The following is a 57,671-nucleotide window of genomic DNA, read 5'->3' as shown; positions in this document are numbered from 1 at the left end:
CCGGGCTGGGCGGGCTGCGGCCACTCGGGGCACAGGTCCTCGCGCAACCGGGTGACGTGTTCCAGGACGACGGCGGGCTTGCCGTCGACCATGCCGAACACCTCGAACCGCAGGGCCGCGGCGCTGCCCTTGGGGATGTGCCCCGACGCGATGTCGAAGTCCTCCGGCGCCGGCACCCGCACGTGGTCCTGGGTGACCCCGTCGAGCTCGATGCCCAGGCCGGCGGCCAGCTGTCGCACCACCGACCCCCAGGCCAGGCTCAGCACGCCGGGTTGCAGCAGCATGGGGATCTCGTCGAGGGGCTTGCCGAATCCCATCACGTCGAACATGACCGCGGCGCTGTCGTAGGTGGCGTAGTCCACGATCTCCATGCACCGGATCTGCTGGATGTTCTGGCAGGTGCCGGCCAACGCCAGCGGCAACAGGTCGTTGGCGAAACCCGGGTCGATGCCGTTGACGTACAGGCTCGAATTGCCCTCGCGCGCCGCGTCTTCCAGCGGCGCGATGAGGTCTTCGGGGATCACTTGCCAGGGGTATTGGAGAAAGACGGGTCCGCTGCCGACGACGTTGATTCCGGCGGACAGGACGCGGCGGTAGTCCTCTAGCGCCTCGGGCAGGCGGTTGTCGGCCAGCGCGTTGTAGACCGCGCACTGCGGGCCGGTGGCCAGCACGGCGTCCAGGTCGGTGCTGGCCAGCACGCCGGTCGAATCCGCAAGTCCGGCAAGCTCGGCCGCGTCCTTGCCGGCCTTGGCTTCCGAGGACACCCACACGCCTTTGAGCTCGAACGCCGGGTTGGTGATGAGCGCCTTGAGCGCGTGGACGCCGACGTTGCCGGTGCCCAACTGGACGACGGGGATGGGCATGGCCGGCTCCTTGGGGGTAGGGGTCACAGGTCGGGGACGGGGATGTCGAGATTGGGGAACGTCAGGCCGCCGTCCACCTCGAGTGTCTTACCGGTCAGGAAGCTGCCGGCCGGGGACGCCAAATAGACTGCGGCAGCGGCGATGTCGACGGGGTCGCCGAGCCGGCGCATCGGCGTCACCTTCTCCATCGGCGCCCGCAGCTCCTCGTTGGAGGCCACCACGTCCAGCGCGGAGGTCAGGATCGACCCGGGCGCGATGGCGTTGACGCGGATGCGCGGACACAGGTCCAGCGCGGACAGGCGGGTGTAGTGCGACAGCGCGGCTTTGGCGGTGCCGTAGGCGGCGAAGCCGCGCCCGGCCAGCCTGCCCATGGTGGAGGTGATGTTGATGATGCTGCCGCCGCCGGAGTGCTCCAGCATCAACGGGGCCGCCGCAACCGTCAGCGCGTGCGCGGTGGCGACGTTGAACGTGAACGCGTCCTTGAGGTCCTTGGTCGAGGTGGTCAGCAGGGTGTTGGGCATGGTCCCGCCGACGTTGTTGACGACGATGTCTAGTTTTCCGAAGGCCTCGACGGCTTGACCTGCCAGCTGGGCGGTCGACTCCGGATGCGCCAGATCGGCGGCGACGGCATGGGCGCGGCGGCCGGCGGCGCGGACCTGCTCGGCGACGGCGTCTAGTTGGGACTGCGTGCGCGACGCGATGACGACATCGGCGCCTGCCTCGGCAAACGCCACCGCTATGGCCGCGCCGAGGCCGCGGCCGCCACCGGTGATGACGGCGACTTTGTCGTCCAGCCGGAACCTGTCCAGGATCATTTCGGCCTCTCTATTTGGGTCGACGGCGACACGTTAGCAAACCTCGCCGGCTTCATTAATGGCATTTTTGAAACAGGTTCTAGTTTGTCATATGGGTGGCGCGATGCAAGGGCTGCGGCGGTCGCATATGAAGGCCGGGCGGCCGGCGGCGACGGTCGACCGCCATTCGCCCGACGTTAACCTTGTTACTGTTAGCTACGTGCCTGCGAGTGATGGCGATGTTTCATCCCTACTGCTAAGGAAGTGAATTGAAACTGAACCGATTTGGCGCTGTGCTGAGCATTCTGGCCAGTGGCGCGCTGGTGTTGTCCGGGTGTGGCAGCGACAACAACGCAAGCGGTGGTGGTACGGCGGGTGGCTCGGGGGCGCCGGCGGGCAAGGTGAGTTGCGGGGGCGCCAAGACGCTCAAGGCCAGTGGCTCGACGGCGCAGGCCAACGCGATGACCCGCTTCGTCAACGCGTTCGAGCAGGCCTGCCCGGGCCAGACCCTGAACTACACCGCCAATGGATCGGGCGCCGGAATCAGCGAATTCAACGGCAACCAAACCGATTTCGGTGGGTCGGACTCGCCGCTGGCCCCCAACGAGTACACCGCGGCCCAGCAGCGCTGCGGCTCGCCGGCCTGGAACCTGCCGGTGGTGTTCGGCCCGATCGCGATCACCTACAACGTCAACGGCCTGAGTTCGCTGAACCTGGACGGCCCGACCGTGGCGAAGATCTTCAACGGCGCCATCACCACCTGGAACGATCCGGCGATCCAGCACCTCAACGCCGGGACCACCCTGCCGTCCGAGCCGATCCACGTGGTGTTCCGCAACGACCAGTCCGGGACCACGGACAACTTCCAGCACTACCTCGACGCGGCGTCCAACGGCGCGTGGGGCAAGGGCGCCGGAAAGACCTTCAACGGCGGCGTCGGCGAGGGTGCCAAGGGCAACGACGGCACCTCGGCGGCCATCAAGGCCACCGAGGGTTCGATCACCTACAACGAGTGGTCGTTCGCCAAGGCCCAGAACCTCAACATGGCCAAGATCATCACCACCGCCGGCCCCGATGCGGTCGCGATCAGCGCCGACTCGGTCGGCAAGACGATCGCGGGCGCCACCGTCAGCGGGAAGGGCAACGACCTGGTACTCGACACCAACTCCTTCTACAAGCCGACGCAGGCCGGCTCGTACCCGATCGTGCTGGCGACCTACGAGATCGTGTGCTCGAAGTATCCCGATTCGCAGGTCGGGGCGGCCGTGAAGGCGTTTTTGCAGAGCACCATCGGCGCGGGCCAAAATGGCTTGGCGGACAACGGATACATCCCGATTCCGGATTCGTTCAAGTCGAAACTGTCGGCATCGGTCAATGCGATCGCCTGATCCCGGGATGTCATGACCCGAGGAGGCATTGCCAGTCCGTCGACCCGAAATCAGCCTGGGCTGAAGGCGACTGACCCGCGCAAGGCGCACCGCGGCGACCGGCTGTTCAAGTTGGTCGCCGCGGCCGCCGGCACCACGATCGTGATCGCGATCGTGCTGATCGCGGTGTTCCTGTTGCTGCGCGCCGTCCCGTCGTTGCGGGCCAACCACGCGAATTTCTTCACCAGCGCCGAATTCAACACCACCAAGGCGACACACCTGGCGTTCGGCATCCGCGACCTGTTCATGGTCACGGTGCTGAGTTCGATCACCGCGCTGGTGCTGGCGGTGCCCATCGCCGTCGGGATCGCGGTGTTCCTCACCCAGTACGCGCCCAAGCGGCTGGCGCGACCCTTCGGTGCGATGGTCGATCTGCTGGCCGCGGTGCCGTCGATCATCTTCGGGTTGTGGGGGATCTTCGTGCTGGCCCCCAAGCTCGAGCCGATCGCGACGTTCCTCAACCGCCACCTGGGCTGGCTGTTCCTGTTCAAGGAGGGCAACGTGTCGCTGGCCGGCGGCGGCACCATCTTCACCGCCGGCATCGTGTTGTCGGTGATGATCCTGCCGATCGTCACCTCGGTGTCGCGGGAGGTGTTCCGCCAGACCCCGCAAATCCAGATGGAGGCCGCGCAGGCGCTGGGCGCCACGAAGTGGGAGGTGGTGCGGATGACCGTGCTGCCGTTCGGCCGCAGCGGTGTCATCGCGGCGTCGATGCTGGGGTTGGGCCGCGCCCTGGGCGAAACCGTGGCGGTGCTGATCATCCTCCGGTCGGCCGCCCGCGCCGGCAATTGGTCGCTGTTCGACGGCGGCTACACGTTCGCGTCCAAGATCGCTTCGGCGGCGGCCGAATTCAGCGAACCGCTGCCCACCGGCGCCTACATCTCCGCCGGGTTTGCGCTGTTCGTCCTGACGTTCATCGTCAACGCGACCGCTCGCGCGATCGCCGGCGGGAAGGTCAACGCATGACCGCCTCGAGCATCGACGCGTTCGACCTGCCGGTCAAGCCCGAGCCGTTCAGCCCGCTGAGCCTGCGGCGGCGGCTCACCAACGGCGCCGCGACGACGTTTTTCGTCGCCTCGTTCGCCGTGGCCCTGGTGCCGCTGATCTGGGTGCTGGGCGTGGTCGTCGCGCGCGGGTGGTACGCCGTCACCCGGTCGGGCTGGTGGACCCACTCGCTGCGCGGCGTGCTGCCCGAGGAGTTCGCCGGCGGCGTGTACCACGCGCTGTACGGGACGCTGGTGCAGGCCGGGGTGGCCGCGGTGCTGTCCGTGCCGCTGGGCCTGATGACCGCGGTGTTCCTGGTGGAATACGGGTCCGGCCGGCTGGTGCGCGTGACGACGTTCATGGTCGACGTCCTCGCCGGGGTGCCCTCGATCGTGGCGGCGCTGTTCGTCTTCAGCCTGTGGATCGCCACCCTGGGCTTCCAGCAGAGCGCCTTCGCCGTGGCGTTGGCGTTGGTCCTGCTGATGCTTCCGGTGGTGGTGCGCTCGACCGAGGAGATGCTCAGGCTGGTGCCCGACGACCTGCGGGAGGCGAGCTACGCGCTGGGCGTCTCCAAATGGCGGACCATCGTGCGCATCGTCATCCCGATCGCGATGCCCGGCATCGTGTCCGGGGTCCTGTTGTCGGTGGCGCGCGTGATCGGCGAGACGGCGCCGGTGCTGGTGCTGGTCGGCTACAGCCGTTCCATCAACCTCGATATCTTCCACGGCAACATGGCCTCGCTGCCGCTGCTGATCTATACCGAACTGACCAACCCCGAGCACGCCGGCTTCCTGCGCATCTGGGGCGCGGCCCTGAGCCTGATCATCATCGTGGCGGTGATCAACCTGCTGGCCGCGGCGTTCCGCTTCCTGGCGACCCGGCGGCGCTGAGCGCCGTTCAGGACTTCGAGGCCGCCTTCGATCGGGTCTTTTTCGCCGGTGCCTTTTTTGCGGTGGACTTTTTGGCGGGCGTCTTTTTGGCCGGGGTCTTGGCGGCCGATGCCTTCTTGGCCGGGCCGCCGCCCGAGCGCGCCTTGACGCTGGCCTCCAGCTTGGCCAGCAGGTCGGAGACGTCTTCGGTCTCGTCGAGTTCCTTGGGCCGCTCCTCGGCGGTAAACGCCTCGCCGCCTTCGAGTTTGGCCTGGACCAGCTCGTGCAGTTGCTCCTGGTAGTCGTCGTGGTAGCGGTCGGGGTTGAAGTCCTCGGCCATCGACTCCACCACCTGGCCGGCCATCTTGAGCTCCGCGGGTTTGATGTCGACCTTCTTGTCCAGGACGGGAAAGTCGGGATCGCGGATCTCGTCGGGCCACAACAACGTGTGGATGACCATCACGTCGCGCTTGCCAAAGTCCTTGACGCGCAAGGCGGCCAGCCGCGTCTTGTTGCGCAGCGTGAAGTGCACGATCGCCATCCGGTCGGTCTCGGCGAGCGTCTTGGCCAGCAGCACATAGGATTTGGACGACTTGGAGTCGGGCTCCAGGAAGTAGCTGCGGTCGAACAGCATCGGGTCGACCTCGTCGGCCGGGACGAACTCGAGCACCTCGATCTCACGGCTGCGTTCTTCGGGCAGGGTGGCGATGTCGTCGTCGGTGATCACGACCATCTGGCCGTCGTCGGACTCGTAGGCCCGGGCGATGTCGCGGTATTCGACGACTTCGCCGTCCTTCTCGCACACGCGTTGGTATCGGATGCGGCCGTTGTCCTTGGCGTGCACCTGATGGAACTTGATGTCGTGGTCCTCGGTGGCGCTGTACACCTTGACCGGGACGTTGACCAGCCCGAACGCGATCGAGCCCTTCCAGATGGAACGCATGTAAGTCAGTATGCCCGGACTACAAGCAGCTAACGCGTTCAGGAAGCGTTTGCTGCGGAGGCCACGGCGGTCCGGTCCGGCAGGTCAGCACCCGGTCGGGCAACCGTCAACGCCGATAGCAGGGCCGCATTGTCCAGCGCGGCGGTCAACGCATCCGGCGCGATTCGCCGCAGTTCTTCGCGGCGATCCGCGCCCAACAGGTCCATCGTCCACAGCGCGTCGATCAGCCCGACCATGAACGCGTCACCGGCGCCGACGGTGTCCACCACCCGAACCGGCCTGGCGGCGACCCTGGCCTCGCCGGCCGCGCAGAGCGCCACCGCGCCCCGGGCGCCCATCGTCACGGCGACCATCGAAGGCCCCGACGCCAACCAGGACCGGGCGGTCCAGTCCGGTTCGTGGTCGGGGTCGATCCAGCGCAGGTCCTCCTCGCTGGCCTTGACGATGTCGCTCCGCTCGACGAGGCGTTCGATCCGCTCGCGGGCCACGCCTCGGTCGGCTATCAACGCCGGCCGCACATTGGGGTCGAAGGTGATCGTGGCCGAGACGCGATAGGTGTCGATCAATGCCGCGACCGCCAGGCAGCCGGGCTCGTAGACGGCGGCAATCGATCCGGTGTGCAGGACAAGGGGTGGGGTCACCACCGGGGTACCGGAAAGCCGCCACTCCAGGTCGAACAGGTAGTCGGCCGAGCCGCCCTCGCCCAGGGTGGCTCTCGCGGTGGACGTCCGGGCCGCCGGGGTGCTATCCGAAACGAGTTGCACCCCAGCAGCATTCAGATATGCACGGATGCTCTGGCCGGGTGGGTCGTCACCGATGTGAGTCAGTAGCTTCACGCCGCGGCCCAGCCGGCTCAGTCCGACCGCGACGTTGAGCGGGCTGCCGCCGACGTGCTCGTTACCGTCGATGATGTCGATCAACGACTCGCCGATCACCAGGCCGCTGTTCATCGCAGCAGTTCCTCGAGCGTCGAGCGAGCTCCCTTGCGGTGCAACGAATCCAGCGCCCAGCTATAGTCCTGGACGAAGCGGGGTTGGTGGGCCAGATCGCAGAACACCGCAGTGACCTCGATGAACGCGGTGGGATTCTCGCGCTGCGAGCGGGCGATCGGAATGAGCGAGTCGGCCAGCTGGTCCAACACCTCGTACGGCTCGCCCCACTCGTCGACACCCTCGGCGTAGCGGGCCCAGCTGGCCACCGTCGCGGCCGCGAGCCGAACCGGGCCGTCGTTGGCCAGGTTGTCGCAGATGACGGGATACAGCCATTTGGGGATGCGATCCGACGAGTAGGCGCACAGCCGCGCGACGGTGTCGCGCACGGCCGGGTTGGCAAACCGCTCGATCAAGGTGCGGCCGTATTCGTGCAGGTCGATTCCCGGTATCGGCGGCAGCGTCGGGATGGCCTCGGTGTCGAAGTAAGACAGCAACAACTTGGCGAACAACGGATCCTGCGCCGCCTCGTGGACGAACTCGTAGCCACACAGGTGGGCGAAGTAGGCCAGGCACTGATGCCCGGCGTTGAGCAGTCGCAGCTTCATCAGCTCGTATGGGCGCACATCGTCGACCAGCAGCACGCCCGCTTGTTCCAGCGGCGGCCGGCCGTCGGCGAAGTCGTCTTCGAGAACCCAGGCGGCGAACGGCTCCGCCACCACCGGCCACCGGTCATCGACGCCCAAGTCGCGCCGCACTTCCGCGGCCATCTCCAAAGTCGTTGCCGGAGTGATGCGATCGACCATCGAACAGGGGAACCGGACGTGCTCCGCCACCCACGCGGCCAGCTCGCGGTCGACGCGTTCGGCACCCGCGAGCACCGCCCGCCTCGCAACCTCACCGTTGTTCTCGATGTTGTCGCAGGAGGCGATCGTCGGTGCGGCGATTCCGCGGCGGCGACGCCGGTCCAAAGCCTTGGTGATCAACGCGAACGCGGGCCCGTCGGGATCGCGATACCCACCTTCGGTGATGGTCAGCGAGATGATCCGGGTGGACGGCGCAGCAAGGACTTCCAGCGCGGACTCCGGATCGTCGGGCGCGTAACGGTAGTCGACGATCGAGCCGATCACTTCTGCGCCCCGGCTGCCGTCGGGATTTTCCAGAACGAGCGTGTACAGCCCGTCCTGATCGTTCATGACGTCGCGCATGGTCCAGTCGGTCGGCAGCACGCCTACCCCGCAGATGCCCCACTCGCGGGCCAAACCCTGTTGCAGCAGCAGGTTGATGAACGCCGCCTGATGCGCCCGATGGAAGTGACCGGCTCCGATGTGCGCGATGCCGACGCTGACGCTGCCGCGGTCATATTTCGGGCCGTCGATCGGCAGCTTCGAGAGTTCGGCATTGTTCAGCTTGATTGCGTTGGCCGCCATTGGCCGCCTCCTCCCCGGGCCGCAGCCCGGATCGTCATCGGGCCGGGGAACGTCCAGCCCGCGCGGGCGACAACAGCAGAACCTCGGCGAGAGCACGCCACGAATCGGTTATCGCGACTGCGCCGGCGTCTATCAATTCTGCCCGGCGGCACTCCCGTTCGTCAGGGAGCACGAACATCAGGTTGCCGACGGTGGCGTAGCCGGCCGCGACCGCGGACGCCACGCCGGCCACGGAGTCTTCGATAGCCAGCCCTTGTTCCGGTTCGATGCCCAGCGCCCGGCCGGCGTGCAAATACACCGCCGGGTCGGGCTTGCTCGTCGGCACGGGAAGAGAATCCTCCGCGCTGAACGTCACCGCCTCCGACAGCAGCGCGTCAAGGCCCGTCGCCGCGAAGCAGGCCCGCAGGCGCCCCGTGGCGCTGGAACTGACGGCCGCCAGTGCGTAGCGCGCCGCGAGGTGTCGCAGCGGTTCCAGCACCTCTGGATCGGGAGCCAGGGTGACGGCCAGATGCGCGGTGACCCGTTCGCGCTCGTCGCCCACCCACCGTTCGAGTTCGTCCGCGCATAACGCCTTGCCGCTCGCCACATCGGCGGTGGAGGCGACCATCGCTGCGGGACGGCCCCGGGTCAACTCCTCATCGAGCGGCACTTCGCACTGCACCGCCAGGTCGAGAGCGGTATTGCGGAAGTTCTTCCCGACCGCGCGCTGGCGCAACTCCTCGGCGCTCAGCGGAGCGGTCACGCCGAACCTGGCCAGGAAACGGTTCGTCACCTCCGTCGAGGCATCGAAAGCCGGCCTCTCCGACCCGAACAGGTTGTCGTCGGCGTCGCACAGCAACGTGGTGATCGGTGCCGCGTCGAAGGCGCGCACCCATGTCAGCTCGGGTTTCATCGCAACACCAACTGCCGCTCGCCGTTGCGCATGGCGTCGCGCAACGTGGGCACCACACCTCGGTCGTCGATGTCCGAGATCATCTCGCCAAGGAGCTTCGCGAAACCGGGGACAGCGCGTACCTCCGCGAACATCTCATGGCTCAGCAGCGGATCGGGATTGGTGCCTGCCATGTTGGCCAACCTAGCCACCGGTATCGCCTGCGAGTCTTCGAGGCGCAGCGTTCTCCCCTTGAGGTCGTGGCCGCGCATGTAACGGGCCCACCCGGCAACGGCCAACATCAGCAGCGTGTGCGGCCTGCCCTGCGCGATCGCCTCCCGCAGGGAGGGCAGGACGAACTGCGCGATCTTGCCCGTGCCTCGTCGCGCCAGCCGCGATAATTGGTCGCTCAGGCGGGGATTGCTCAGCCGATCGAGCAGGGTGTCCCGGTACGCGGGTGTGTTCATGCCCGGGACCGGCGGCAGCAGGGGCTGGATCTCGTCGCCCAGCAGTTTTTCGATGTAGTCGAAGATGACGCGGTCCTGCATCGCTTCGGCGGTTTGCCGGTAACCGGCCAGCGTGGCCAGGCACGCGAGCGCGATATGGGTTCCGTTGAGCAAACGGGTCTTGACCAGCTTGTGGTCGCTGACATCGGCAACGAATTCCGCGCCGACCTCGTCGAGTGGCGGCCGCCCGTTGCTGAACGAATCCTCGATCACCCACTGGCGGTACGGCTCGGTCACGACCGGCCACTTGTCGGCGACGCCAAAGGTCTGCTCGACGAATGTGCGCTCCGATGTGGAGGTTTGGGGGGTGATGCGATCGACCATGGTCGACGGGAACGCGACGTGCGTCTCGATCCACCGGGCCAGTCCGGGATCCTTCAACGCGGCGAACGACACCAGCGCGGTTCGCGCCGGGCGGGTGTTGCCGGGAATGTTGTCGCAGCACAGCACGGTGAACGGCGCCACGCGCGCCCGGCGGCGCCGGTCGAGGGCTTCGGCCAAGTATCCCCACGCGGTGGCATACCCTGCGGCGGCGCCATGGGACGCGACGGCGTCGGCGCGCACGTCGGGGTGATCGGCGTCGAACTCGTCGGTGACCGGATTCAGGAAGTATCCGTTGTCGGTGATCGTCAGGCTGACGATGCGGGTGTGCGGGTCGACCAGGGCCGCGCGGACCGCCGCGCCGTCGTTGGGTGCGTAGTGAACGGAACCGATCGAGCCGACCACGCGGGCGGTCTGGCGGTCACGGCCGCGCTGCACGACGGTGTACAGCCCGTCCTGGGCCGACAGCAGTTCTTTGGCGTCGGGAGAGTGCAGGCTGACGCCGGTCACCCCCCAGCGATCCGAAATGCCCGAGCGGGCAAGGTCATCGAAGTACACGGCCTGGTGTGCGCGGTGGAAGTTCCCCGCCCCGATGTGAACGACGCCACGGTGGAGGCGGGATCTGTCGTAGGCCGGCACGTCCAGTCGTTGCGAATGCAGTCGCAATGTCGCGTCACTGAGGGGGACGCCGTCGGAGTGCCAGGGCGGATCGATGACATCAAGCATCGACCTCCACCTGTACCCGGAGGGTGGTGGTCGGTCAACGCGTCCGTGGGTGATGTCACAAAATGGATCGACGGGAATTCCGATAGGTGGTGGTCAGGCCGTTGGCACCGCTGAAACGCGTAGGTTGACAACATGGCAGCACGGGTGAAGCTCACCAACGCCGACAAGGTGCTCTACCCGGCCACCGGAACCACCAAGCGCGACGTCTTCGATTACTACACCCGCATCGCCGAGGTGATGCTGCCGCACATCGCCGGTCGCGCCGCCACCCGCAAGCGCTGGCCCAACGGCGTCGAGCAGGAGTCGTTCTTCGAAAAGCAGCTGGCGTCTTCGGCGCCCGAGTGGCTGCCGCGGGCCAGCGTCACCCACCGGTCGGGCACGACGACGTACCCGATCATCGACAGCACCGACGGGTTGGCCTGGATCGCGCAGCAGGCGGCGCTGGAGGTGCACGTGCCGCAGTGGCGGTTCGTCGCCGAGTGGACCCGAAGCCGGGCCGAGGAGCTGAAGCCCGGCCCGGCAACGCGATTGGTGTTCGACCTGGATCCCGGCGAGGGTGTGACGATGCCGCAACTGTGCGAGGTCGCCCACGCCGTGCGGGAGCTGATCACCGATATCGGGCTGACCCTGTATCCGCTCACCAGCGGCAGCAAGGGCTTGCACCTGTATGCGCCGCTGGACAGCCCGGTGAGCAGCAGCGGCGCCACCGTGCTGGCCAAACGTGTTGCGCAGCAACTGGAAAAGGCGATGCCCAAGCTGGTCACCTCGACCATGACCAAGAGCCTGCGGGCGGGCAAGGTGTTCCTGGACTGGAGCCAGAACAACGGCTCGAAGACCACCATCGCGCCCTATTCGCTGCGCGGGCGCGAACACCCGACGGTCGCCGCGCCCCGCACCTGGGAGGAACTGGAAGACCCGCAACTGCGTCAATTGCGCTACGACGAGGTGCTCGACCGGGTCGGTCATGACGGCGACCTGCTGGAGGAGCTGGACGCCGACGCGCCGGTTCGCGACCGGCTGGCCAAATACCGCAGCATGCGCGACGCGTCGAAAACCCCAGAGCCGGTTCCGGACTCGAAACCCGTTGCGGGCCGGGGAAACACATTCGTCATCCAGGAGCACCACGCGCGCCGGCTGCACTACGACTTCCGGCTGGAGCGCGACGGCGTGCTGGTGTCGTGGGCGGTGCCGAAGAACCTGCCGGAGACCACCTCGGTCAACCACCTGGCGGTGCACACCGAGGACCACCCGCTGGAATACGGCGGCTTCGAGGGCGTCATCCCCAAGGGCGAGTACGGGGCCGGCCGGGTGGTCGTCTGGGATGCCGGCACCTACGAGGCCGAGAAGTTCCTCGACGACGAGGTCATCGTCAACCTGCACGGCAACCGAATCTCCGGGCGCTACGCGCTGATTCAGACCAACGGCGACCAGTGGCTGGCCCACCGGATGAAGGACCAGAAGGTCTTCGAGTTCGACACGCTCGCCCCGATGCTCGCCTCGGAGGGTTCGGTGTCGGGCTTCAAGGCCGGTCAGTGGGCGTTCGAGGGCAAGTGGGACGGCTACCGGCTCCTGGTGGAGGCCGATCACGGCGAGGTGCGGATACGGTCCCGACGGGGCCGCGAAGTGACCAAGGAGTATCCCGAATTGCGTTCGCTGGCCGCCGATCTGGCCGACCACCACGTCGTGCTGGACGGCGAGGCCGTCGTCCTGGACAAGCACGGGGTGCCGAGCTTCCACGCGATGCAGAACCGGGGCCGGGGCAGCCGGGTCGAATACTGGGCGTTCGATCTGCTCTACCTCGACGGCCGCTCGCTGCTGCGGGCGCGCTACTCCGACCGGCGCAAGCTGCTGGAAACCCTGGCCGGCGCGGGCAGTCTGATCGTTCGCGAATTGCTGCCCGGCGACGGACCCGAGGCGCTCGAGCGCTCACTCGAACGCGGCTGGGAGGGCGTGGTCGCCAAAAAACGTGACTCCACCTATCAGCCCGGCCGGCGTTCGGCGTCCTGGATCAAGGACAAGCACTGGAACACCCAGGAAGTCGTCATCGGCGGCTGGAAGGCCGGAGAAGGCGGGCGCACCAGCGGCATCGGCTCGCTGCTGATGGGCATCCCCGCCGACGGGGGACTGCGCTTCGCGGGGCGGGTGGGCACCGGCTTCACCGAACGCGACCTGGCGAACCTGAAGAAGACGCTGGCGCCGCTGCACACCGACGCGTCCCCGTTCGACCCGCCGCTGCCCCGCAGCGAAGCGCGGGGCGTGACGTACGTCGAGCCGGTCCTGGTCGGCGAGGTGCGCTACAGCGAATGGACCCCCGATGACCGCCTGCGCCAATCGAGTTGGCGCGGGCTGCGGCCGGACAAGAAACCGAGTGAGGTGGTACGCGAGTGAAATGGGTTACCTACCACGGCGATGACGGCGAGCGCGCCGGAGTGTTGTCCGGCGACGTCATCCATGCGATGCCGGCGGGCGTGGCGCTGCTCGAGCTCGTCGGCCGCGGCGCCGACGGGCTGCGCGCGGCCGGTGAGGACGCGCTGCGGTCGCCGTCGGCGGTGGCGCGGCTCGACGAGGTGCGGTTGCTGGCGCCGATTCCGCGCCCGCCGTCCATCCGGGACTCGCTGTGCTTCCTGGACCACATGCGCAACTGCCAGGCCGCGCTCGGCGCCGGCCGCGTCCTGGCCGACACCTGGTACCGCATTCCCGCCTTCTACTTCGCCTGCCCGGCAACGGTTTTGGGACCCTACGACGACGCCCCCGCCGCGCCCGGAAGCGCCTGGCAGGACTTCGAATTGGAGATCGCCGCGGTCATCGGCACCACCGGCAGGGACCTGACCGTCGAGCAGGCCGAAGCGGCCATCATCGGCTACACCATCTTCAACGACTGGTCCGCGCGCGACCTGCAGCAGCTGGAGAGCCAGCTCGCGATCGGGCAGGGCAAGGGCAAGGACAGCGGGGTCACCCTTGGCCCGTACCTGGTCACCCCCGACGAGCTCGAGCCCTACCGGCGTGACGGCAAGCTGGACCTGCGGGTGACGGCCCTGGTGAACGACACCGTCATCGGGTCGGGGTCGACCGCCCAGATGGACTGGACCTTCGGCGAGGTGATCTCCTACGTCTCGCGCGGCGTGACGCTGGTGCCCGGCGACGTCATCGGCTCGGGCACCGTGCCCACCTGCACGCTCGTCGAGCACCTCAATCCCGCTGCGCTGGAATCGTTTCCGGGATGGCTGCGCGACGGCGACGTCGTCACCCTCCGGGTCGAGGGCCTGGGGGAGACCCGGCAAACCGTGCGCGCCAGCGCCGCGCCGCACCCGTTGGCTCCCCGGCCCAATCCTGACGCCGCGCCAGTCCCCGCCCGGGTCAACCGGGCGCCGGCGAAGGTGCCCTACACCCGCGGCCTGCACGAGGTCGCCGACCGGGTGTGGGCGTGGACCCTGCCGGACGGCGGCTACGGGTGGAGCAACGCCGGGCTGGTCGCCGGCGACGGCGCCTCGCTACTCGTCGACACCCTGTTCGACCTGGCGCTGACCCGCGAAATGCTCACCGCCATGCGACCCATGACCGACAGCGCGCCGATCACCGACGCCTTGATCACCCACTCCAACGGCGACCACACCCACGGCAACCAACTGCTGGATGCCTCGGTGCGGATCCTCGCCGCCCAGGGCACCGCCGACGAAATCGCCCACGGGATGGCGCCCGAGATGCTGGCCATGGCGCAGACCGCCAACCTCGGCCCGGTCGCGACCCCCTACACGCGGGATCGCTTCGGGCACTTCGACTTCAGCGGCATCACGCTGCGCAACGCCGACCAGACGTTCGACCGCGAGCTCACCATCGAGGTGGGCGGGCGGCGCGTCGACCTGCTCAACCTCGGCCCCGCGCACACCGCCGCCGATTCGGTCGTGCACGTGCCCGACGCGGGCGTGCTGTTCGGTGGCGACCTGCTGTTCATCGGCTGCACCCCGATCGTCTGGGCCGGCCCGATCGCCAACTGGGTCGCCGCGTGTGACGCGATGATCGCGCTGGACGCCCCGATCGTGGTTCCCGGTCACGGGCCCGTCACCGACCCGGACGGGATCCGCGCGGTTCGTGGCTATCTCGCGCACGTCGCCGAGCAGGCCGAGCTCGCCCACCGCAAAGGGCTGTCGTGGTCGGAGGCGGCCGACACCATCGACCTCGGCGAGTACGCGAGTTGGCTGGACGCCGAGCGTGTCGTCGTCAACGTCTACCAGCGCTACCGCGAACTCGACCCCGACACACCGCAATTGGAGGTCATGGCGCTGCTGGTGATGCAGGCCGAGTGGCTGGCCAAACACGGCTGAGCGCTCGCGAGGGTGCAACTGGCGAGGCATCGGCCGAGAGCGGGGCTCGGTAGTTGCACTCTCGCGGCTAGGTTTTGATCGCCCGCACGAAGCTGATCGCGTTCGCCGCGCCCTGCCGCTCGCCCTCCGCCAATTCCCGCAGACCGGCCGCGATGAACAGGTCGTTGAGCCCGAACGTGGTCGCGTCCCAGCCGTCGCCGCCCAGGTGCGCGGCGACGTCGGTGTGCTGGCCGGGGTAGGTCAGGCCGGCGATGTCCAGGTCGAGCCCGTGGCGTCGCCAGCCCTCCGTCGTGCGGCGCGCCCGCTCCTGCGACTCCGGCGAACCGTCGTTGAGCGTTCCGAAGTCGGCGGCGAATCGGCTGCCCTCGGCCGACAATGGGGTGATCGCGTCGAGCAACCGCACCTCGGCCTCCGGCGGGAGAAACCCGATGAGCAACCCCTCGGCCAGCCACGCCGTCGGCGTGGCCGGGTCGAAGCCGGCCGCTTGGAGCGCCGCCGGCCAATCGTCGCGAAGGTCGATGCCGATCGTGCGGAGCTCGGCGGTGGGGGCCGCGCCGATCTGCGACAGGGTCGCGGTCTTGAACGCGATCACCTCGGGCTGATCGACCTCATACACCGTCGTGCCGGCCGGCCACGCCAGCCGGTATCCGCGGGAATCCAGCCCGGACGCCACGATCACGACCTGACGCAGGCCCACCTTGCCGGCCGCGGCGAAGTAGTCGTCGTAAAACCGGGCGCGGGCGGCGAACGTGTCGACCATCCGGGGAAAGCCGACGGCCTTCTCGAGCTCGTCGGAATCGAGCTCGCCGCCGGCCAGCTTGGTGAATACGTCCAGCCCGACGGCGCGGACCAGCGGTTCGGCGTACTCGTCGGTGACGACCGGCTGCGGGCCGCGGGTGGCGGCCGCGCGCGCCGCGGCGACCATGGTGGCGGTGGCGCCGACGCTGTTGGCGAGGTCCCAGGTGTCGCCCTCGGTGCGTGCCATCGAGAATCTCCCTTCGGTGTCGCGACAGCACCACCGTAGGCCGCATCGCCTACGGTTTGGGGATGCCCGCAGTGGAATTCGAAACGGTCGACGACAACATCGCCCGCATCACCCTCAACCGGCCGGAGCGCCTCAACGCCATCGACGGTTCGCTGATCGACGGCGTCGACAACGCGCTCGACGCCCTCGCCGGGGGCGAGCACCGGGTGGCGATCCTGACCGGTGCCGGACGGGGATTCTGCGCGGGTGCCGACCTGAGCGGCACCGGCGAAGCCTGGACCAAGCCCCGACCGGGCAGCCCCGCGTTCAAGGTCAACTACGACTCCCAAGTCCGGCTGGCCAACCTGTACACCCGGATCTACGAGCTGGACATCCCGGTGATCGCCGCGGTCAACGGCGTCGCCGTCGGGGGTGGGCTGGCGTTCACGCTCGTCAGCGACATCCGCGTCGCGTCCGAGAACGCCCGGTTCGGATCCGTGTTCATCAAGGCCGGCTTCTCGTCGATGGACATGGGCACCAGCTACCTGCTGCCGAAGATCGTCGGGGCCGGCGTGGCGCGCGAGCTGATGCTGACCGGCCGCATCATCGACGCGGCAGAGGCCTACCGCATCAAGCTGGTGCACGAGGTGGTGCCGGCCGACGAGCTGATGACCGCCGCGCTGAAGCTGGCCCGCTCGATCGCGGAGAACAACGCGTATGGCGTGTGGCAGACCAAGATCGGCCTCAACGCGGCGCTGGACGCGCCCAGCCTGCGGCACGCCATCGAACTGGAGAACCGCACCCAGATCCTCAGCGGATTCACCAACAATCCGACCGAGGCGGCCATGGCGCACCGGGAGAAACGGGCCCCGAAGTGGGATCCCCTGTGACGGCTAGACTTTCGACATCACTTTCTCGGCGAACCGTTCCAGGTTGCGGATCTTGTTCTCCAGCGGTTCGGGATCGGGTCCCTGGATGTAGGGGTACCGGAAGCCCACGATGGCGTCGGTGACGCCCTTGTCCTCGAGCCGCTTGATGCCGTCGACGGTGTAGGCGTCCATCGAGATCGCGTGGATTTCGAACGGCGCCGTCTTGCCCTCTTCCTCGCGATACTTCTTGACCTTCGCGATCAGGTTGTCGAGTTCCTCGGGGTCGCTGCCGCCGCCGTGCATCCAGCCGTCCAGGCGCGCCGCCCGCCGCAGGGCGGCATCGGCGTGGCCGCCGACCAGGATCGGAATCGGTTGCGTGGGAGCGGGACTCATCTTGGTCTTGGGGATGTCGTAGAACTCGCCGTGGAACTCGAAGTACTCGCCGGTGGTGAGGCCCTGCACGATCTCGATGCATTCGTCGATCCGCTTGCCGCGCTTGGCGAACGGGATGCCCATCAACTCGTAGTCCTCGCGCCACGGGCTGGTGCCGACGCCGAGCCCCAGCCGGTTGCCGGTCAGCGCGGCCAGTGAGCTCGCCTGCTTGGCCGTCAGCGCCGGGTGCCGGACGGTCATCTTGAGGACGAAGAAGTTGAACCGCAGGTTTTTGGTCACCGCCCCTAGCGCCGCCGCCAGCACGAAGGCCTCGATGATCTCCTTGCCGTCCAGGAACTCGCGGCCGCCGTCGGGGGTGTACGGGTAGGTGGAGTCCGACTCGAACGGGTAGGCGATGCTGTCGGCGATGGTCATGCTGTGGTAGCCGGCCTCGTCGGCCGCCTTCGCCAGCGGGATGTAGTACGACGGGTCGGTCAGTGACTCCGCGAAGCTGAACCGCACGTGATCTACCTTCCTTGCAGAATGAGTCCTATGACACTAGAACGTGTTCTAGTTTGACCCGCATTCGGGTTTTCGACAAGGCACAACCGCGGTGAGGCCGCCTAGCGACGCTAAAGCTGGTTCTCCGGGCCGATGACGGCCCAGACCGTCTTGCCCGACGAGGTGGGGGTGCTGCCCCAGGCGCGCGACAGCGCGTCGACGATCGCCAGGCCGGACACGTCGATGCCCTGGTCCGGCGACGGCAGCCGCACGGCCGGTGTGCTGCTGCCGTCGGACACGGCGATGGTCGCCGACGTGCCGTCGGTCTCGAGGCGCATCATCGGAACGCTGCCGGTGTGTTCCAGCACGTTCTCGACGAACACGTTGACCACCACCAGCGCGACCGGGATGAGCGCGGGCTGCGACCAATCGGTCAGCCACTCGCGGACCAGCCGGCGCGATTCGCGCAGGCTGGTCAGGTTGGCGGGCAGCTCGGCATCGGCATGCCGCACGCTGCGGCGGGTGAGCCGGTCGAGCGCCTTGAGCGCGGATTTCTCGGTCGCGTACACCGGCATGAAGCGGGTGACCCCGCTGTCGGTGATGGTCTCCCGGGTCGTGCGATCGGCGCAGACCAGCAGGATCGGAACGCCGGGTCCGGTGTGGACCTGCCAGCGCACCCCGAGGATGCTCGACCAGGTTGCCTTCGTGGGCGCTTGCAGCCCGGAGACGTTGACGACGACGGCGGAGGGGTCGTCGAGCGTGGCCTTCATGACGATGTCGCGCAGGGCCGCGGAGCTGCTGCTATCCAGCACGCCTTCGACCGTGAGGACGACGACCGACTGGTCGGTGCGCGCCGCAACGGCCAGGGAGCTCGGCGACTCAGCTACCGCGCTCACGTCAGCCACCCCTTTCCCGTCAGGGCCTCATCCTCGCTATCCTCGCCGACCGTTACCCGCGGCGACGTGTCATGCGAGCGCGCGTGTCTCCATAGCAATGTAGGCGCACGCCTTCCCAACTTGGAAGAAAAAGGTTGCGACATCGTCATCCGGCCCGCCGCTTGCATACCCCGCTCCTCGATTTCGCGCCCTGCCGAACCGTTGAGAAACCCGCCCCCGCGGCGGCAACCGCACCCCAATCGGGCGCCGCTGACCGTGGCCGCTGCGCAGGCGGGTCGGCGATGAGGTGCCGGGTCGCCCGCTACGCCCGCGTGGCCAACCTCCCCCTTGCGAAGAAAATCAGATTGTTCCGGTTACCCATCGGCAACGGCCGGAAAACCAAGCCGCGCGGCGCGCAGCAAATCGGGCGTCAGCTCAGCGTGTAGGGCGGGGCGCCGACCCCGGCGACGGTGTGTGTGCCCCACGGCGTGCGTTCGACGATGCGTGCGGGTGCGCTGCGCTCGCCGACGGTCAGCGTCGCGGTTCGTGCCCCTTTGAGCGCCTCGTCGGGCAGGGGCTGCGCCGTGCCGCCGAAAACCGTGCCCTGCCAGTGGTAACGGCCGTCGATCGGGTCCAGCCGGCCGGCCAGCCGCACGCGCACGGGATGGTCGGCGCCGGCGATCGTCAGCGTCGCCGCGCCCTCGTAGGCCGCGTCCTTACCGCGCGCGGCGGAGGACACGTCGAAGGCCTTGGCGACAGGCTGGGGCCGGGCGGGTCGCACGTAGACGCGCTCGTTGAACACCCGGTCGTTGCTGCGGCGCACTTCGATGCGGGTGGCCCCGGTGCGCTCCATCCGCTGTAGGCACGCGGCGACGTAGCGCGCCTCGTCGGGGCCGGCGACGAAGAAGTAGTTGGGGAAACCGTGCAGGGCGACGCCGAAGTAGGGCTCCATGCCGTCGTGCCAGGCCTGGCGGGCGGTCAAGCCGCCGGCGCCGACCAAAGTCTCGTCCGAAATCCCCTCGGCGACCGCGAATCCGGTGCCGTAGACAATGGCGTCGGCGCGGTGCTCGGCCCCGTCGGCGGTCCGGATCCCCGATGGCGTGATCGCGGTGATCGCCGATCCCACCAACTCCGGCCGCGACCGCCCGCGGGCGGCCGGGTTGAGGCGCCGGCGCAGCCAGCGCCGGGCGCGGGTGGTGGGCAACGGCAACTCGTCGACGATCCGGCGCGGCGGGTGGGCGAAGACCGTCACCGAGGCCGCCGAGTTCATCAGCGCCGGAAGGTGCTGTCCGGCGGTGGAGTCGGCGCCGACGACCGCGATGCGCTTGCCCGCCGGCTCGAAACCGCGCGGCCACCGTGCCGCGTGGAAGGACTCGCCCAGGAAGCCGTCGCGCCCGGCGATGTCCGGCAGCCACGGGGCCTGCACCGGCCGGTACGCGGCGATGACGACGCGCGCCCGCAAAGTCTCACCGTCGGCTGTCGTCAGCAGCCAGCTGTCGGTGTCGTCGTCGAAGCGTGAACTCAGGATCGCCTCGTCGAGCGCCACGACGTCGTCGACGCCCCGCAGCGCCTCTCGCGCCAGCTGGCCGCCAACGCCCGCGCCGATGACGGCGACGTGGTGGCAGGGCTCGGCGGGGGCGGACGCCCGGCTCACAGAAACCTGCTGCGCTTCCAGCCCCGGCGCGCGATGGGGCCCAGCAGGCCCACCTCGGTCAAAAACGCCGCCAGCGGGGCGAAGCCGGCAACCTGCGTCTCGCGGCGATGGGCGCTGGCGCGCGCGGTCTTTCGGGCCCGCTTCGCGTCCAGGCCGGCGCGCGCGTAGGGGACCGGGTTGGAAAACAGGTAGTTGAAGAAGTAGCCGCCCAGGCCGTTGATGTTGGCCATGAACCATCGGTTGAGCCGCGGCATCTCCGCGGCCCGCTTGCGCGCCCCGTCGCGGGCGAACTGGATGTGGCGCGCCTCTTCGGTGACGTGAATCCGCATGAGCCGCTGGATGATCGGTTGCAGTTCGGGGTCGTCCATCATCTGCCGTTGCAGCGAGTCGAAGATCTCCTCACCGATGAGGGCGGCGATCCACAGCATCGAGCCGCGCTGAAACGCCAGCGGCAGCAGGTTGATGATCCAGCGGTGAAAACGCCGCGGGCGCACCGGCTTTGCGCCGATGCGTTCGATGGCCTTGCCGAACATGACCATGTGGCGGGTCTCGTCGCCGAGCTCGGTCAGCTTGTAATGCGTCGAGCGGCTGGTGGGGTCCTCGTGCAGGATGGTGCGCAGCAGCGACTGGTTGAGCATGTTCTCGAACCAGATGCCCGCCGAGAGCGTGTTGACCAGTTCCTGGCGCGACAGCTCGATCTGCTGCTCGCGGGTCATCTCGTCCCACATCGGCGTGCCGTACAGGGAAACCAGCCGCGGCGGCAGATAGAACTTGTCCGGGTCCAGCGGGGCGTCCCAGTCGATGTCGACGACGGGCTCGTAAGACTTTTTGACCGAGCCTTTCAGCAAACGGTCCGAGAACTCCTCACGACTCGGCCCGCTTGGCTTCATCGCAGTGGTCATCGTTGTGTCCCTTCGGTGCTTCCGACGGCCGGGGAGAAACGCAACAAATACGCAGTACCCATGGTACTGGGTACCTGGGGTCTTGGGCTAGAGGTTTGCGATTTCAATTAGGTTGACCCACGTGAGCCGGCATATCCACGTCATCGGCATCGGTGCCGGAAACCCCGATTACCTGACCGTCCAGGCCATCGAGGCGCTCAACGACACGCAGGTGTTCTTCGCGATGGACAAGGGGGAGGCGAAAAGCGACCTGGTGGCCCTGCGCCGGGAGATCTGCGCCCGGTTCATCCGCACGCCCGGATACCGCTTCGTCGAGCTGCCCGACCCGAAACGCGCGGGCGGCGGCGACTATCGCGGCGCGGTCGCGGAGTGGCACACCGCGCGCGCGGCCGTCTGGGCCGCGGCGATCGCGGCCGAGCTCGGCGCCGACGGTGTGGGGGCCTTCTTGGCCTGGGGGGATCCGTCGCTGTACGACAGCACGCTGCGCATCCTCGACGCGGTGGCGGCGGAGGTGGAGTTCAGCCTCGACGTCATCCCGGGCGTCACCGCGGTGCAGGCGCTGACGGCGCGGCACCGCATCCCGCTCAACGAGGTCGGCGAACCGGTCGTGATCACCACCGGAAGGCAGCTGCGCGCGCACGGGCTGGCCGGCTCCGCGGTCGTGATGCTGGATGCCGAATGTTCCTTTCAGGCCTGCCCGCCCGAGACCGCCATCTGGTGGGGCGCCTACCTCGGCACGGACGACGAGCTGCTGGTGGCCGGAACCGTCGGCGAGGTCGGCGCCCGCATCGCGGCGCTGCGGGCCGAGGCCCGCGCCCGGCACGGCTGGATCATGGACACCTATCTGCTGCGAGCGCCCTAGTTCGATCCGACTGCTGCCGGCCGGGATGGCGCTACGATTCGGGGCGTCGACCGATTTCGGGGCAATCGTCGGCGCGTTCGGAGGTCGGCGGATGTCGTTCGTGGTTGCGGCGCCGGAATACGTGGTCTCGGCGGCGTCGGATCTGGCGAATATCGGTTCGGTGATCGGCTCGGCGAACGCGGCGGCATCGGTGTCGACGTCGGCGGTGCTGGCCGCGGGTGCCGACGAGGTGTCGGCGGCCGTCGCGGCGTTGCTCGGCGCGCACGGCCAGGCATACCAGGCCGTCAGCGCCCAGGCGGCGGCGTTCCATCAGCAATTCGTGCACCTGATGATCGCCGGTGCGGGACAGTACGCCCTGGCCGAGGCGGCCAACGGCTCGCCGCTGCAGGACGCGCTGGCCCTGGTCAACGCGCCCAGCCTGGCGCTGACGGGCCGACCCCTGATCGGCGACGGCGCCAACGCGACCGCCCCGGGCGGCAACGGTGGCAACGGCGGCTGGCTGTTCGGCAACGGCGGCAACGGGGCGCCGGGGGCGGCCGGCCAAAACGGCGGCAGCGGCGGCGCGGCGGGCCTCTTCGGCAACGGCGGCAACGGCGCCGTCGGCGGTGCGGGTGCGACCGGTACGACCGGGCAGGCCGGGCAGGCGGGCGGCAACGGCGGAAACGGCGGCGCCGGAGGCTGGCTCTACGGCCGCGGCGGCAGCGGCGGGCTCGGCGGCGACGGCGGTCAGGCGGGAGCGGTCGCCAACAACCTGGTCGCCGGCAACAACGGCGGCGCGGGCGGCAACGGCGGCGCCGGTGGCCGCGCCGGGCTGCTGTTCGGCACCGGCGGGGCGGGCGGCGGCGGCGGAAACGGCGGAAACGCCACCGGCTCGGAGGCGGTGAACCAGTCCGGCGGCACCGCCGGGGCGGCCGGAAGCGGCGGCAACGGCGGGCACAGCGGCTGGATCTACGGCAACGGGGGCGCCGGCGGAAACACCGGCAACGGCGGTTCTTTCGTGGCCGACGCCAACGCCGCCAGCGGCGCGAACGGCGGTAGCTTCGGCATCAGCGCCGGCAACGGCGGCAACGCCGGGCTCTTCGGCAACGGTGGGCCGGGCGGTCAGGGCGGCCTGGGCGGGGCCGGGCAGAGCGTCAGCGCGGCCGGCGCGCTCTTCGGGGGTCAGGGCGGCGACGGTGGCTTCGGCGGCAACGGCGGCAGGGGCGGGTTCTTCTACGGCAGCGGCGGGCCCGGTGGCGCCGGTGGCGAGGGGGCTGGCGGCGGGGCCACCCCTAACCAGCCGCTCACCTTCAACGGCAACGGCGGCTTCGGCGGTTTCGGTGGCAACGGCGGCCAATCCGGGTGGATCGGCAACGGCGGCAGCGGCGGGGCCGGCGGCAACGGCGGCAACGCCGGCAACGGCGGCCACAACAGCGGTTCCGCCGGCGCGGGCGGGCTGGGCGGCTTCGGCGGCAACGCCGGGCTGTTCGGTAACGGCGGCTTCGGCGGCAACGGCGGTGACACCGGAAACCCGGCCAACGTCGGCGGACCCAACCAGGGCACCGTGTTCCAGACCGGCGCCGGTGGCGGCGGCGGTCAGGGCGGCTTCATCTATGGCAGCGGCGGCAACGGCGGATTCGCCGGCACCATACCCGCGGGCTTCACCGCCCCGCCCGGGAACGGCATCGGCGGGAGCGGCGGCAACGCGGGGCTGATCGGCAACGGCGGCGACGGCGGCGCGGGCGCCGGCGCCGCCCAGGGCGGGACGGGTGGCGCCGGTGGCTCCGGCGGGAAGCTCTTCGGCACCCACGGGACCGACGGGCCAGCTTAGATCCAGGCCTTCGCGATGGACACCCCGGCGGCCTGGTCGGCAGACTGAACGCGTGCCCGAACTCCCCGAGATTGAAGCGCTGGTCGACCATTTGCGGCGCCACGCCGTCGGCTCGACGGTCGGGCGCGTCGACGTCGGCGCGCTGTCCGTGCTGAAAACCTTCGACCCGCCGGTCAGCGCGTTGCACGGCCAGGCCGTGACCGGGGCGCAGCGGTGGGGCAAGTATCTGGGCCTGCAGGCCGGGCAGCTGTTCTTGATCGCCCACCTGTCGCGCGCGGGCTGGTTGCGCTGGTCCGACAGGCTGGCCCCGGCGCCGCTGCGCCCCGGCAAGGGCCCGATCGCACTGCGCGTGCACCTGGGCACCCCCGGAGAGGCGCCCGGCTTCGACCTCACCGAGGCCGGCACCCAGAAGCGGCTGGCGGTGTGGCTCGTCGACGACCCGCAGCTGGTGCCCGGCATCGCCGCGCTGGGCCCAGACGCGCTGGAACTCGGCCCCGCCGACCTGGCCGGGGTGCTGGCCGGCAACACCGGCCGCATCAAGACCGTGATCACCGACCAGAAGGTGATCGCGGGCATCGGCAACGCCTACAGCGACGAAATCCTGCACGTCGCGAAGATCTCCCCCTTCGCCACCGCGGGCAAGCTGTCCGACGAACAGCTCACCGCCCTGCACGACGCGATGATCTCGGTGCTCACCGACGCGGTGAGCCGCTCCGTCGGCCAGGGCGCCGCGACGCTCAAAGGGGAGAAGCGCTCCGGGCTGCGCGTGCACGCACGCACCGGGCTGCCGTGCCCGGTGTGCGGGGACACGGTGCGCGAAGTGTCGTTCGCGGACAAGTCTTTTCAGTACTGCCCGACGTGCCAGACCGGCGGCAAGATACTGGCCGACCGGCGGCTGTCCCGGCTGCTCAAGTAGTCGCCCGACCGAGACTCGACACCTGTCGATATGCTCCCCGGGTGACTCGTCAGAAGATCCTCATCACAGGCGCCAGTTCCGGTCTGGGGGCCGGGATGGCGCGCTCCTTCGCCGCCAAGGGTCGCGACCTTGGGCTGTGCGCCCGTCGCACCGGCCGGCTCGACGAGTTGAAAGCCGAACTGACGCAACGGTATCCGGGCATCAAGGTCGCCGTGGCGGCCCTCGACGTCAACGACCACGAGCAGGTGCCGAAGGTGTTCGGCGAGATCAGCGACGAGCTGGGCGGCGTCGACCGGATCATCGTCAACGCCGGCATCGGCAAGGGTGCCAAGCTGGGCTCCGGCAAGCTGTGGGCCAACAAGGCGACGCTGGAGACCAACCTGGTATCGGCACTGGTGCAGATCGAAACGGCGCTGGAGATGTTCAACAATAGCGGCTCGGGCCACCTGGTGCTCATTTCGTCGGTGCTCGGCAACAAGGGTGTGCCCGGCGTCAAAGCCGCCTACTGCGCAAGCAAAGCCGGGCTGACGTCCCTGGGCGAGTCGCTGCGCGCCGAATACGCGCGGGGTCCGATCAAGGTCACGGCGATCGAGCCGGGGTACATCGAATCGGAGATGACGGCGAAGTCGGCGAGCACGATGTTGATGGTGGACAACGAAACCGGCGTCAAGGCGTTGGTCGACGCCATCGAGCGCGAGCCCGGCCGGGCGGTGGTGCCGCGGTGGCCGTGGGCGCCGCTGGTGCAGCTGCTGCGGGTGCTGCCGCCCCCGCTGACCAAAAGGTTTGCGTAGCAAACCAGCGGCGAGCGTGCGTGTTGGCACGCGACACGCCGTGCGAACGTGTGCATTTGCGGACGCTCGCGGGGTGGGGTGACCGCTCGCGGGGTGGGGTGACCGCTCGCGGGGTGGGGTCAGACCGCGACCGGCGTGTAATGCGCTGCGTCGGTGGTGAATTCGGGCTTACCGTAGGTCGCCAGGCGCAGCTTGAGCAGCCCGATGACGTACGCGTCGGTGATGTCTCGGAGCACCGGGATGCGGCTGGCCTGCTGCACGGCGGTGAAGCGCCCGAAGATGAACGGCGCCGTCAGCGCGACGCGCAGGAGGTCGGCGGGGTCCAGCGAGACGCCCATGGCCCCGGCGACCTCCTGGTCGCCGTTGCAGAACGTGCGGACGAAGGTGAGCTTGGAAAAGCTCTTCTCGACGGCCTCGGCACACCGGTCGAACAGGCTGGTGCCCGGGCGCAGGTAGGCCGCCATCGTGCCGCTGACGAGTTCGCGGCAGATGTCGTCGAACCCGTCGCGCAGCAACGCCGAACGCGCGTGCATGACGTGCATGATGTCGGCGGGCTCGGCGGGCAGCAGCTCCGGCGGTAGGCCCAGCAGAAAGCAACGGTACCTGGCGAATTCGACCGCGGCGCGCTCCTGCTTGGTGAACTTCGTCCGGCCCTCCTGGCGCGCCTTGCGGGCCAGCAGGTACTGGCCGATCATGCCGGCGGGCATCTGGTCGACCTGGGGCACCGGCATTCCGTAGACCGCGACGTCCCACTTGTCGGATTTCTTCAGCGCGTTGTAGCGGACCATCGAGTGCATCAGCCGGACCATGGCGGCGGCCTCGAAGCCGGGGCCGTAGCGGTCCAGGGCGCCGGGCAGGGTGGTGACGGCGAAGAAGCTCGCCGTCTCGTTGACCCGCCGGGCGGCCCGCTTGCCCGACAGCGCGCCGGTCAGGGCCATCGGCAGCGCCGCGTAGGTGTTGGTGAACGTCGCGATGAAGGCGCCCCGCGTGATGAACGGGGCCAGCAACGCCGCGGGGATGCGCTCCTGGCGGGCGCCCTCGCGGACCAGGTCGAAGTCGATCCACTCCGGGGCGGCCTCCATGGCGGCGATGAACGCGGTGAGCTCCGACGGCGCGTCGGGTACGGCGTCGATCCCCTCGCGGCAGGCCGTCTTCAGCATGTCGATCAGGGACGCGACGCTGTGCGAATTCATCAGCGCCGCATAGGGATCGGCGACGACGTCGCCGAGCAAGGTGGCGGTGCTGATCAATTCCATGACACGATCGTCTGCCAGGATCGGCGCGCGGTCGGCGATCCAGGCGGGCAGGGCGGACTCGACGTCGGGCTCGATCGCCAGCCGATCGGGCCGCTGGTCGAAGTCGAAGTCGCCGTAGAGGTCGGGCTGCAGGTCCCGCTGGCTTCGGACCCGCCGCGCGAGTTCGGGGTAGTACGTGACCATCACAACCTCCCACTAACTAACACTTAGTGAGTAATACTCACAACTTGTTAGTTATGCTGTCAAGCATGAGCGCGGGCAACCCGAAGCGGCGCATGACCGCCGAGGGACGGCGCGAGCAAATCCTCGACGTCACGCACGCGATCGTGGACGCCGAGGGGTTCCACGCGGCGACACCGAACCGCATCGCCCGTCAGGCCGGCATCAATCGGTCGCTGATCTATCAGCTGTTCGGCGACCCCGCGGGGCTGTTCGTCGCGTTGATCGACCGCGAGGCGGCACGGGCCGGCGCGCAGTTCGCCGAGGCGATCTCCGGGTTGGACGCCGTCGCGCAGGATCAGTCGCTGGTGGTCGCGTTCGACGGTGTGCTGGCCGCCGTCGACGCCCACCCCGCAACCTGGCGGCTGTTCCTGTTCCCGCCGCAGGGTGCGCCACCGCAGCTGTATGCCCGTCTGGCGCAATCCCAGCGGGTCGTGCTCGAGTTCTTCGTGCGGGAGCTGCTGCGCCACAATCCCGCGCTGCACGAGCCGGAGTACACCGCGCGGATCCTGCATGCCGCCGGTCGCGAACTGCTGCAGCTGCATCTCAGCGACCCGCAGACCGCGACCGTGGACCGCTTACGAACCTTCGTGCGGCGCTTCGGTTCTGAGCTCGTTGCGGGCTAGCCGGTACGCCCTCGTTCGGTCCGGTAGCGCCGCACCAGCGCATCGGTCGAGCTGTCGGACTGCTTGGCCGGCGCCCCGTCGGCGGTGATCACCGGAAGCAGCGCCTTGGCCTGCGTCTTGCCCAGCTCCACACCCCACTGGTCGAACGAGTCGATGCCCCAGATCGCTCCCTCGGTGAAGACCTGGTGTTCGTACAGCGCGATCAGCTGGCCCAGCACCGACGGGGTGAGTCGGTCGGCCAGGATCGACGTCGACGGCCGGTTACCCGGCATCACCTTGTGCGGCACGATGTCGGCGGGCGTGCCCTCGGCGGCGATCTCCTCGGCGGTTTTGCCGAACGCGAGCACCTGGGTCTGGGCGAAGAAGTTGCTCATCAACAGGTCGTGCATGCTGCCGGTGCCTTCCGCGGTGGCGAGGTCGTCGAGGGGTTGGCTGAACCCGATGAAGTCGGCCGGCACCAGTCGGGTGCCCTGATGCAGCAGCTGATAGAAAGCGTGCTGACCGTTGGTTCCCGGTTCGCCCCAAAAGATTTCGCCGGTGTCGGTGGTGACGGGTGTGCCGTCCGCGCGGGTCGACTTGCCGTTGGATTCCATGGTCAGCTGCTGCAGATAGGCGGCAAAGCGCGACAGGTCGTTCGCGTACGGCAGCACGGCGCGTGACTGCGCATCGAAGAAATTCGAGTACCACAGCCCGATCAAGCCGAGCAGCGCAGGCGCGTTCGACTCCAGCGGGGCGGTGCGGAAGTGCTCGTCGACGAGGTGGAATCCGGACAGAAAATCGGCGAAGGCGTCCCGGCCGATGGCGGCCATCAACGACAGCCCGATCGCCGAATCGACCGAATAGCGGCCCCCGACCCAGTCCCAGAACCCGAACATGTTGTCGGTGTTGATGCCGAAGTCGTCGACCAGGCGCTTGTTGGTGGAAACCGCCACGAAATGCTTGGCCACCGCGGAGTCACCCAGCGCCTCGGTCACCCAGCGGCGCGCGGCGGTCGCGTTGGTCAGCGTCTCGAGCGTGGAGAAGGTCTTCGACGCGACGATGAAAAGCGTTGTGGCGGGGTCCAAGCCGGCCAGCTTGGCGATCAGGTCGGCGGGGTCGACGTTGGAGACGAAGCGGGCCGAGATCCCGGCGTCCGCGTAGTGCCGCAGCGCCTGGTAGACCATCACCGGACCCAGGTCCGACCCACCGATGCCGATGTTGACGACGGTGCTGATCCGCTTGCCGGTGGCCCCGGTCCACTCACCGCTGCGCAGCCGGTCGGTGAAGTCGCCCATCCTGTCGAGCACGGCATGCACGTCCTCGACGACGTTTTGGCCGTCGACGACCAACTCGGCGTCCCGCGGCAGCCGCAGCGCCGTGTGCAGCACGGCGCGGTCCTCGGAGGTGTTGATGTGCACGCCGGAGAACATCTGGTCGCGGCGCTCTTCGAGGTTCGCCGTGCGGGCCAGGTCGACGAGCAGCCGCAGCGTCTCGCGGGTGACGCGGTGCTTGCTGTAGTCGATGTAGAGGTCACCGACGGTCACGGTGAGCTCGCGGCCGCGGTCGGGATCGTCGTCGAAGAACTGCCGGAGATGGGTCTGGCCGATTTGTTCGTGATGCCTGCGCAGGGCGTCCCACGCCGGGGTGGCGGTGATGTCGGGGATGGTTCGCACGGAGGTCATGTTTTCGACAGTAGTGCGGCCCGACGCCACGCAGGTGGCTCCCGCGGTCAGTGCCCTAGCCGGCCCCTGCCGAGCCGCAACAGCAGCATCGCCAGATCCTTACCCTCGGGACCGAGCTCGCTGTAGCGCTCGATGACCTTCATCTCGCGACTGTGCACCAGCCGGGTGCCGCCGGAGGCCATCCGCACCTTGCCGATCTCCTGGGACACCTGGGCGCGCCGCTTCACCGCGGCGAGGATCTCGGCGTCCAGGCGGTCGATCTCTTGGCGCAACTGGTCAATGTCGGTGGACTCTGGGGACTCGACCATCTCGATGTTCATGTCGGCTAACTCCGCGTTCTCTTGATGTGGGGGTTCTGGTCTCATCCGTTATCGGGCCTCACAAAAGAGACGAGCCCCGAATCCGGAAGCGGACCACGGGGCTCTGCGAAAGCAGCTACGCCACGGGCACCGCTGGCCGGTACCCGTAGAAAAATCGGCCGCTGGTCGACAGCTGCCGATGGGGCTGCTTGGTGAGCACCCACCGAGTGTGCCACCGAAGGCCACGACCGCGCAAAGAAACGAAACGATCCGCATCGCCGTTCCCGAACGGCTTGCCGAATTCAGCCGCCGCCAATTGATGGCCGCCAAATGCGCGGAATTCGGTCGGGATAACCGTAGGCTGCAAACGATTCGGGCGCACAGGGAAGGACTGTGAAAATGAATTTTCTCGTGTTTCCACCTGAACTGAATTCATTGCTGATGTTCAGCGGTGCGGGCTCCGGCCCCATGCTGGCCGCCGCGACGGCCTGGGACGGGCTGGCCGCCGAACTGACCTCGGCGGCGTCGTCATTTTCCGCGGTGACCTCGGGCCTGGCGGGTCAGGCCTGGCAGGGTGCGGCATCGGCGGCAATGATGTCCGCGGCGACCCCCTATTCGGGTTGGCTGGCCGCGGCGGCGGTCCGGGCGTCGAGCGCGGCCGGGCAGGCCCGAGCGGTCGCCGGCGCATTCGAATCGGCCTTGGCGGCGACGGTGCACCCGTTAGCGGTGGACCTCAACCGCAACCAGTTCGTTCAGCTGGTGGTGTCGAATCTGTTCGGGCAGAACGCTCCTGCGATCGCGGCCGCGGAATTCGAATACGAACAGATGTGGGCCCAGGATGTCAGCGCGATGGTCGGCTATCACGCCGGCGCCGCCGAAGCGGCCGCGGCCCTCACCCCGATCGAGCAGGCGCTGCAGAACCTCCCCGCCATCATCGGGCAACTCGCGGTCCCCGGCAATATCGGGGCGGCGAACATGGGCGAGGGCAACACCGGCAGCCTGAACCGGGGCAACGGCAACACCGGCAACGCCAACATGGGCAGCGGCAACATCGGCAATCTCAACTTCGGCAACGGAAACCAGGGACCCTCCTCGAGCCAGCCCGCCATCCTCAACCTCGGCAACGGAAACATCGGCAGCTTCAACCTGGGTGGCGGAAATATCGGCAACTCCAACCTGGGCAGCGGAAACCACGGCAGTGCCAATATCGGCAGCGGAAACTTCGGCAGCAGCAATGTGGGTGGGGGAAACAGCGGCACCGCAAACCTGGGTACTGGAAACACCGGCAGTAACAACATGGGCAGCGGAAACACGGGCACCACCAACTACGGCTTCGGCAACACCGGCAACAACAATGTCGGCAGCGGCAACACCGGCAACTCCAATGTCGGCATGGGCAATTTGGGCAACGGCAACATCGGCGCCGGAAACCGCGGCAACTTCGACATCGGCTTCGGCAACACCGGCAACAACGACTTCGGGATCGGACTGACCGGCGACAATCAGATCGGCATCAACCTCAACGGCCTGAACGGCGGTACCGGCAACATCGGCCTGTTCAACTCGGGCAACAACAACGTCGGATTCTTCAACTCCGGAAACGGGAACTGGGGCATCGGAAACTCGGGCAACTTCAACACCGGCTTCGCCAATTCCGGCAGCACCAACTCCGGCTTTTGGAACTCCGGCAGCCTGGACACCGGCTTTTGGAACTCGGCCGGCACCGACGTCGGCTTCGGCAACTCCGGTGTGGGCGACGTCGGCTTCTGGAACGGTGGGCACGACGACTTCGGCATCGGCAACGCGGGAGCGCTGTCGATGGGCGCGTTCAACGCGGGCAACGGAAACGTGGGTTTCGCGAATGCGGGGGCCGGCAACGTGGGCTGGGGCAACTCCGGGCTGCACAACACCGGGTTCGGCAATGCGGGCGCCACCAACACCGGGTTCTGGAACTCGGGCGACACCAACACCGGCGGCGGGAATTCGGGCAATACCAATACCGGCTTCGGCAGCGCGATCAACACCGGCGCGGCGAACTCCGGCTTCGGAAACACCGGATCGGGAAACTCGGGCTTCAACAACAACGGCAGTGCGAACTCGGGCTTTTCCAACACCGGGTCCAATGACGAGGGTTACGGAAACGTGGGTCAACACGATACGGGCTTCTTCAACACGAGCAACGGCAACACCGGGTTCTCCAACACCGGCACCAATGATGTGGGCATCTCGAATGCGGGCAACCTCAACATTGGCTACGGCAACACCGGTCCCGCCGGAAACGCGGGCTTCTGGAACTCCGGCACCAGTAACTCGGGCATCGGAAACACGGGCACCAGCAACTCCGGCGTCGGGAACGCGGGCACGCACAGCTCGGGGGTCAACAACACCGGCAACCAGCAGTCGGGCTTCGGGCACTAGCGATTACGGTCCGGCCGGGCATGGCTCGGCCGCCTGTCGTCGGCGGCCGGCGGTAAGTTTGGACCGACATGAGTGTGCACGTGACCGCCAACGCCGGGGCCAGCCCGGACAACCCCGAAGCGGATCGTCTGCTGGACGACCTCAACCCGCAACAGCGCCAGGCCGTGGTGCACGAGGGTTCGCCGCTGCTGATCGTGGCGGGTGCGGGTTCGGGCAAGACGGCGGTGCTGACGCGGCGCATCGCGTACCTGATCGCCGCCAGGGGCGTCGGCGTCGGCCAGATCCTCGCCATCACGTTCACCAACAAGGCCGCCGCGGAGATGCGCGAACGCGTGGTGCGGCTGGTCGGCCCCCGGGCTCGGGCGATGTGGGTGTCGACCTTTCACTCGACCTGCGTGCGCATCCTGCGCAACCAGGCGTCGCTGATCGACGGCCTCAACTCCAATTTCTCGATCTACGACGCCGACGATTCGCGGCGCCTGCTGCAGATGATCGGCCGCGACATGGGGCTGGACATCAAGCGCTTCTCGCCGCGGCTGCTGGCCAACGCGATCTCCAATTTGAAGAACGAGTTGATCGATCCCGACGACGCCGTCGCCAGCCTGTCGGACGAATCCGATGAGTTGAGCCGCACGGTCGCCTCCGTGTACGGCGAATACCAGCGGCGGCTGCGGGCGGCGAACGCGCTGGACTTCGACGACCTGATCGGGGAGACCGTCGCGGTGCTGCGGGCGTTCCCGCAGATCGCCCAGTACTACCGTCGGCGGTTCCGCCACGTGCTGGTCGACGAATATCAGGACACCAACCACGCCCAGTACGTGCTGGTTCGAGAGCTGGTGGGCACCGAAACCGAGGCCGCCGATGACGTGCCGCCCGCGGAGCTGTGCGTGGTCGGCGACGCCGACCAGTCGATCTACGCGTTCCGCGGCGCCACCATCCGCAACATCGAGGACTTCGAGCGCGACTATCCCGACGCGAGAACCATTCTGCTGGAACAGAATTACCGCTCGACGCAGAACATCCTGTCGGCGGCCAACTCTGTGATCGCCCGCAACACCGGGCGCCGCGAGAAGCGGCTGTGGACCGACGCCGGGGCCGGCGAGCTGATCGTCGGCTACGTCGCCGACAACGAGCACGACGAGGCCAGGTTCGTGGCCGAGGAGATCGACGCGCTCGTCGAGAACGGCGAGATCACCTACAACGACGTCGCTGTGTTCTACCGCACCAACAACTCGTCGCGGTCGTTGGAGGAGGTCTTCATCCGCGCCGGGATTCCGTACAAAGTCGTTGGGGGAGTGCGGTTCTACGAGCGCAAGGAGATTCGCGACATCGTCGCCTATCTGCGGGTGCTGGACAACCCGGGCGACGCGGTCAGCATGCGGCGCATCCTCAACACGCCGCGCCGGGGCATCGGGGATCGCGCCGAGGCCTGCGTGGCGGTGTACGCCGAGAACACCGGCGCCAGCTTCGCCGATGCGCTCGTGGCCGCGGCCGAGGGCAAGGTGCCGATGCTGAACACCCGTGCCGAGAAGGCGATCTCGGGTTTCGTCGAGCTGCTCGACGACCTGCGGGGGCACCTCGACGACGACCTCGGCGACCTGGTCGAGTTGGTGCTCGAACGCACCGGATACCGCAGCGAGCTGGAGTCGTCCACCGATCCGCAGGAGCTGGCCCGGCTGGACAACCTCAACGAATTGGTCAGCGTCGCACACGAATTCAGCATCGACCTGGCCAACGCCGCCGCGCTGGACGAGTCTGAAGGTGCTGCCGAGGACGAGGACGTGCCGGACACCGGGGTGCTGGCGGCGTTTCTGGAGCGCGTGTCGCTGGTGGCCGACGCCGACGAAATCCCCGAGCACGGCGCCGGTTTGGTGACGCTGATGACGCTGCACACCGCGAAGGGCCTGGAATTCCCGGTGGTGTTCGTCACCGGCTGGGAGGACGGGATGTTCCCGCACATGCGGTCGCTGGACGATCCCACCGAGCTGTCCGAGGAGCGGCGGCTGGCCTACGTCGGCATCACCCGGGCCCGGCAGCGGCTGTATGTGAGCCGGGCCATCGTCCGCTCGTCGTGGGGGCAGCCGATGCTCAACCCGGAATCGCGCTTCCTGCGCGAGATTCCGCAGGAGCTCATCGACTGGCGGCGCAGCGCACCCGCGCCGTCGTTCAGTGCGCCGGTCAGCGGTGCCGGACGGTTCGGCGCGCCGCGTCCGGCGCCGGCTCGCTCGGCGGCGGCGTCCAAACGCCCACTGCTGGTGCTGCAACCCGGCGATCGGGTGACCCACGACAAGTACGGCCTCGGCCGCGTCGAGGAAGTCTCCGGCGTCGGCGAATCGGCGATGTCGCTGATCGACTTCGGCAGCTCAGGACGGGTCAAGCTGATGCACAACCACGCCCCGATCAGCAAGCTATAGCCCCGCTGAGCGGGAAAACCACGAAAACGTCGCCCTCAGAACACTTTCGAGCGCGGGGGTTCGATTCGGCTACGCGTCCAGCCAGCGCTTGGTCTGGGGGACCAGCACCAGCACCGCGCAGGCGATCGGCAGCACCGGAAGCAGATGCACGATCCAGGCGACCCGGGCACCCGCGATGAACACCCCGAGGTAGGTGAGCACCGCGACCACCGCGCCGGCCAGGATGAGGTAGCGCCCGAGGTCGCGCCGCTGCAGCAACATGATGACGCCCGAAATGGTGGTGGCCGCGAACACCAGGGCGAGAAAAGCCACCGCGATGCAGAACATGCGGTCGGTTCGCCACCAGCCGGCGATCAGGTCGGTGGCCACCACCGACGTGGCCCAACCGCTGATGATGCCGGCCGCGCAGGCGGCGACGGCGGTGCGGCCGTCCGGCTCGTGGCCCGGCAGGCCCCCAAGACCTCCGCGCCGGCCGGCGCCGATCGGATAGGGAGGCGGCTGCCGCGGGATGTGGGTGGTCGGGGACTCCGGCACCACGGGCATCGGCCCGGTCGGTGCCCGCCGGATGATCCGCGTGTGCGATTCCGAGGGCTGCTCGGCGGGCTCGGGCGACGGCGCGGCAGCGGGCGGGTCGTTCGGCGAAGTCACCTCAGCCAGCGTAGTTGCCGACGCTGAGACCACGCTTAGCAAGCCATGGGACCGGGTCGATCCGCTCGGTGCCGCCCTGCAGCACCTCGAAGTGCAGGTGCGGGCCGGTCGAGTTGCCGCGGTTGCCCATGGTGGCGATCTGGTCCCCGGCCATCACGCGCTGGCCGACGCTGACCAGCGTCGTGTTGACGTGGCCGTACAGCGTGACCGTGCCGTCGGCGTGGCGGAGCTTGACCAGCATCCCGTAGCCGGCGGCCGGCCCGGCGTCGATGACCACACCGTCGGACACCGCAACGATCGGCGTTCCGATCGAGTTGGCCAGGTCGATGCCGGCGTGCAGTACGCCCCAGCGGTAGCCGAAGTTGGAGGTGAAGATCCCCTTGGTCGGCATGACGTACAGCGGCTGCTGCAACCGCGCCTCGCGCTGGGCGCGATCGTTGGCGAAGGCCACACCCCTGGCGAGTTCGGCGTTGTGCACCGCCGCGTTGGCCGCCGGCTGGACCGCCACCACCTGCGCGCCGCGCAGCGTGGTGCTGCCCGGCCCGCCGGCGAGCGCCGACGCGTTGGCGGCCAGCACGGCCTCCGTTTTGGGGGTGTCGGCGTGGCTGGTCGCCGTGTGGGCCGCCGCGGCCGCCGCCCCCGCGGCCATCGCCGAGATCAGCAGCCGGCCCCGGGCCGCGCTGGTGGGCTGCTTGCGGTGTTGGCCGCCGCGCCGGATCGCGGGGATAACGTCGGTGATGTCCGAGTGGGTGGCGCGGCGCGCGTCCAGGTCGGGAGCGTCGGGTACAAACTCGGCCGCCATCGGCACGGAGGCGGGGGCGGCCAGCCGCAGCGGGACCAGGTCGTCGATGTCGTGCAGGTCGTCGAGCTCGGGGGCGAGCAGCACCTGGGCTGCGTTGTCGAACGTCGAGTCGTTGCTGAAATCGAGGCCGTCGAGGTCGCCGGGCTCGTCGATGAAATCCAGGTCGTCGAAGTCGAACCCGTCGAGCGGCAGGATTTCGGTGACTTCGTTGCGGTGGGGCTCCGTCCACCGGCCGCCCGCTGCGCGACCGACCCTCACCACGCCTGTTACGGCTGAAGGACGCGTCAAACGATGCTGCGACAAGCTGAAATGTCCTCGTATCGTGACCATAACGTTATCTGGACCCTAGGAAGGTATCCGCTAACCGACGGGGCTGGCAACCGCGGGCCACGAACCCGACTAATATTGTGAGTTGCATCACTTTTGAGGCGCGCGGGTATGCCGTGAGCTCTGCCACATCGGTGGACGCGAAGGTAGCAGCCGGTCGGCGGGTGGATAAAGTGCCAGAGGCCCCGCAGCAAGCCGAGCGAAGACAGTGAGCACATGGACCTTTTCGAGTATCAAGCTAAAGAGTTGTTCGCCAAGCACAACGTACCGAGCACGCCCGGTCGCGTCACCGACACCGCCGAGGGCGCTCGCGCCATCGCCGAGGAGATCGGTCGGCCGGTGATGGTCAAGGCGCAGGTCAAGATCGGGGGCCGCGGCAAGGCGGGCGGCGTGAAATACGCCGCGACGCCCGACGACGCCTACCAGCACGCCCAGAACATCCTCGGCCTGGACATCAAGGGCCACGTCGTGAAGAAGCTGTTGGTCGCCGAGGCCAGCGATATCGCCGAGGAGTACTACATCTCCTTCCTGCTCGACCGCGCCAACCGCACCTACCTGGCGATGTGCTCGGTCGAGGGCGGCATGGAGATCGAAGAGGTCGCCGCCACCAAGCCCGACCGGTTGGCCAAGGTCCCCGTCAGCGCCGTGACGGGCGTCGACGTGGCGACCGCGCGTTCGATCGCCGAGCAGGGCCACCTGCCCGCCGAGGTGCTCGACGCCGCCGCGGTCACCATCTCCAAGCTGTGGGAGCTTTTCGTCGCCGAGGACGCGACGCTGGTCGAGGTCAACCCCTTGGTGCGTACCCCTGACGACCGGATCCTGGCGCTCGACGGCAAGGTCACCCTCGACGCCAACGCCGACTTCCGCCACCCCGAGCACGCCGAGTTCGAGGACCGCGCCGCCACCGATCCGCTGGAGCTCAAGGCCAAAGAGAACGACCTGAACTACGTGAAGCTCGACGGCCAGGTCGGCATCATCGGCAACGGTGCGGGGCTGGTGATGTCGACCCTCGACGTCGTCGCCTACGCCGGCGAGAAGCACGGCGGCGTCAAGCCTGCCAACTTCCTCGACATCGGCGGCGGCGCCTCCGCGGAGGTGATGGCCGCGGGCCTGGACGTGGTCCTGGGCGACCAGCAGGTCAAGAGCGTGTTCGTCAACGTCTTCGGTGGGATCACCGCGTGTGACGCGGTGGCCACCGGCATCGTCAAGGCGCTGGAAATCCTTGGCGCCGAGGCCAATAAGCCGCTGGTGGTGCGCCTGGACGGCAACAACGTCGAGGAGGGCCGTCGCATCCTGACCGACGCCAACCACCCGCTGGTGACGATGGTGGCGACGATGGACGAGGCCGCGGACAAGGCCGCCGAGCTGGCCAGCGCCTGAGCGAAAGGACCGCACGACATGGCAATCTTTTTGACCAAAGAGAACAAGGTCATCGTTCAGGGCATCACCGGCAGTGAGGCCACCGTGCACACCGCCCGGATGCTCAAGGCGGGCACCCAGATTGTGGGCGGGGTGAACGCGCGCAAGGCGGGCACCACCGTCACGCACGAGGACAAGGGCGGCCGGATCGTCAAGCTGCCCGTGTTCGGTGGCGTCGCCGAGGCGATGGAAAAGACCGGCGCCGACGTGTCGATCATCTTCGTGCCGCCGAAGTTCGCCAAGGACGCCATCATCGAGGCCATCGACGCCGAGATTCCGCTGCTGGTGGTCATCACCGAGGGAATCCCGGTGCAGGACACCGCATTCGCGTGGGCCTACAACGTGGAAAAGGGCGGCAAGACCCGCATCATCGGGCCGAACTGCCCGGGCATCATCACGCCGGGTCAGGCGCTTGTCGGCATCACCCCGGCCAACATCACCGGCGCGGGTCCCGTCGGGCTGGTGTCCAAATCCGGCACGCTGACCTACCAAATGATGTACGAGCTACGCGATTTCGGGTTCTCGACGTCGATCGGCATCGGCGGCGACCCGGTGATCGGCACCACCCACATCGACGCCATCGAGGCGTTCGAGAAGGACCCCGACACCAAGGTCATCGTGATGATCGGTGAGATCGGCGGCGACGCCGAGGAGCGTGCCGCCGACTACATCAAGGCCCACGTGTCCAAGCCGGTCGTCGGTTACGTGGCGGGATTCACCGCACCCGAGGGCAAGACGATGGGCCACGCCGGCGCGATCGTGTCCGGGTCGTCGGGCACCGCGGCCGCCAAGAAGGAGGCTCTGGAGGCCGCCGGCGTGAAGGTCGGCAAGACCCCGTCGGAGACCGCCGCGTTGGCGCGGGAGATCCTGGGCAGCCTCTAGCACTCCACCGCGCGGGCGCGCAGGCACCCCGGGTGCAGGGCGATGCGCCGCCTCCGGTAGATAGTTGTGCTATGAATCTTGACCCGCACACGCCCGTCGTCGTCGGGGTCGGTCAGGCCGCCGAGCGCATCGACGACCCCGATTACCGGGCGATGTCGCCGGTGGAGCTGGCCGCCGCCGCCGCCCGGGCCGCCGTCGACGACTGCGGCGCCGCGTTCGACGCGGTGGCCGCCGCCGTCGACACGGTGGCCGGGATCCGGCAGTTCGAGATCTCCGGGCCCGTCGCCACGGCGGTGCTGGGCCGGTCCGACAACTACCCGCGTTCGGTGGCCAATCGCCTTGGCGCCCAACCCCTTCGGGCGATCTTGGAAATCGTCGGCGGGCAGGGGCCCCAGCACCTGATCAGCGAGCTGGCCGCCGGCATCGCCGCGGGCCGCTCGAACGTGGCGCTCGTCTTCGGCTCGGATGCGACGTCGACGCTGCGGCACTTCGCGAAGGCCGAGGACAAGCCGGACTTCACCGAAACCATCGACGGAGATTTGGAGGACCGCGGGCACGGGATCGAGAAACTCATCTCGCGCTACACCGTCATTCACGGTCTGACCAGCGCGCCGATCCAGTACGCGCTGCTGGAGAACGCGCGACGCGCCGGCACCGGGCTCGGGCCGGCCGAATACCGGCAACGGATGGGCGAGCTGTTCGCGCCGTTCACCAAGGTCGCCGCCAAGAACCCGTTCGCCGCCGCGCCGGTCGAACGCACCGTCGACGAACTGATCACCGTGACCGAGGGCAACCGGATGATCTCGGAGCCCTACCCGCGGCTGCTGGTGGCGCGCGACCAGGTCAACCAGGGGGCGGCGGCGCTGCTGATGTCGATCGGGGCGGCGCGCCGCCTGGGCGTGCCCGAGGAGAAGTGGGTGTACCTGCACGGGCATACCGACCTGGAGGAGCAGCCGCTGCTGCAGCGCCCGGACCTCGGCCACGCCCCCTCCGCCGTGCTGGCGGTGCGCGCGGCGCTGGACATGACCGGTATCGGCGTCGACGACGTCGCCACCTTCGATCTCTACAGCTGCTTTCCGGTGCCGGTGTTCAACATTTGCGACGGCCTGGGGATCGCGACCGACGACCCGCGCGGGCTGACGCTGACCGGCGGCCTGCCCTTCTTCGGCGGGGCCGGCAACAACTACTCCATGCACGCCGTCGCCGAGACGGTCACCCAAATGCGAGGCATGCCAGGGCAATTCGGTCTCGTCGGCGCCAACGGCGGCATCCTGAGCAAGTACTCGGTCGGGGTGTACTCCACCACGCCCGTGGCGTGGCAGCCGGATCGCAACGCGCAGCTGCAGGCGCGGATCGACGCCGCGCCGACGGAGGCGGTGACCGAGAGCGCCGACGGCGTCGGCACCGTCGAGACCTACACGGTCCGCCGCGACGACGGGCGCGCCACCGGGATCGTCATCGGCCGGCTCGAGGACGGCAGCCGCTTCCTGTCGACCACCGAGGACGAAGGACTGATCGCGCTGTTGATCGACGGCGACCCGCTGGGGCGCGAGGTGCGGGTGCGGTCGTTCGATTACGGCAACCGCTGCACCCTGTAGGGATCGTTACCCGTGTAGCCCGTTGAGGCCGAGCAGCTGCCCGCCGGCCCCGCCCTGGCCGCCGGCCCCCGTCGTCGTGCCGACCGCGCCGCCGCCACCGTTGCCGCCATTGCCGATCAGCACGGCATTGCCGCCGTTGCCGCCGTTGCCGCCCTTGCCGGTGAAGATGCCGCCGCCGCCGTCGCCGCCGGGACCGCCGGAGCCGAAGATCGTTCCGGCGTCGCCGCCGGTGCCGCCGGTACCGCCGATGGTGCTGCCCGCCCCGCCGGACCCGCCGGCCCCGCCATCGCCGGCCACCATTCCGCCGTGGCCGCCCGCCCCGCCGAGGCCGCCGTTGGTCCCGGGACCGCCCGGGCCTCCAGGGCCACCGAACCCGAAGAGGAAGCTGCCGACGCCGCCGGCCCCGCCGTTGCCGCCGTTGTTCATTCCCATGCTGTTCAGGGACGAGCCGCCGGCGCCGCCGGCGCCGCCGAAACCGACCAGGGCCCCGCCGAATCCTCCGGCCCCGCCGTTGCCGGCGGCGCCGTTGCTGCCCGCGGTCCCGCCTGCGCCTCCGGTCCCGCCGACCCCGATGAATCCGCCGGCCCCGCCGGGCCCGCCGTCGCCGCCGCTGCCGGTGAAACTGGTTCCGCCGGCACCACCGGCGCCGCCCATGCCGAACAACCCGCCCAGCCCGCCGGCCCCGCCGTTGCCACCCAGCCCGGCCCCGACGCCACCCGCGCCGCCGACGCCCGCAAGGCCGAACAGCGCGCCCGCCCCACCGGTCCCGCCGGCGCCCCCGGTGGTGCCCGTGCCGCCCACCCCACCCGCGCCCGCGACACCGAACAGCCCCGCCGCCCCACCGGTGCCGCCGGCCCCGCCGGTGGCGACGTTGCTCTGACCGCCGGTGCCGCCGGTCCCCCCAATGCCGAAGAGGCCGCCGGCACCGCCGTTGCCGCCGCGCCCGCCGTTGGGATTGCCGGCGCCGCTGTTCGTCCCGGACCCGCCGTTGCCGCCATTGCCGATCAGGAACCCGCCCGGCGCGCCGTCCTGGCCGGTGCCCGGTGCGCCGTTGGCGCCGTTGCCGATCAGCGGGCGCCCGAACAGGACCATGGTGGGCGTGTTGATGGCCCCGAGCACGTCCTGTTCGATGGTCTGCAGGGGCGACGCGTTGGCCGCTTCGGCGAAGGCATACGAGCCCGCACCGGCGCTGAGGGCCTGCACGAACTGGGCGTGAAACGCCGCCGCCTGGGCGCTGACCGCCTGATAGGCCTGGCCTTGGGCGCCGAAGACCGCCGCGATCGCGGCCGACACCTCGTCGGCGCCCGCGGCCAGGACGTCGGTCGTCGTGGCCGCCGCGGCCGTGGTGGCCGTGTGGAGTGTGGAACCGATATTCGCCAGATCCGTTGCCGCCGTTGTCATTAACTCCGGCGATGCGGCCACGAACGACATGGGACACCTCCCGCCACGTCACCGTGCACCGGGCGAACCCGAATCACCCGTCCAGCGACGAGAAGAGCAGAGCGTACCGCTTGCGGGGTAGACGGCGGACGGACTTTAACGCGATCTTTACGCCTCAGACGAGGGCGGCGAGCTTGCCGGCGAGGCGCTCGACGTAGGCGGCGACCTCGTCCTCGGCGCGGTCCGGCAGGCCGAACAGCACCTCGGTCACCCCGAGTTCGGCCCAGCGCGCGAGCTTCTCGGGCACCGGTTTGAAGTCCAGCGCGACGATCTGCGGGGCGCCGTCGCGGCCGGCGGCCGCCCAGGTGTCCTGCAGCAACTTGACCGGCTCGTCGATGTCGAAGTCGCGCGGGGTGGTGATCCAGCCGTCGGCGCTGCGCGCGATCCACTTGAAGTTCTTCTCGTTGCCGGCCGCGCCCACCAGCACCGGGATGTGCGGCTGCACCGGCTTGGGCCAGGCCCAGCTGGGCCCGAACTTGACGAACTCGCCGTCGTAGGCGGCTTCCTCTTGCGTCCACAACGCCCGCATCGCCTCGATGTACTCGCGCAGCATGGTGCGGCGCCGACCGGGCGGCACCCCGTGGTCGGCGAGTTCGTCGGTGTTCCAGCCGAAGCCGACGCCGAGGCTGACCCGCCCCCCGGAAAGATGGTCAAGTGTGGCAATGCTTTTGGCCAACGTGATCGGATCGTGTTCGACGGGCAGCGCCACCGCGGTCGACAGGCGCACCCGCGAGGTGACGGCGCACGCCGCGCCCAGGCTCACCCAGGGGTCCAGCGTGCGCATGTAGCGGTCGTCCGGCAGCGACGCGTCGCCGGTGGTCGGGTGGGCCGCCTGACGCTTGACCGGGATATGGGTGTGTTCCGGCACGTAGAACGTCTGGAAACCGTGGTCGTCGGCGAGCTTGGCGGCCGCCGCCGGCGAGATGCCACGGTCACTGGTGAAAAGTACGAGCCCGTAATCCATGCCCAGAATTAGAACGTGTTCTAGCTGCGTGGGCAAGCGGCTGCGATCGGCGCTGGTCGCGCCGGCGGGGCGGTCGCCCCGGCGCGCCCGCCCGAAGGTGCGCTAGCGTGGTTGATCGATCGCGTCGCAACGCGAGCATGGGGAAGGTGTTATCGAGGCGGCGCGCCGGCACGCACCGCGTCGCTCTGCAATGTGGCGCCACTAGGGCACTTGACGGCACTGGAAGCAACAGGAGGAGCCATGACCTACTCGCCCGGCAGTTCCGGATATCAACCCCAGCAGCCCGGCGGCTCCTACGCCGGCGGCACCCCGTCGTTCGCGAAGACCGACGACGGCGAGAGCAAGCTTCCGCTGATCTTGAACGTCGCCGTGCTGGCGCTCGGCCTGGCGGTGTACCTCCTGAACTTCGGGCCGACGTTCACCATCAGCGCCGAGCTCGCTCCGGGCGGTGGACGCGCCGGCGACGCCGGCTTCGCGGTGATCGCCGCGGTGCTGGCCGCGCTGCTGGCCGGGGTCGGCCTGCTGCCCAAGGCGACCGCCCGCGGCGCGATCGTCGCGGTGATCGCGGTGCTGGGCGCGTTGCTGGCCATCACCGAGACGGTCAACACGCCCGCCGGCTTCGCGATCGGGTGGGCGATGTGGCCTTTGGTCGCGTGCGCGATTCTCCAGGCGCTCGCCGCCGTCGCCGCGTTGCTGCTGGACGCCGGCGTCATCACCGCGCCCAAACCGCGCCCCAAGTACGACCCGTACGCGGGCTACGGCCAATACGGCCAATACGGGCAGTACGGGCAGCAGCCGTACTACGGTCAGCCGGGTGCCCAGCAGCACGGCGGACACCAGTCCCCGCAGCCCTCGTCGTACGGCGGCTCGCAGTACGGCGGCTATCCGTCGAGCCAGGCCCCGACCCAGGCCTCCATCCCGACCGGCGGATTCGGCGCCCAGCCCTCCCCGCAGTCGGGGCCCCAGCCGGCCGCGCAGCAGCACGGACCGTCGACGCCGCCCACCGGCTTCCCCAGCTTCAGTCCGCCGCCCTCGTCCAGCGGCGGCGAGTCCCAGGCCGACTACTCGAGCCAGACCGGGGACCAGCAGCAGTCGCCGTCGTCCCCGTCCGGACCGGCGCCGGCCTAACCGCGGGCTCTCGCGCGTAGCCGGACACGTGCGCCAAGAGTGACACGGGTGTCAGAAAGCGCGGCGGGCGCCCGCCAGGCGCGCGACCTCGTCCGGGTGGCGTTCGGCCCGGCCGTGGTGGCATTGGGCATCGTCGCGGCGGTCACGCTGCTTCAGCTGCTGATCGCCAACAGCGACATGACCGGCGCGTTGGGCGCCATCGCCAGCATGTGGCTCGCCGTTCACCAGGTGCCGATCTCGATCGGCGGCCGCGAACTCGGCGTGCTGCCGCTGCTGCCGGTGCTGTTGATGGTGTGGGCCACCGCGCGCAGCAGCGCGCGCGCCACCTCGCCGTCCTCGTCGTGGCTGGTGGTCCGCTGGGTGATCGCGTCGGCGCTGGGCGGGCCCCTGCTGCTGGCCGCCATCGCGCTCGCGGTCGTCCACGACGCGTCGACGGTGATCACCGAGCTGCAGACGCCCAGCGCGTTGCGCGCGTTCGCCAGCGTGCTGGTGGTGCACGCCATCGGCGCGGCGATCGGCGTGTGGTCGCGGGTGGGCCGGCGAGCGCTGGCGGCGTCGCCGCTGCCCGACTGGCTCGGCGATTCGCTGCGCGCGGCGACGGCCGGTGTGCTCGCGCTGCTGGGGCTGTCCGGGCTGGTGACCGCCGGGTCGCTGGTCGTGCACTGGGCGACCATGCAGGAGCTCTTCGGGATCACCGATTCGATATTCGGCCAGTTGAGTCTCACTGTGCTGTCCGTGTTGTATGCGCCCAACGTCATCGTGGGCACGTCGGCGGTGGCCGTCGGTTCCAGCGCGCACCTCGGCTTCGCGACGTTCAGCTCGTTCACGGTTTTCGGCGGCGACGTCCCGGCCCTGCCGATCCTGGCCGCGGCGCCCGCGCCGCCGCTGGGGCCGGTGTGGGTGGCGCTGCTGATCGTCGGCGCGTCGTCCGGTGTGGCCGTCGGGCAGCAATGCGCCCGGCGCGCGCTGCCGCTGCTGCCGGCGCTGGCCAAGCTGCTGGTCGCGTCGGTCGCCGGGGCGCTGGCGATGTCGTTGCTCGCCTACGGCGGCAGCGGCCGGCTGGGCAACTTCGGCCACGTCGGCGTCGACCAGGGGGCGCTGCTGGTCGGCGTCTTATTCTGGTTCGCGGTCGTCGGCTGGGCCACGGTGGTGATGGCCGGCGGCATCCGGCGCGGGCGGCGGCGCCCCAAACCCGAGCCGGATGAGCCCGCGGACTTCGCCGAGCTTTTCGACGAGCCGGCGGACGAGCCGGATGTGGAACCGACGGCAGAGTCCGGCGAAGAGCCGGGTGAGGAGCCACCCACCTGATCGAGCCTGCGCTGAGCGCGGCGACACGCCCGGCGGCATGGCGCTGGACGCAGAGTCGGCGCGGCGGGGCGCACCAGTAGGCTCGCCGTTGTGCAGCAACCGCTCCACGTGCCCCCGAGTGCGCCGGCGCGGGTGTTGGTGCTGGCATCGGGCACCGGTTCGCTGCTGGCGTCATTGATCGGCGCCGCCGCCGGCGACTACCCGGCCCGCATCGTGGCCGTCGGCGCCGACCGCGACTGCCCGGCCCTGCAGATCGCGGGGGAGGCGTCGGTGCCCGCCTTCACCGTCCGGCTGGCCGACCACCCCGACCGCGACGCTTGGGACGCGGCCATCACCGCCGCGGCCGACGCGCACTCGCCCGACCTGGTGGTATCGGCGGGGTTCATGAAAATCCTTGGGCCACGGTTTCTTTCCCGCTTCGACGGGCGGATTGTGAACACCCATCCCGCGCTGCTGCCCGCCTTCCCGGGCGCGCACGGCGTGGCCGACGCGTTGGCCTACGGCGTGAAGCTCACAGGCTGTACCGTGCACCTGGTGGATGCCGGTACGGACACCGGGCCGGTCCTGGCGCAGCAGTCCGTTCCGGTGCTCGACGGCGACAACGAAGAGACCCTGCACGAACGCATCAAAGTCACCGAACGGCAGCTGCTGGTCGACGTGGTGGCCGCGATCGCGACCCGCGGCGTGACGGTGGTCGGAAGAAAGGCAACCTTGGGATGAGCGCAGCATGAGCACCGACGAGGCAAGAAGGCCGATCCGGCGCGCGTTGATCAGCGTCTACGACAAGACCGGGCTGGTCGAGCTCGCCGAGGGCCTCAGCGCCGCCGGCGTGGAGATCGTCTCGACCGGCTCAACCGCGAAGACCATTGCCGCCAAAGGGATTCCGGTTACCCCCGTGGAGGAGCTGACCGGCTTCCCCGAGGTGCTCGACGGCCGGGTCAAGACGCTGCACCCGCGGGTGCATGCCGGCCTGCTGGCCGACTTGCGCAAACCCGAGCACGCCGCGGCGCTCGAGCAGCTCGGCATCGCGGCGTTCGAACTGGTCGTGGTCAACCTGTATCCGTTCAGCGAGACCGTCGGCTCCGGCGCCGGCATCGACGAGTGCGTCGAACAGATCGACATCGGCGGGCCGTCGATGGTGCGCGCGGCCGCCAAGAACCACCCCAGCGTGGCGGTGATCACCGACCCGCTCGGCTACGACGGGGTGCTCGCCGCGGTGCGCGGCGGCGGATTTACCCTCGCCGAGCGCAAAAGGCTGGCGGCGCTGGCGTTTCAGCACACCGCGGACTACGACATCGCGGTCGCCGGCTGGATGGAGTCGACGCTGGCGCCCGAGCATCCGCCCACGGCGTTCCCGCAGTGGCTGGCCGGCAGCTGGCGGCGCACGGCGATGCTGCGCTACGGCGAGAACCCGCACCAGCAGGCGGCGCTCTACGGCGACCCCGGTGCCTGGCCGGGCCTGGCGCAGGCCGAGCAGCTGCACGGAAAAGAGATGTCCTACAACAACTTCACCGACGCCGACGCGGCCTGGCGGGCGGCCTTCGACCACGAACAGATGTGTGTGGCAATCATCAAGCACGCCAACCCGTGTGGGATCGCGATCTCGTCGGTGTCGATCGCCGACGCGCACCGCAAGGCCCACGAATGCGATCCGCTGAGCGCCTACGGCGGGGTGATCGCGGCCAACACCGAGGTCAGCGTCGAGATGGCGGAATACGTCAGCACCATCTTCACCGAAGTGATCGTCGCGCCCGCCTACGCGCCGGGCGCCGTCGACGCGCTGACGCGCAAGAAGAACATCCGCGTGCTGGTGGCCTCCGAGCCGCTTACCGGCGGCACCGAGCTGCGACCGGTCAGCGGCGGGCTGCTGGTGCAGCAGCGCGACCAGCTCGACGCGCACGGCGACAACCCCGCCAACTGGACCCTGGCGAGCGGATCGCCTGCGGACCCGAACACGTTGACCGACCTGGTCTTTGCGTGGCGCGCGTGCCGCGCGGTCAAGTCGAACGCGATCGTGATCGCCGCCGACGGCGCCACCATCGGCGTCGGCATGGGCCAGGTGAACCGGGTCGACGCGGCCCGCCTGGCCGTCGAACGCGGCGGCGACCGGGTGCGCGGCGCGGTCGCGGCCTCCGACGCGTTCTTCCCGTTCCCGGACGGCCTCGAGACGCTGACCGCCGCGGGGGTCAAGGCGGTGGCGCACCCGGGCGGATCGGTGCGCGACGACGAGGTGACCGCGGCGGCCGCGAAAGCCGGGATCACTTTGTACCTGACGGGCGCCCGGCATTTCGCCCACTGAACGCTCGGCGCGTGAGCGTTTTGCCCACCGCGTAGCGTGGAGTGGTGCCATCACCGAGTAATCTGCCCCGCACCGTCGGCGAGCTCCGGGCCGCCGGCCACCGCGAGCGGGGCGTCAAACAGGAAATCCGCGAAAACCTGCTCACGGCGCTGGCCGAAGGTGACGAGGTTTGGCCGGGCATCCTGGGATTCGACGACACCGTCATCCCTCAGCTGGAGCGGGCGCTGATCGCCGGCCACGACTTCGTGTTGCTGGGCGAACGCGGCCAGGGCAAGACCCGGCTGCTGCGGGCCCTGGTCGGGCTGCTCGACGAGTGGACCCCCGTGATCGACGGGGCCGAGCTGGGCGAGCATCCGTACCGGCCGATCACGCCGGAGTCGATCCGGCGCGCCGCCACCCTGGGCGACGACCTGCCGGTGACATGGCGGCACCGCAGCGAGCGCTACACCGAAAAGCTGGCCACCCCCGACACCAGCGTCGCCGACCTGGTCGGTGACATCGACCCGATCAAGGTCGCCGAGGGCCGCAGCCTCGGTGACCCCGAGACCATCGCCTACGGGCTGATCCCGCGCGCGCACCGCGGCATCGTCGCGGTCAACGAGCTGCCCGACCTCGCCGAACGCATCCAGGTGTCGATGCTCAACGTCATGGAGGAGCGCGACATCCAGGTCCGCGGGTACACGCTGCGCCTGCCGCTGGACGTGTTGGTGGTCGCCAGCGCCAACCCCGAGGACTACACCAATCGGGGCCGCATCATCACCCCGCTCAAGGACCGCTTCGGCGCCGAGATCCGCACCCACTATCCGCTGGAGCTGGAGGCGGAGGTGGGCGTGATCGTGCAGGAAGCCCACCTGTCCGCGCAGGTGCCCGACTATCTGATGCAGGTGATCGCGCGGTTCGCCCGCTACCTGCGGGAGTCGAACTCGATCGACCAGCGGTCGGGGGTGTCGGCGCGGTTCGCGATCGCGGCGACCGAGACCGTCGCGGCCGCGGCCCGCCACCGCGGCGCGGTGCTGGGGGAGACCGACCCGGTGGCCCGGGTGGTGGACCTGGGCACGGTGATCGACGTGCTGCGCGGCAAGCTGGAATTCGAGTCCGGCGAGGAGGGCCGCGAGCAGGCGGTGCTCGAGCACCTGCTGCGCCGCGCGACCGCCGACACCGCCGCGCGGGTGCTGGGCGGCATCGACGTCGGTTCGTTGGTGGTCGCGGTCGAGGGCGGTTCCGCGGTGACGACGGGCGAGCGGGTGTCGGCCAAGGACGTGCTGGCCGCGGTCCCGGGCCTGGACGTCGTGGACAAGATCGCGGCCAAGCTGCACGCCGAGTCCGAGGGCGAGCGCGCCGCGGCATTGGAACTGGCGCTGGAGGCGTTGTATCTGGCCAAGCGGATCGACAAGGTGTCCGGGGAGGGCCAAACCGTCTATGGGTAGTAGAGGGCACTCGTCGCGATACTCGGCGTACACCGGCGGCCCCGACCCGCTGGCCCCGCCGGTGGATCTGCGCGAGGCGCTCGAACAGATCGGCCAGGACGTCATGGCCGGCACCTCGCCGCGGCGGGCGCTGTCGGAGTTGTTGCGCCGCGGCACCGAGAACATGCGCGGGGCCGACCGGCTGGCGGCCGAGGCGAACCGGCGCCGACGGGATCTGTTGCGCCGCAACAACTTGGACGGCACCCTGCAGGAGATCAAGAAGCTGCTCGACGAGGCCGTGCTGGCCGAGCGCAAGGAGCTGGCCCGCGCCCTGGACGACGACGCGCGCTTCGGCGAGTTGCAGCTTGACGCGCTGCCGGCGTCGCCGGCCAAGGCCGTCCAGGAGCTCTCCGACTACAACTGGCGCAGCGGTGAGGCCCGCGAAAAGTACGAGCAGATCAAGGATTTGCTCGGCCGCGAGATGCTGGACCAACGCTTCGCGGGCATGAAGCAGGCGCTGGAGGGAGCCACCGAGGAGGACCGCCAGCGCGTCAACGACATGCTGAACGACCTCAACGAGCTGCTGGACAAGCACGCCAAAGGCCAAGACTCGCAGCAGGACTTCGAAGACTTCATGGACAAGCACGGCGAGTTCTTCCCGGAGAACCCGCGCAACGTCGAGGAGCTGCTGGACTCGCTGGCCAAGCGCGCCGCCGCCGCCCAGCGCTTCCGCAACAGCCTCAGCCCCGACCAGCGCGCCGAGCTGGATGCCCTGGCGCAGCAGGCATTCGGGTCCCCGGCGTTGATGGACGCGCTCAATCGTCTCGACGCGCATCTACAGGCAGCGCGCCCGGGCGAGGACTGGACCGGGTCGGAGCAGTTCTCCGGTGACAACCCGTTCGGCATGGGCGAGGGCACCCAGGCGCTGTCCGACATCGCCGAGCTGGAGCAGCTGGCCGAGCAGCTGTCGCAGAGCTACCCGGGCGCCACCATGGACGACGTCGACCTCGACGCGCTGGCCCGCCAGCTCGGCGACCAGGCGGCCATCGACGCCCGCACGCTGGCCGAACTCGAACGCGCGCTGGTCAATCAGGGTTTCCTGGACCGCGGCTCGGACGGGCAGTGGCGACTGTCCCCGAAGGCGATGCGCCGCCTCGGGGAGACGGCGTTACGCGATGTGGCGCAACAGCTTTCCGGCCGCCACGGTGAACGTGATCACCGCCGCGCCGGGGCGGCGGGTGAGCTGACCGGCGCGACCCGGCCCTGGCAATTCGGGGACACCGAGCCGTGGAACATCTCCCGCACCCTGACCAACGCGGTGCTGCGGCAGGCGGGAACGGCCACCCTGGACGACGGTCCGATCCGGATCACCGTCGACGACGTCGAGATATCGGAGACCGAGACCCGCACGCAGGCCGCGGTGGCGCTGTTGGTCGACACGTCGTTTTCGATGGTGATGGAGAATCGCTGGCTGCCCATGAAGCAGACGGCGCTGGCGCTGAACCACCTGGTGTGCACGCGGTTTCGCTCGGATGCCTTGCAGATCATCGCCTTCGGCCGCTACGCCCGCACGGTGACGGCCGCCGAGCTGACCGGCCTGGAGGGCGTCTACGAGCAGGGCACCAACCTGCATCACGCGCTGGCGCTGGCGGGCCGCCACCTGCGCCGGCATCCCAACGCGCAGCCCGTCGTGCTGGTGGTGACCGACGGCGAGCCCACCGCCCACCTGGAGGATTTCGACGGGGACGGCTCGGCGGTGTTCTTTGACTACCCGCCGCACCCGCGGACCATCGCGCACACCGTGCGCGGGTTCGACGAGATGGCAAGGCTCGGTGCGCAGGTGACGATCTTCCGGCTGGGCAACGACCCCGGCCTGGCCCGGTTCATCGATCAGGTCGCCCGGCGCGTCGAGGGCCGCGTCGTGGTGCCCGATCTCGACGGCCTGGGCGCCGCCGTGGTGGGCGACTACCTGCGGTCGCGCCGCCGCCGGTAACGCCGCGACGAAGGAGGAGAACGACGTGAGCAAGGTGCCAACGATCGAACTCAACGATGGCACGCGCATCCCGCAGCTCGGCTTCGGGGTGTTTCAGATCAAGCCCGACGAGACCGTCGCGGCCGTCAAGCGCGCCCTCGACATCGGATACCGGCACATCGACACCGCCGAGATGTACGGCAACGAAGCCGAAGTCGGCCAGGGTATTCGCGACGCCGGCCTCGACCGCGGCGAGGTATTCGTCACCAGCAAGCTGAACAACGGCCGTCACGAGCCCGACGACGCGCGACGCGCGTTCGACAAGACGCTGGAAGCCCTGGGATCCGACTACGTCGACCTGTTCCTCATTCACTGGCCGCTGCCCACGCTCTACGGCGGCGACTTCGTCTCCACCTGGAAGGTCCTCGAGGAGTTCGCCAAAGACGGCCGCGCCCGCAGCGTCGGCGTCTCGAATTTCCAACCCGCGCACCTGGATCGGCTGGCCGCGGAAACCGGCACCGTCCCCGCGGTCAACCAGATCGAGGTCCACCCGTACTTCGGCAACGAGGAGGTCCGCGCCTACGGCCGCGAGCACGGCATCGTCACCGAGGCGTGGTCGCCGATCGCCCAGGGCAAGGTGCTCGACGATCCGGTGATCAACCGCATCGCCGACGCGCGCGGCAAGTCACCGGCGCAGGTGGCGTTGCGCTGGCACATCCAGCGCGGCGACGTCGTCTTCCCCAAATCGGTGACGCCGGAACGGATCCGATCCAACTTCGAGCTGTTCGACTTCGAGCTGGACGGCTCCGACATGGACGCGATCTCGGGGCTGGACAAGGGCGAATCGGGCCGACGGGGACCCCACCCGGACACGTTCGACTACGTGCCGGGCTAGCCGGAAGCCTTGGGGCGCAACGTGTCGGGCGCTACCCGCGCGGGCGGCGGGCCCGGCGCTTGATGCCCACGCCGCCCCACAGCGAGAAGCCGCGAATCTTGACCTTCGGCGCGCCGGGCGTGCCCTGGCCCAGCACGCTGTGGTCGAAGCCGCCCATCACCCCGTGGCCGTGGATCTCGACGTTCACCTCGGGCGGCAACAAGATGCTCTGCACGCCCATGATCGAGATCGCGTGGATGTCGACCTCGGTGGAGGTGAAGTCGGCGTAGCGCAGATCCACCACCCCGCTGCCCCAGAAGGTGAACGTGGTCAGCTTCTTCGGCACGTTCCACCGGCCGCGCCGTTCGAACCCGCTCATCAGCGCCAGCAGCAGCATCGACGGCGCGGGATTGGGTTTGCCGCCCCGGCGCGGGCTCAGCATCGCACCGGGCAGGTCGGCCCGCAGCTGATCCAGCTCCTCGTACGTCGTCGCCGCGTAGGCGCGCGTCAGCCGGTCTTCGTAGTCCTTGAGTTGCAGGCGGCCCTGCTCGGCCGCATACGCCAGCAACTGCGCGACCTGAATGCGATCCGTGTCGGCCGCGCGGGACGCCTCGTCACGCGTGGTCCCGTTGTCGCGGGGAGCGCGGGTCTCGCGCGGCGCTGGGTTGCTCATCATCCACGAGCGTACGACGTAGAAGTTTTGCTGCAAGTGTGTTGGCTAAACTGCAACCTACCTCCCTGGTCGGACTCGGTTTCGCCAGGCATTTTCCGCGGTCGCTCGGCGTCGTGTCGCGCCGTTAGACGTTTGCCCAACTAGGCGGGCGCTTCTGCAGGAACGCCAGCATGCCCTCGCGGGCCTCGTCGGAGACGAACAGCCGCGCGGACTCCTCGGTGAGGCGGTCGGCGTCGCGGTCGAACCCCGCCAGGACGGCGGCCGTCGTCAGCGCCTTGGACGCCGCGAGCCCCTGCGGCGAGCCGCGGCTCACGTCGGCGACCAACTTCTGTACCGCGGCATCGACGTCGTCGGCGGCCAGCGTGACGAGTCCGATCTCGGTCGCCACGTTCGCGTCGAACGTCTCGCCGGTGAGGTAGTAGCGGGCCGCGGCCCGCGCCGAGATCTTCGGTAGCAGCGTCAGCGAGATGATCGCCGGGGCGACCCCGATGCGGGCCTCGGTCAGCGCGAAGGTGCTGCGGGGACCGGCGACCACCATGTCGCAGGCGCCGACGAGACCGAACCCGCCGGCGCGCACGTGCCCGTCGATGGCGCCGATCACCGGCAGCGGCAATTCGAGGATGGCGCGCAACAGGGTGGTCATCTCCCGCGCCCGCGCCACCGCCGTGTCGAACGGTGAGCCTTCGCCGGCCTCGCTCAGGTCCGCCCCGGCGCAGAAGGTGCCGCCCGTGTGTCCCAGCACCACCACCCGCGCCGCCGGGTCCGCCGCGGCATCTCGCAACCCCTGGTGCAGTTGGGCCAGCAGCGCGGTGGAAATCGCGTTGCGGTTGTGCGGCGAGTTCAGCGTCAGCCGCGCGACCGGGCCGCCGGTGTCGGCCGGGCCCGCGTATTCGACGAGGGTGTCCATCAGTAGCTTCGGGGCAGGCCCAGCGACGTCTGCGCGACGAAGTTCAGCACCATCTCCCGGCTGATGGGCGCGATGCGTCCGAGCCGCGCCGAGGTCATCATCGCGGCCACGCCGTACTCCTTAGTCAACCCGTTGCCGCCCATCGACTGCACGGCCTGGTCGACGGCCCGGTTCGCCGCTTCGGCCGCGGCGTACTTGGCCATGTTGGCGGCCTCGGCCGCGCCCGCGTCGTCGCCGCTGTCGTAGAGCGCGGCGGCCTTCTGCATCATCAGCTTGGCCAGTTCCACCTCAATGTGGCACTGCGCCAACGGATGTGACAGCCCCTGGTGCGCACCGATGGGCGTGGACCAGACCTGGCGGGTCTTGACATAATCGACGGCCTTGCTCAGCGCGAACCGCCCCATGCCCACCGAGCTGGCCGCGCCCATGATGCGTTCGGGGTTCAGGCCGGCGAAAAGCTGTGCGATCGCGGCGTCCTGGGCCCCGACCAGCGCGTCGGCGGGCAGCCGGACGTCGTCGAGGAAGACCTGGAACTGGCGCTCGGGGCTGATCAGCTCCATCTCGATCGGGGTGTAGGTGAAGCCGGGCGCGTCGGTGGGCACGACGAACAGCGCCGGGCGCAGCTTGCCGGTTTTCGCCTCTTCGGTGCGCGCGACGACCAGCACCGCCTGCGCCTGGTCGATGCCGGAGATGAATACCTTCTGGCCCTTGAGGATCCAGTCACCGCCGTCGCGGCGGGCGGTCGTGGTGATCTTGTGCGAGTTGGAGCCGGCGTCGGGTTCGGTGATCGCGAACGCCATCGTCAGCGAGCCGTCGGCGATCCCGGGAATCCAGCGCTTCTTCTGCTCCTCGGTACCGAACTTGCTGATGATGGTGCCGTTGATGGCCGGCGACACCACCATCAGCAGCAGCGCGCTGCCCGCGGCCGCCATCTCCTCCATCACCAGCGACAGCTCGTACATGCCGGCGCCGCCGCCGCCGTACTCCTCGGGCAGGTTCACCCCGAGGAAGCCGAGTTTGCCCGCCTCGGACCACAATTCGGTGGTGTGCTCCTGCGCGCGGGCCTTCTCCAGGTAGTAGTCCTGGCCGTAGTTGGACGCCCACTCGGACACCGCCTTGCGCAGCGCCCGGCGATCCTCGTTTTCGACGAAGCTGGTATCGGTCACGGTGCATCTCCTTCTGCTTGCGGCGCGTCCACCCTCGCCAGGACGGCGCCCACCTCGACTTGTTGACCGGTCGTGACGTCGAGCTGCGCGAGCACGCCGTCGGACGGTGCGGTGATGGTGTGTTCCATCTTCATCGCCTCCAGCCAGATCAGTGGCTGCCCGGCGGTGACGGTGTCGCCGACCGCGGCGCCGAGGCGGATGACGTTGCCGGGCATGGGCGCCACCAGTGAGCCTTGTGCGACGGCCGATCCCGGCTCGGGGAACCTCGGCAAGGCGACCAGGTGCACCGGCCCGCGCGCGGAGTCGACGTAGACGTCTTCGGATCCCGGAGACCCGTAGCGTCGCACCGAGAAGCCGTGGTCCACGCCGTCGGCGTTCAGCACCACCTCGTCCGACGCCGCCGGGACCAGCCGCACCGACTCGTCGGCGGGAAGCGCCAATCCGTCTCTGGTGAAGCGGTATTCGACGTGGTGCTCGGTGTCGGCGTCGTCGCGGTAGGCCTTGGCCTGATGGCCCGAGGCGAGGTTGCGCCAGCCGCTGGGCAGCGAGCCCAGCACCTGGGCCGTCGCGCGGTTGTGGGCGGCGTCGGCGAGCGCGGCCGCGATCGCCGACAGTCGGACCGCCGACTCGTCGGCCAGCGGCGCGGACAGCCGATCCAGGCCGTGGGTGTCGAAAAACGCGGTGTCGGTGGCGCCGTCGAGGAACGCCGGGTGCCGCAGCACGTTGACCAAGAGCTCGCGGTTGGTGCGCACGCCGTGCAGCCGGGCGCGGGCCAGCGCGTCGGCGAGCACCCGTGCCGCCTGGTGGCGGGTCGGGGCGTAGGAGATGACCTTGGCCAGCATCGGGTCGTAGTGGATCGACACCGTGGATCCGTCCGCGATGCCGGAATCCAGGCGGATTCCGGTCCGACCGCCCAGCGAGTCGAATTCGGCCCGCACGGCCGGCACCGTGAACGTGTGCATTACGCCGGCCTGGGGCTGCCACCCGTGCGCGGGGTCCTCGGCGTAGAGCCGGGCCTCGATCGAATGCCCCTGGGCGGCAAGGGGTTCCGCGTCGAGTCGGGCGCCGTCGGCGACGGCGAGCTGCAGTTCGACGAGGTCGACGCCCGTGGTTTCCTCGGTGACCGGGTGCTCGACCTGCAGCCGGGTGTTCATCTCCAGGAAGTAGAACTCGCCGTTGTCGTCGGCCAGGAATTCGACCGTGCCGGCACCGGTGTAGCCGATCGCGCCGGCGGCCAGCCGGGCCGCGTCGAACAGCTTGGCGCGCATGCCCGGTGTCCGCTCGACCAACGGCGAGGGCGCCTCCTCGATGATCTTCTGGTGGCGGCGCTGGATCGAGCATTCCCGTTCCCCGACGGCCCACACCGTGCCGTGGGTGTCGGCGAGGACCTGAACCTCCACGTGGTGGCCGGTGGGCAGGTAGCGCTCGCAGAACACGGTCGGGTCGCCGAACGCCGAGGCCGCCTCCCGGCGCGCCGCTTCGACTTCGCTTGGCAGGGCGGACAGTTCGCGGACCACCCGCATCCCGCGGCCGCCGCCGCCGGCGGACGCCTTGACCAGCACCGGCAGCTGAGCCTCGGTCACGGTGTCGGGGTCGAGCTCCTCGAGGACCGGAACCCCGGCGGCGGCCATCAGCTTCTTGGACTCGATCTTGGAGCCCATCGCGCGCACCGCGTCCACCGGGGGACCGACCCAGGTCAGGCCGGCGTCGGCCACGGCGGCCGCGAATTCGGCGTTCTCCGAGAGGAATCCGTAGCCGGGGTGCACCGCGTCGGCGCCGGCGGCGCGGGCGGCGGCGATGATCGCGCCGGCGTTGAGGTAGTCGTTGGTCTTCGGCAGCCGCACCCGCGCGTCGGCCTCGGCGACGTGCGGGGAAGCGGCGTCGGGGTCGGTGTAGACGGCGACGGTGCCCAGGCCCAGCCGCCGGCAGGTGGCGAACACGCGCCGGGCGATCTCGCCGCGGTTGGCGACCAGCACTCGAGTGATTCCCATTGCGCTCACATCCGGAAGACGCCGAAGTTCGACGTCCCCTCGATCGGGCCATTGGCGATGGCGGACAGACACATTCCCAGCACCGTGCGGGTGTCGCGCGGGTCGATCACGCCGTCGTCGTAGAGCATCCCCGACAGGACCAGTGGCAGCGACTCGGCCTCGATCTGGCCCTCGACGGCCGCGCGCATCGCGGCGTCGGCCTCCTCGTCGACCTGCTGCCCGCGGGCCTCGGCGGCCGCGCGGGCCACGATCGACAGCACGCCCGAGAGCTGGGCGCCGCCCATCACCGCCGCCTTGGCGCTGGGCCAGGCGAACAGGAACCGCGGGTCGTAGGCGCGCCCGCACATGCCGTAGTGGCCGGCCCCGTACGACGCGCCGATCAGCAGCGAGATGTGCGGGACGGTCGAATTGGACACGGCGTTGATCATCATCGCCCCGTGCTTGATCATCCCGCCCTCTTCATAGTCCTTGCCCACCATGTAGCCGGTGGTGTTGTGCAGGAACAACAGTGGCGTGTTGGACCGGTTGGCGAGCTGGATGAACTGGGTGGCCTTCTGCGACTCCTCGCTGAACAGCACCCCGCGCGCGTTGGCCAGGATGCCCAGCGGGTAGCCGTGCAGCCGGGCCCAGCCGGTGACCAGCGACGAGCCGTACATGGCCTTGAACTCGTCGAATTCGGAGCCGTCGACGATGCGGGCGATCACCTCACGCGGGTCGAACGGGATGCGCAGGTCCGCGGGCACGATGCCGATCAGCTCCCCGGCGTCGAACAGCGGCTCGGTCACGGGTCCGGGGGCGGGTCCCTGCTTGACCCAGTTGAGCCGGGCCACGATGCGGCGCCCGATCCGGATGGCATCCAGCTCGTCGACGGCGAAGTAGTCGCCCAAACCCGATATGCGGGAGTGCATTTCGGCGCCGCCAAGGGATTCGTCGTCGGATTCCTCGCCGGTGGCCATCTTCACCAGCGGGGGACCGGCGAGGAACACCTTCGAGCGCTCCTTGATCATCACCACGTGGTCGGACATCCCGGGCACGTAGGCCCCGCCCGCGGTGGAGTTGCCGAAGACCAGCGCGATGGTCGGGATCCCGGCCGCCGAGAGCCGGGTCAGGTCGCGGAACATCCGCCCGCCCGGGACGAAGACCTCCTTCTGGGTGGGCAGGTCGGCCCCGCCGGACTCGACCAGCGAGATGACCGCAAGCCGGTTCTCGAACGCGATCTGGTTGGCCCGCAGGATCTTCCGCAGCGTCCAGGGGTTGCTGGTGCCGCCCTTGACGGTCGGGTCGTTGGCCACGATCATGCATTCCACGCCGGCCACCACGCCGATGCCGGTGACGATGCTGGCGCCGACCTGGAACGCGCTGCCATAGGCCGCCAGCGGGCTGAGCTCCAGGAACGGGGAGTCGGGGTCGACGAGCAGCTCGATGCGTTCGCGCGCGGTCAGCTTGCCGCGGGCGTGGTGGCGCTCGACGTAC

Annotated in this window: 47 protein-coding genes and 1 pseudogene (2 of these 48 running past the window's edge); 24 read left to right on the top strand and 24 right to left on the bottom strand. The window is 69.2% G+C overall.

The genetic code is table 11. The features are described from left to right. Both AC5Y4Z_RS24285 and AC5Y4Z_RS24280 read right to left on the bottom strand, forming a co-directional pair. On the bottom strand, window positions 1-863 hold the 5' portion of the coding sequence (locus tag AC5Y4Z_RS24285) for an NAD(P)H-dependent amine dehydrogenase family protein (protein ID WP_499967463.1). The gene continues 214 nt to the left of window position 1, outside the view; the window shows 863 of its 1,077 coding nt (coding positions 1-863); the start codon lies at window positions 861-863; its stop codon lies beyond the left edge, outside the window. 23 nt (window positions 864-886) lie between these two features. After that, window positions 887-1,678, bottom strand: a complete 792-nt coding sequence (locus AC5Y4Z_RS24280) for an SDR family oxidoreductase (protein WP_499967462.1) — start codon at window positions 1,676-1,678, stop codon at window positions 887-889. 248 nt (window positions 1,679-1,926) lie between these two features. Between AC5Y4Z_RS24280 and pstS the strand changes: the two genes are divergently transcribed. The 3 genes from pstS to pstA are packed head-to-tail and all read left to right on the top strand — an operon-like array spanning window position 1,927 to window position 4,958. Beyond that, on the top strand, window positions 1,927-3,045 hold the full coding sequence (gene pstS / locus AC5Y4Z_RS24275) for a phosphate ABC transporter substrate-binding protein PstS (protein ID WP_499967461.1): 1,119 nt from the start codon (window positions 1,927-1,929) through the stop codon (window positions 3,043-3,045). A gap of 12 nt (window positions 3,046-3,057) precedes the next feature. Further along, window positions 3,058-4,050 carry a phosphate ABC transporter permease subunit PstC gene (gene pstC / locus AC5Y4Z_RS24270; protein WP_499967460.1) on the top strand — a complete coding sequence of 331 codons (993 nt, stop codon included), beginning with the start codon at window positions 3,058-3,060 and terminating at the stop codon, window positions 4,048-4,050. Next, on the top strand, window positions 4,047-4,958 hold the full coding sequence (gene pstA / locus AC5Y4Z_RS24265) for a phosphate ABC transporter permease PstA (protein WP_499967459.1): 912 nt from the start codon (window positions 4,047-4,049) through the stop codon (window positions 4,956-4,958). The genes pstC and pstA overlap by 4 nt, the downstream gene beginning before the upstream one ends. A gap of 7 nt (window positions 4,959-4,965) precedes the next feature. Here pstA and ku read toward each other — a convergent pair whose 3' ends face one another. From ku to AC5Y4Z_RS24240, 5 genes are read right to left on the bottom strand one after another with little or no spacing between them, the layout of a single operon-like run. Next, entirely contained in the window at window positions 4,966-5,880 is a 915-nt protein-coding gene (gene ku / locus AC5Y4Z_RS24260) for a non-homologous end joining protein Ku (protein WP_499967457.1), read from the bottom strand. A gap of 38 nt (window positions 5,881-5,918) precedes the next feature. Continuing rightward, window positions 5,919-6,830, bottom strand: a complete 912-nt coding sequence (locus AC5Y4Z_RS24255) for a carbohydrate kinase family protein (RefSeq protein ID WP_499967456.1) — start codon at window positions 6,828-6,830, stop codon at window positions 5,919-5,921. Continuing rightward, window positions 6,827-8,239: a mannitol dehydrogenase family protein gene (locus AC5Y4Z_RS24250; protein WP_499967455.1), complete on the bottom strand. Its 1,413-nt coding sequence runs from the start codon at window positions 8,237-8,239 to the stop codon at window positions 6,827-6,829. Before AC5Y4Z_RS24250 ends, AC5Y4Z_RS24255 begins: the two co-directional genes overlap by 4 nt. A gap of 34 nt (window positions 8,240-8,273) precedes the next feature. Next, window positions 8,274-9,131 (bottom strand): HAD-IA family hydrolase, encoded by an 858-nt coding sequence (locus AC5Y4Z_RS24245; protein ID WP_499967454.1) that lies wholly within the window; start codon window positions 9,129-9,131, stop codon window positions 8,274-8,276. Further along, window positions 9,128-10,663, bottom strand: a complete 1,536-nt coding sequence (locus AC5Y4Z_RS24240; protein ID WP_499967453.1) for a mannitol dehydrogenase family protein — start codon at window positions 10,661-10,663, stop codon at window positions 9,128-9,130. Before AC5Y4Z_RS24240 ends, AC5Y4Z_RS24245 begins: the two co-directional genes overlap by 4 nt. A 132-nt stretch (window positions 10,664-10,795) precedes the next feature. On the opposite strand from AC5Y4Z_RS24240, the gene AC5Y4Z_RS24235 reads away from it, so the two are divergent. Together AC5Y4Z_RS24235 and AC5Y4Z_RS24230 are read left to right on the top strand one after the other, a co-directional pair. After that, entirely contained in the window at window positions 10,796-13,051 is a 2,256-nt protein-coding gene (locus AC5Y4Z_RS24235) for an ATP-dependent DNA ligase (protein ID WP_499967452.1), read from the top strand. Then, window positions 13,048-14,985 carry a fumarylacetoacetate hydrolase family protein gene (locus AC5Y4Z_RS24230; protein ID WP_499967451.1) on the top strand — a complete coding sequence of 646 codons (1,938 nt, stop codon included), beginning with the start codon at window positions 13,048-13,050 and terminating at the stop codon, window positions 14,983-14,985. The genes AC5Y4Z_RS24235 and AC5Y4Z_RS24230 overlap by 4 nt, the downstream gene beginning before the upstream one ends. Before the next feature lie 67 nt (window positions 14,986-15,052). Here AC5Y4Z_RS24230 and AC5Y4Z_RS24225 read toward each other — a convergent pair whose 3' ends face one another. Then, complete coding sequence (locus AC5Y4Z_RS24225) at window positions 15,053-15,970, bottom strand: class I SAM-dependent methyltransferase (protein WP_499967450.1); 918 nt, start codon at window positions 15,968-15,970, stop codon at window positions 15,053-15,055. Between the two features lie 62 nt (window positions 15,971-16,032). Here AC5Y4Z_RS24225 and AC5Y4Z_RS24220 point away from each other — a divergent pair, with 62 nt between their 5' ends. Continuing rightward, window positions 16,033-16,839 carry an enoyl-CoA hydratase/isomerase family protein gene (locus tag AC5Y4Z_RS24220; protein ID WP_499967449.1) on the top strand — a complete coding sequence of 269 codons (807 nt, stop codon included), beginning with the start codon at window positions 16,033-16,035 and terminating at the stop codon, window positions 16,837-16,839. A 3-nt stretch (window positions 16,840-16,842) separates the two neighbouring features. On the opposite strand, the gene AC5Y4Z_RS24215 is transcribed toward AC5Y4Z_RS24220, so the two are convergent. From AC5Y4Z_RS24215 to AC5Y4Z_RS24200, 4 genes are all read right to left on the bottom strand, one after another. After that, entirely contained in the window at window positions 16,843-17,712 is an 870-nt protein-coding gene (locus AC5Y4Z_RS24215) for an LLM class flavin-dependent oxidoreductase (protein WP_499967448.1), read from the bottom strand. A 110-nt stretch (window positions 17,713-17,822) separates the two neighbouring features. Then, window positions 17,823-18,587, bottom strand: coding sequence for an STAS domain-containing protein (locus AC5Y4Z_RS24210; protein ID WP_499967447.1), 765 nt, complete (start codon window positions 18,585-18,587; stop codon window positions 17,823-17,825). Window positions 18,588-18,996: 409 nt separating this feature from the next. Beyond that, a complete protein-coding gene (locus AC5Y4Z_RS24205) occupies window positions 18,997-20,220 on the bottom strand; it encodes a DUF4873 domain-containing protein (RefSeq protein ID WP_499967446.1) in 1,224 nt (407 codons plus the stop codon). Continuing rightward, the gene (locus AC5Y4Z_RS24200; protein ID WP_499967444.1) at window positions 20,217-21,122 is read right to left on the bottom strand and encodes an AurF N-oxygenase family protein; all 906 of its coding nucleotides are present in this window, start codon (window positions 21,120-21,122) and stop codon (window positions 20,217-20,219) included. The genes AC5Y4Z_RS24205 and AC5Y4Z_RS24200 overlap by 4 nt, the downstream gene beginning before the upstream one ends. A gap of 121 nt (window positions 21,123-21,243) precedes the next feature. Between AC5Y4Z_RS24200 and cobF the strand changes: the two genes are divergently transcribed. The 5 genes and pseudogenes from cobF to AC5Y4Z_RS24175 all read left to right on the top strand — a co-directional run bounded on the left by cobF (window position 21,244) and on the right by AC5Y4Z_RS24175 (window position 25,501). Then, window positions 21,244-21,984: a precorrin-6A synthase (deacetylating) gene (gene cobF, locus AC5Y4Z_RS24195; protein ID WP_499967443.1), complete on the top strand. Its 741-nt coding sequence runs from the start codon at window positions 21,244-21,246 to the stop codon at window positions 21,982-21,984. A 91-nt stretch (window positions 21,985-22,075) separates the two neighbouring features. Then, a complete protein-coding gene (locus AC5Y4Z_RS24190; protein WP_499967442.1) occupies window positions 22,076-23,794 on the top strand; it encodes a PE family protein in 1,719 nt (572 codons plus the stop codon). Continuing rightward, window positions 23,733-24,092 (top strand): annotated as a pseudogene (locus AC5Y4Z_RS24185) (DNA-formamidopyrimidine glycosylase family protein); the annotation flags it as partial. The gene AC5Y4Z_RS24190 and the pseudogene AC5Y4Z_RS24185, both read left to right, overlap by 62 nt. A gap of 147 nt (window positions 24,093-24,239) precedes the next feature. Beyond that, the gene (locus AC5Y4Z_RS24180) at window positions 24,240-24,710 is read left to right on the top strand and encodes a zinc finger domain-containing protein (RefSeq protein ID WP_499967487.1); all 471 of its coding nucleotides are present in this window, start codon (window positions 24,240-24,242) and stop codon (window positions 24,708-24,710) included. 41 nt (window positions 24,711-24,751) lie between these two features. After that, on the top strand, window positions 24,752-25,501 hold the full coding sequence (locus AC5Y4Z_RS24175) for an SDR family oxidoreductase (RefSeq protein ID WP_499967441.1): 750 nt from the start codon (window positions 24,752-24,754) through the stop codon (window positions 25,499-25,501). A 119-nt stretch (window positions 25,502-25,620) separates the two neighbouring features. Here the strand turns inward: AC5Y4Z_RS24175 and AC5Y4Z_RS24170 are convergent, their stop codons facing one another. Next, window positions 25,621-26,940 (bottom strand): oxygenase MpaB family protein, encoded by a 1,320-nt coding sequence (locus tag AC5Y4Z_RS24170; RefSeq protein ID WP_499967440.1) that lies wholly within the window; start codon window positions 26,938-26,940, stop codon window positions 25,621-25,623. A gap of 92 nt (window positions 26,941-27,032) precedes the next feature. Here AC5Y4Z_RS24170 and AC5Y4Z_RS24165 point away from each other — a divergent pair, with 92 nt between their 5' ends. Continuing rightward, window positions 27,033-27,602, top strand: coding sequence for a TetR/AcrR family transcriptional regulator (locus AC5Y4Z_RS24165; protein ID WP_499967486.1), 570 nt, complete (start codon window positions 27,033-27,035; stop codon window positions 27,600-27,602). Here AC5Y4Z_RS24165 and pgi read toward each other — a convergent pair. Together pgi and AC5Y4Z_RS24155 are read right to left on the bottom strand one after the other, a co-directional pair. After that, window positions 27,599-29,263, bottom strand: coding sequence for a glucose-6-phosphate isomerase (gene pgi / locus AC5Y4Z_RS24160; protein WP_499967439.1), 1,665 nt, complete (start codon window positions 29,261-29,263; stop codon window positions 27,599-27,601). The two genes, AC5Y4Z_RS24165 and pgi, sit on opposite strands and share 4 nt — an antisense overlap. Before the next feature lie 47 nt (window positions 29,264-29,310). Then, window positions 29,311-29,628: a chorismate mutase gene (locus AC5Y4Z_RS24155; protein ID WP_499967438.1), complete on the bottom strand. Its 318-nt coding sequence runs from the start codon at window positions 29,626-29,628 to the stop codon at window positions 29,311-29,313. 333 nt (window positions 29,629-29,961) lie between these two features. Between AC5Y4Z_RS24155 and AC5Y4Z_RS24150 the strand changes: the two genes are divergently transcribed. Next, complete coding sequence (locus AC5Y4Z_RS24150; RefSeq protein WP_499967437.1) at window positions 29,962-31,980, top strand: PPE family protein; 2,019 nt, start codon at window positions 29,962-29,964, stop codon at window positions 31,978-31,980. 68 nt (window positions 31,981-32,048) lie between these two features. Continuing rightward, window positions 32,049-34,394, top strand: coding sequence for a DNA helicase PcrA (pcrA, locus tag AC5Y4Z_RS24145; RefSeq protein WP_499967436.1), 2,346 nt, complete (start codon window positions 32,049-32,051; stop codon window positions 34,392-34,394). Window positions 34,395-34,463: 69 nt separating this feature from the next. On the opposite strand, the gene AC5Y4Z_RS24140 is transcribed toward pcrA, so the two are convergent. Together AC5Y4Z_RS24140 and AC5Y4Z_RS24135 are read right to left on the bottom strand one after the other, a co-directional pair. Further along, complete coding sequence (locus AC5Y4Z_RS24140) at window positions 34,464-35,042, bottom strand: hypothetical protein (RefSeq protein ID WP_499967435.1); 579 nt, start codon at window positions 35,040-35,042, stop codon at window positions 34,464-34,466. 1 nt (window position 35,043) lies between these two features. Then, window positions 35,044-36,147 carry a M23 family metallopeptidase gene (locus AC5Y4Z_RS24135; protein ID WP_499967433.1) on the bottom strand — a complete coding sequence of 368 codons (1,104 nt, stop codon included), beginning with the start codon at window positions 36,145-36,147 and terminating at the stop codon, window positions 35,044-35,046. A gap of 240 nt (window positions 36,148-36,387) precedes the next feature. Between AC5Y4Z_RS24135 and sucC the strand changes: the two genes are divergently transcribed. The 3 genes from sucC (at window position 36,388) to AC5Y4Z_RS24120 (ending at window position 40,070) form a co-directional block, all read left to right on the top strand. Beyond that, window positions 36,388-37,551, top strand: a complete 1,164-nt coding sequence (sucC, locus tag AC5Y4Z_RS24130; RefSeq protein WP_499967432.1) for an ADP-forming succinate--CoA ligase subunit beta — start codon at window positions 36,388-36,390, stop codon at window positions 37,549-37,551. Between the two features lie 18 nt (window positions 37,552-37,569). Continuing rightward, on the top strand, window positions 37,570-38,472 hold the full coding sequence (sucD, locus tag AC5Y4Z_RS24125; RefSeq protein ID WP_499967430.1) for a succinate--CoA ligase subunit alpha: 903 nt from the start codon (window positions 37,570-37,572) through the stop codon (window positions 38,470-38,472). A gap of 71 nt (window positions 38,473-38,543) precedes the next feature. Further along, window positions 38,544-40,070 (top strand): acetyl-CoA acetyltransferase, encoded by a 1,527-nt coding sequence (locus AC5Y4Z_RS24120; protein ID WP_499967429.1) that lies wholly within the window; start codon window positions 38,544-38,546, stop codon window positions 40,068-40,070. Window positions 40,071-40,076: 6 nt separating this feature from the next. On the opposite strand, the gene AC5Y4Z_RS24115 is transcribed toward AC5Y4Z_RS24120, so the two are convergent. Together AC5Y4Z_RS24115 and AC5Y4Z_RS24110 are read right to left on the bottom strand one after the other, a co-directional pair. Then, on the bottom strand, window positions 40,077-41,501 hold the full coding sequence (locus tag AC5Y4Z_RS24115; protein ID WP_499967428.1) for a PE family protein: 1,425 nt from the start codon (window positions 41,499-41,501) through the stop codon (window positions 40,077-40,079). 124 nt (window positions 41,502-41,625) lie between these two features. After that, window positions 41,626-42,474: an LLM class F420-dependent oxidoreductase gene (locus tag AC5Y4Z_RS24110; protein WP_499967427.1), complete on the bottom strand. Its 849-nt coding sequence runs from the start codon at window positions 42,472-42,474 to the stop codon at window positions 41,626-41,628. Window positions 42,475-42,714: 240 nt separating this feature from the next. On the opposite strand from AC5Y4Z_RS24110, the gene AC5Y4Z_RS24105 reads away from it, so the two are divergent. From AC5Y4Z_RS24105 to AC5Y4Z_RS24075, 7 genes are all read left to right on the top strand, one after another. After that, window positions 42,715-43,602 (top strand): DUF5336 domain-containing protein, encoded by an 888-nt coding sequence (locus tag AC5Y4Z_RS24105; RefSeq protein WP_499967426.1) that lies wholly within the window; start codon window positions 42,715-42,717, stop codon window positions 43,600-43,602. A gap of 39 nt (window positions 43,603-43,641) precedes the next feature. After that, on the top strand, window positions 43,642-44,910 hold the full coding sequence (locus AC5Y4Z_RS24100; RefSeq protein ID WP_499967425.1) for a cell division protein PerM: 1,269 nt from the start codon (window positions 43,642-43,644) through the stop codon (window positions 44,908-44,910). A gap of 90 nt (window positions 44,911-45,000) precedes the next feature. Continuing rightward, the gene (gene purN, locus AC5Y4Z_RS24095; protein ID WP_499967424.1) at window positions 45,001-45,630 is read left to right on the top strand and encodes a phosphoribosylglycinamide formyltransferase; all 630 of its coding nucleotides are present in this window, start codon (window positions 45,001-45,003) and stop codon (window positions 45,628-45,630) included. A gap of 7 nt (window positions 45,631-45,637) precedes the next feature. Beyond that, window positions 45,638-47,209, top strand: a complete 1,572-nt coding sequence (purH, locus tag AC5Y4Z_RS24090; RefSeq protein ID WP_499967423.1) for a bifunctional phosphoribosylaminoimidazolecarboxamide formyltransferase/IMP cyclohydrolase — start codon at window positions 45,638-45,640, stop codon at window positions 47,207-47,209. A 41-nt stretch (window positions 47,210-47,250) separates the two neighbouring features. Beyond that, complete coding sequence (locus AC5Y4Z_RS24085; protein WP_499967422.1) at window positions 47,251-48,636, top strand: sigma 54-interacting transcriptional regulator; 1,386 nt, start codon at window positions 47,251-47,253, stop codon at window positions 48,634-48,636. Further along, window positions 48,629-50,608: a vWA domain-containing protein gene (locus AC5Y4Z_RS24080; RefSeq protein ID WP_499967421.1), complete on the top strand. Its 1,980-nt coding sequence runs from the start codon at window positions 48,629-48,631 to the stop codon at window positions 50,606-50,608. The genes AC5Y4Z_RS24085 and AC5Y4Z_RS24080 overlap by 8 nt, the downstream gene beginning before the upstream one ends. A 25-nt stretch (window positions 50,609-50,633) precedes the next feature. Beyond that, window positions 50,634-51,482, top strand: coding sequence for an aldo/keto reductase (locus tag AC5Y4Z_RS24075; protein ID WP_499967420.1), 849 nt, complete (start codon window positions 50,634-50,636; stop codon window positions 51,480-51,482). A 31-nt stretch (window positions 51,483-51,513) separates the two neighbouring features. On the opposite strand, the gene AC5Y4Z_RS24070 is transcribed toward AC5Y4Z_RS24075, so the two are convergent. The 5 genes from AC5Y4Z_RS24070 to AC5Y4Z_RS24050 all read right to left on the bottom strand — a co-directional run. Next, window positions 51,514-52,134, bottom strand: coding sequence for a DUF1707 SHOCT-like domain-containing protein (locus tag AC5Y4Z_RS24070; protein WP_499967419.1), 621 nt, complete (start codon window positions 52,132-52,134; stop codon window positions 51,514-51,516). A 124-nt stretch (window positions 52,135-52,258) separates the two neighbouring features. Continuing rightward, a complete protein-coding gene (locus AC5Y4Z_RS24065; protein ID WP_499967418.1) occupies window positions 52,259-53,041 on the bottom strand; it encodes an enoyl-CoA hydratase family protein in 783 nt (260 codons plus the stop codon). Then, window positions 53,041-54,207: an acyl-CoA dehydrogenase family protein gene (locus tag AC5Y4Z_RS24060; RefSeq protein ID WP_499967417.1), complete on the bottom strand. Its 1,167-nt coding sequence runs from the start codon at window positions 54,205-54,207 to the stop codon at window positions 53,041-53,043. Before AC5Y4Z_RS24060 ends, AC5Y4Z_RS24065 begins: the two co-directional genes overlap by 1 nt. Next, a complete protein-coding gene (locus tag AC5Y4Z_RS24055) occupies window positions 54,204-56,198 on the bottom strand; it encodes an acetyl/propionyl/methylcrotonyl-CoA carboxylase subunit alpha (RefSeq protein WP_499967416.1) in 1,995 nt (664 codons plus the stop codon). Before AC5Y4Z_RS24055 ends, AC5Y4Z_RS24060 begins: the two co-directional genes overlap by 4 nt. A 5-nt stretch (window positions 56,199-56,203) precedes the next feature. Further along, window positions 56,204-57,671, bottom strand: the 3' portion of a protein-coding gene (locus tag AC5Y4Z_RS24050) for an acyl-CoA carboxylase subunit beta (protein WP_499967415.1). Its footprint extends 128 nt past the window's final position; the window shows 1,468 of its 1,596 coding nt (coding positions 129-1,596); its start codon lies beyond the right edge, outside the window; it ends in the stop codon at window positions 56,204-56,206.

The organism is Mycobacterium sp. NGS63, from assembly GCF_059812295.1.
Note: the sequence above shows the minus strand (reverse complement) of the source record. Positions and strands in the feature narration are given on the sequence as shown.

Coding starts and splice junctions, on each gene's coding strand:
- AC5Y4Z_RS24250 (WP_499967455.1), bottom strand. CDS start 8,239: ATGGCGGCCAACGCAATCAAGCTGAACAATGCCGAACTCTCGAAGCTG.
- AC5Y4Z_RS24235 (WP_499967452.1), top strand. CDS start 10,796: ATGGCAGCACGGGTGAAGCTCACCAACGCCGACAAGGTGCTCTACCCG.
- pstC (WP_499967460.1), top strand. CDS start 3,058: ATGACCCGAGGAGGCATTGCCAGTCCGTCGACCCGAAATCAGCCTGGG.
- AC5Y4Z_RS24240 (WP_499967453.1), bottom strand. CDS start 10,663: ATGCTTGATGTCATCGATCCGCCCTGGCACTCCGACGGCGTCCCCCTC.
- AC5Y4Z_RS24245 (WP_499967454.1), bottom strand. CDS start 9,131: ATGAAACCCGAGCTGACATGGGTGCGCGCCTTCGACGCGGCACCGATC.
- AC5Y4Z_RS24150 (WP_499967437.1), top strand. CDS start 29,962: ATGAATTTTCTCGTGTTTCCACCTGAACTGAATTCATTGCTGATGTTC.
- pgi (WP_499967439.1), bottom strand. CDS start 29,263: ATGACCTCCGTGCGAACCATCCCCGACATCACCGCCACCCCGGCGTGG.
- AC5Y4Z_RS24065 (WP_499967418.1), bottom strand. CDS start 53,041: ATGGACACCCTCGTCGAATACGCGGGCCCGGCCGACACCGGCGGCCCG.
- AC5Y4Z_RS24190 (WP_499967442.1), top strand. CDS start 22,076: ATGTCGTTCGTGGTTGCGGCGCCGGAATACGTGGTCTCGGCGGCGTCG.
- ku (WP_499967457.1), bottom strand. CDS start 5,880: ATGCGTTCCATCTGGAAGGGCTCGATCGCGTTCGGGCTGGTCAACGTC.
- AC5Y4Z_RS24080 (WP_499967421.1), top strand. CDS start 48,629: ATGGGTAGTAGAGGGCACTCGTCGCGATACTCGGCGTACACCGGCGGC.
- AC5Y4Z_RS24225 (WP_499967450.1), bottom strand. CDS start 15,970: ATGGCACGCACCGAGGGCGACACCTGGGACCTCGCCAACAGCGTCGGC.
- AC5Y4Z_RS24220 (WP_499967449.1), top strand. CDS start 16,033: ATGCCCGCAGTGGAATTCGAAACGGTCGACGACAACATCGCCCGCATC.
- AC5Y4Z_RS24105 (WP_499967426.1), top strand. CDS start 42,715: ATGACCTACTCGCCCGGCAGTTCCGGATATCAACCCCAGCAGCCCGGC.
- AC5Y4Z_RS24200 (WP_499967444.1), bottom strand. CDS start 21,122: ATGACCACTGCGATGAAGCCAAGCGGGCCGAGTCGTGAGGAGTTCTCG.
- pcrA (WP_499967436.1), top strand. CDS start 32,049: ATGAGTGTGCACGTGACCGCCAACGCCGGGGCCAGCCCGGACAACCCC.
- AC5Y4Z_RS24110 (WP_499967427.1), bottom strand. CDS start 42,474: ATGGATTACGGGCTCGTACTTTTCACCAGTGACCGTGGCATCTCGCCG.
- AC5Y4Z_RS24115 (WP_499967428.1), bottom strand. CDS start 41,501: ATGTCGTTCGTGGCCGCATCGCCGGAGTTAATGACAACGGCGGCAACG.
- AC5Y4Z_RS24280 (WP_499967462.1), bottom strand. CDS start 1,678: ATGATCCTGGACAGGTTCCGGCTGGACGACAAAGTCGCCGTCATCACC.
- AC5Y4Z_RS24170 (WP_499967440.1), bottom strand. CDS start 26,940: ATGGTCACGTACTACCCCGAACTCGCGCGGCGGGTCCGAAGCCAGCGG.
- purH (WP_499967423.1), top strand. CDS start 45,638: ATGAGCACCGACGAGGCAAGAAGGCCGATCCGGCGCGCGTTGATCAGC.
- AC5Y4Z_RS24165 (WP_499967486.1), top strand. CDS start 27,033: ATGACCGCCGAGGGACGGCGCGAGCAAATCCTCGACGTCACGCACGCG.
- AC5Y4Z_RS24120 (WP_499967429.1), top strand. CDS start 38,544: ATGAATCTTGACCCGCACACGCCCGTCGTCGTCGGGGTCGGTCAGGCC.
- sucD (WP_499967430.1), top strand. CDS start 37,570: ATGGCAATCTTTTTGACCAAAGAGAACAAGGTCATCGTTCAGGGCATC.
- pstA (WP_499967459.1), top strand. CDS start 4,047: ATGACCGCCTCGAGCATCGACGCGTTCGACCTGCCGGTCAAGCCCGAG.
- AC5Y4Z_RS24155 (WP_499967438.1), bottom strand. CDS start 29,628: ATGAGACCAGAACCCCCACATCAAGAGAACGCGGAGTTAGCCGACATG.
- AC5Y4Z_RS24255 (WP_499967456.1), bottom strand. CDS start 6,830: ATGAACAGCGGCCTGGTGATCGGCGAGTCGTTGATCGACATCATCGAC.
- AC5Y4Z_RS24070 (WP_499967419.1), bottom strand. CDS start 52,134: ATGAGCAACCCAGCGCCGCGCGAGACCCGCGCTCCCCGCGACAACGGG.
- sucC (WP_499967432.1), top strand. CDS start 36,388: ATGGACCTTTTCGAGTATCAAGCTAAAGAGTTGTTCGCCAAGCACAAC.
- AC5Y4Z_RS24055 (WP_499967416.1), bottom strand. CDS start 56,198: ATGGGAATCACTCGAGTGCTGGTCGCCAACCGCGGCGAGATCGCCCGG.